General features: G+C 67.3%; 54 protein-coding genes, 7 tRNA genes and 1 riboswitch (1 of these 62 running past the window's edge). Of the genes, 39 read left to right on the top strand and 22 right to left on the bottom strand.

Annotated features, from left to right (window positions below):
* The 5 genes from DC347_RS18790 to DC347_RS18770 form a co-directional block, all read left to right on the top strand.
* Window positions 1–164 carry the 3' end of an aldo/keto reductase gene (locus DC347_RS18790; RefSeq protein WP_109864031.1) on the top strand. Its footprint begins 814 nt before the window's first position, so only the last 164 of its 978 coding nucleotides appear in the window; its start codon lies off the left edge, out of view; its stop codon occupies window positions 162–164.
* Window positions 165–198: 34 nt separating this feature from the next.
* Window positions 199–1236 (top strand): nucleoside hydrolase, encoded by a 1038-nt coding sequence (locus DC347_RS18785; protein WP_109864030.1) that lies wholly within the window; start codon window positions 199–201, stop codon window positions 1234–1236.
* A gap of 194 nt (window positions 1237–1430) precedes the next feature.
* The gene (locus DC347_RS18780) at window positions 1431–2282 is read left to right on the top strand and encodes a glycosyl transferase family 9 (protein ID WP_109864029.1); all 852 of its coding nucleotides are present in this window, start codon (window positions 1431–1433) and stop codon (window positions 2280–2282) included.
* 10 nt (window positions 2283–2292) lie between these two features.
* Window positions 2293–3081: an energy-coupling factor transporter transmembrane component T gene (locus DC347_RS18775; protein ID WP_109864028.1), complete on the top strand. Its 789-nt coding sequence runs from the start codon at window positions 2293–2295 to the stop codon at window positions 3079–3081.
* A complete protein-coding gene (locus tag DC347_RS18770; RefSeq protein WP_109864027.1) occupies window positions 3074–4645 on the top strand; it encodes an ABC transporter ATP-binding protein in 1572 nt (523 codons plus the stop codon). The genes DC347_RS18775 and DC347_RS18770 overlap by 8 nt, the downstream gene beginning before the upstream one ends.
* A 51-nt stretch (window positions 4646–4696) precedes the next feature.
* On the opposite strand, the gene DC347_RS18765 is transcribed toward DC347_RS18770, so the two are convergent.
* From DC347_RS18765 to DC347_RS18725, 9 genes are all read right to left on the bottom strand, one after another.
* Window positions 4697–6856 carry a 3-hydroxyacyl-CoA dehydrogenase NAD-binding domain-containing protein gene (locus DC347_RS18765; RefSeq protein WP_109864026.1) on the bottom strand — a complete coding sequence of 720 codons (2160 nt, stop codon included), beginning with the start codon at window positions 6854–6856 and terminating at the stop codon, window positions 4697–4699.
* Window positions 6853–8133: an acetyl-CoA C-acyltransferase gene (locus tag DC347_RS18760; RefSeq protein ID WP_206073967.1), complete on the bottom strand. Its 1281-nt coding sequence runs from the start codon at window positions 8131–8133 to the stop codon at window positions 6853–6855. Before DC347_RS18760 ends, DC347_RS18765 begins: the two co-directional genes overlap by 4 nt.
* A gap of 118 nt (window positions 8134–8251) precedes the next feature.
* Window positions 8252–9586, bottom strand: coding sequence for an HRDC domain-containing protein (locus tag DC347_RS18755; RefSeq protein WP_109864025.1), 1335 nt, complete (start codon window positions 9584–9586; stop codon window positions 8252–8254).
* Between the two features lie 39 nt (window positions 9587–9625).
* Complete coding sequence (locus DC347_RS18750) at window positions 9626–10276, bottom strand: DUF3000 domain-containing protein (protein ID WP_109864024.1); 651 nt, start codon at window positions 10274–10276, stop codon at window positions 9626–9628.
* Between the two features lie 66 nt (window positions 10277–10342).
* Window positions 10343–11440, bottom strand: a complete 1098-nt coding sequence (locus DC347_RS18745) for a low specificity L-threonine aldolase (protein WP_109864063.1) — start codon at window positions 11438–11440, stop codon at window positions 10343–10345.
* 40 nt (window positions 11441–11480) lie between these two features.
* Window positions 11481–12215 (bottom strand): SDR family NAD(P)-dependent oxidoreductase, encoded by a 735-nt coding sequence (locus tag DC347_RS18740; protein WP_109864023.1) that lies wholly within the window; start codon window positions 12213–12215, stop codon window positions 11481–11483.
* Entirely contained in the window at window positions 12212–13579 is a 1368-nt protein-coding gene (locus tag DC347_RS18735) for a DUF6421 family protein (protein ID WP_109864022.1), read from the bottom strand. The genes DC347_RS18740 and DC347_RS18735 overlap by 4 nt, the downstream gene beginning before the upstream one ends.
* A 165-nt stretch (window positions 13580–13744) precedes the next feature.
* Entirely contained in the window at window positions 13745–14218 is a 474-nt protein-coding gene (gene msrB, locus DC347_RS18730; RefSeq protein WP_109864021.1) for a peptide-methionine (R)-S-oxide reductase MsrB, read from the bottom strand.
* A 59-nt stretch (window positions 14219–14277) separates the two neighbouring features.
* The gene (locus DC347_RS18725) at window positions 14278–14769 is read right to left on the bottom strand and encodes a hypothetical protein (protein WP_026264401.1); all 492 of its coding nucleotides are present in this window, start codon (window positions 14767–14769) and stop codon (window positions 14278–14280) included.
* A 157-nt stretch (window positions 14770–14926) separates the two neighbouring features.
* On the opposite strand from DC347_RS18725, the gene DC347_RS18720 reads away from it, so the two are divergent.
* From DC347_RS18720 to DC347_RS18705, 4 genes are read left to right on the top strand one after another with little or no spacing between them, the layout of a single operon-like run.
* Window positions 14927–16180 (top strand): S9 family peptidase, encoded by a 1254-nt coding sequence (locus DC347_RS18720; protein ID WP_109864020.1) that lies wholly within the window; start codon window positions 14927–14929, stop codon window positions 16178–16180.
* Between the two features lies 1 nt (window position 16181).
* Window positions 16182–17753, top strand: a complete 1572-nt coding sequence (locus tag DC347_RS18715; RefSeq protein ID WP_109864019.1) for a succinic semialdehyde dehydrogenase — start codon at window positions 16182–16184, stop codon at window positions 17751–17753.
* A 38-nt stretch (window positions 17754–17791) separates the two neighbouring features.
* On the top strand, window positions 17792–18670 hold the full coding sequence (locus tag DC347_RS18710) for an SDR family NAD(P)-dependent oxidoreductase (protein ID WP_109864018.1): 879 nt from the start codon (window positions 17792–17794) through the stop codon (window positions 18668–18670).
* 60 nt (window positions 18671–18730) lie between these two features.
* Window positions 18731–20509 carry a multicopper oxidase family protein gene (locus DC347_RS18705; protein ID WP_109864017.1) on the top strand — a complete coding sequence of 593 codons (1779 nt, stop codon included), beginning with the start codon at window positions 18731–18733 and terminating at the stop codon, window positions 20507–20509.
* A 25-nt stretch (window positions 20510–20534) separates the two neighbouring features.
* On the opposite strand, the gene ybaK is transcribed toward DC347_RS18705, so the two are convergent.
* From ybaK to DC347_RS18690, 3 genes are read right to left on the bottom strand one after another with little or no spacing between them, the layout of a single operon-like run.
* Window positions 20535–21047 carry a Cys-tRNA(Pro) deacylase gene (gene ybaK / locus DC347_RS18700; RefSeq protein ID WP_109864016.1) on the bottom strand — a complete coding sequence of 171 codons (513 nt, stop codon included), beginning with the start codon at window positions 21045–21047 and terminating at the stop codon, window positions 20535–20537.
* 13 nt (window positions 21048–21060) lie between these two features.
* Window positions 21061–21522: a SufE family protein gene (locus DC347_RS18695; protein ID WP_043423786.1), complete on the bottom strand. Its 462-nt coding sequence runs from the start codon at window positions 21520–21522 to the stop codon at window positions 21061–21063.
* A 30-nt stretch (window positions 21523–21552) separates the two neighbouring features.
* The gene (locus DC347_RS18690; protein WP_109864015.1) at window positions 21553–22476 is read right to left on the bottom strand and encodes a sulfurtransferase; all 924 of its coding nucleotides are present in this window, start codon (window positions 22474–22476) and stop codon (window positions 21553–21555) included.
* A 215-nt stretch (window positions 22477–22691) separates the two neighbouring features.
* On the opposite strand from DC347_RS18690, the gene zapE reads away from it, so the two are divergent.
* Window positions 22692–23729, top strand: a complete 1038-nt coding sequence (gene zapE / locus DC347_RS18685) for a cell division protein ZapE (RefSeq protein WP_109864014.1) — start codon at window positions 22692–22694, stop codon at window positions 23727–23729.
* Here the strand turns inward: zapE and DC347_RS18680 are convergent.
* From DC347_RS18680 to DC347_RS18650, 7 genes are all read right to left on the bottom strand, one after another.
* On the bottom strand, window positions 23726–24958 hold the full coding sequence (locus tag DC347_RS18680; RefSeq protein WP_206073966.1) for a benzoate/H(+) symporter BenE family transporter: 1233 nt from the start codon (window positions 24956–24958) through the stop codon (window positions 23726–23728). The two genes, zapE and DC347_RS18680, sit on opposite strands and share 4 nt — an antisense overlap.
* A 161-nt stretch (window positions 24959–25119) precedes the next feature.
* Window positions 25120–25383 (bottom strand): antitoxin, encoded by a 264-nt coding sequence (locus DC347_RS18675; RefSeq protein WP_026264404.1) that lies wholly within the window; start codon window positions 25381–25383, stop codon window positions 25120–25122.
* A gap of 148 nt (window positions 25384–25531) precedes the next feature.
* A tRNA-Val gene (locus DC347_RS18670) sits at window positions 25532–25603 on the bottom strand.
* Window positions 25604–25634: 31 nt separating this feature from the next.
* Window positions 25635–25707: transfer RNA gene (locus DC347_RS18665), tRNA-Gly, on the bottom strand.
* Between the two features lie 57 nt (window positions 25708–25764).
* A tRNA-Val gene (locus DC347_RS18660) sits at window positions 25765–25836 on the bottom strand.
* 37 nt (window positions 25837–25873) lie between these two features.
* A tRNA-Cys gene (locus DC347_RS18655) sits at window positions 25874–25944 on the bottom strand.
* Between the two features lie 47 nt (window positions 25945–25991).
* Window positions 25992–26064, bottom strand: a tRNA-Gly gene (locus DC347_RS18650).
* 395 nt (window positions 26065–26459) lie between these two features.
* Between DC347_RS18650 and DC347_RS18645 the strand changes: the two genes are divergently transcribed.
* The 14 genes from DC347_RS18645 (at window position 26460) to hisF (ending at window position 37726) form a co-directional block, all read left to right on the top strand.
* Window positions 26460–26531, top strand: a tRNA-Val gene (locus tag DC347_RS18645).
* A 104-nt stretch (window positions 26532–26635) separates the two neighbouring features.
* Window positions 26636–27499, top strand: coding sequence for a cytochrome (locus DC347_RS18640; RefSeq protein WP_109864013.1), 864 nt, complete (start codon window positions 26636–26638; stop codon window positions 27497–27499).
* Between the two features lie 77 nt (window positions 27500–27576).
* Window positions 27577–28167 (top strand): peptide deformylase, encoded by a 591-nt coding sequence (gene def, locus DC347_RS18635; protein WP_109864012.1) that lies wholly within the window; start codon window positions 27577–27579, stop codon window positions 28165–28167.
* The gene (fmt, locus tag DC347_RS18630) at window positions 28164–29084 is read left to right on the top strand and encodes a methionyl-tRNA formyltransferase (RefSeq protein WP_109864011.1); all 921 of its coding nucleotides are present in this window, start codon (window positions 28164–28166) and stop codon (window positions 29082–29084) included. Before def ends, fmt begins: the two co-directional genes overlap by 4 nt.
* Window positions 29081–30706: an RsmB/NOP family class I SAM-dependent RNA methyltransferase gene (locus DC347_RS18625; protein ID WP_109864010.1), complete on the top strand. Its 1626-nt coding sequence runs from the start codon at window positions 29081–29083 to the stop codon at window positions 30704–30706. Before fmt ends, DC347_RS18625 begins: the two co-directional genes overlap by 4 nt.
* 70 nt (window positions 30707–30776) lie before the next feature.
* Window positions 30777–31454: a ribulose-phosphate 3-epimerase gene (rpe, locus tag DC347_RS18620; protein WP_109864009.1), complete on the top strand. Its 678-nt coding sequence runs from the start codon at window positions 30777–30779 to the stop codon at window positions 31452–31454.
* A gap of 39 nt (window positions 31455–31493) precedes the next feature.
* Window positions 31494–31642, top strand: a riboswitch (FMN riboswitch).
* 170 nt (window positions 31643–31812) lie between these two features.
* Window positions 31813–32952, top strand: a complete 1140-nt coding sequence (gene ribD / locus DC347_RS18615) for a bifunctional diaminohydroxyphosphoribosylaminopyrimidine deaminase/5-amino-6-(5-phosphoribosylamino)uracil reductase RibD (protein WP_109864061.1) — start codon at window positions 31813–31815, stop codon at window positions 32950–32952.
* Window positions 32952–33614 carry a riboflavin synthase gene (locus DC347_RS18610; RefSeq protein WP_018761146.1) on the top strand — a complete coding sequence of 221 codons (663 nt, stop codon included), beginning with the start codon at window positions 32952–32954 and terminating at the stop codon, window positions 33612–33614. The genes ribD and DC347_RS18610 overlap by 1 nt, the downstream gene beginning before the upstream one ends.
* Before the next feature lie 56 nt (window positions 33615–33670).
* Window positions 33671–34357: a 3,4-dihydroxy-2-butanone-4-phosphate synthase gene (ribB, locus tag DC347_RS18605; protein ID WP_165838079.1), complete on the top strand. Its 687-nt coding sequence runs from the start codon at window positions 33671–33673 to the stop codon at window positions 34355–34357.
* Window positions 34354–35088: a GTP cyclohydrolase II gene (ribA, locus tag DC347_RS18600; RefSeq protein WP_018761148.1), complete on the top strand. Its 735-nt coding sequence runs from the start codon at window positions 34354–34356 to the stop codon at window positions 35086–35088. Before ribB ends, ribA begins: the two co-directional genes overlap by 4 nt.
* An 18-nt stretch (window positions 35089–35106) precedes the next feature.
* A complete protein-coding gene (gene ribH, locus DC347_RS18595) occupies window positions 35107–35592 on the top strand; it encodes a 6,7-dimethyl-8-ribityllumazine synthase (RefSeq protein WP_109864007.1) in 486 nt (161 codons plus the stop codon).
* A 105-nt stretch (window positions 35593–35697) separates the two neighbouring features.
* Complete coding sequence (locus DC347_RS18590) at window positions 35698–35961, top strand: phosphoribosyl-ATP diphosphatase (protein ID WP_009358176.1); 264 nt, start codon at window positions 35698–35700, stop codon at window positions 35959–35961.
* A gap of 85 nt (window positions 35962–36046) precedes the next feature.
* Window positions 36047–36907: an ATP phosphoribosyltransferase gene (gene hisG, locus DC347_RS18585; protein WP_109864006.1), complete on the top strand. Its 861-nt coding sequence runs from the start codon at window positions 36047–36049 to the stop codon at window positions 36905–36907.
* A 42-nt stretch (window positions 36908–36949) separates the two neighbouring features.
* Window positions 36950–37726 carry an imidazole glycerol phosphate synthase subunit HisF gene (hisF, locus tag DC347_RS18580; protein ID WP_109864005.1) on the top strand — a complete coding sequence of 259 codons (777 nt, stop codon included), beginning with the start codon at window positions 36950–36952 and terminating at the stop codon, window positions 37724–37726.
* Between the two features lie 67 nt (window positions 37727–37793).
* Here hisF and DC347_RS18575 read toward each other — a convergent pair whose 3' ends face one another.
* Complete coding sequence (locus DC347_RS18575; RefSeq protein WP_026264411.1) at window positions 37794–38438, bottom strand: TIGR03085 family metal-binding protein; 645 nt, start codon at window positions 38436–38438, stop codon at window positions 37794–37796.
* A gap of 111 nt (window positions 38439–38549) precedes the next feature.
* On the opposite strand from DC347_RS18575, the gene hisI reads away from it, so the two are divergent.
* The 11 genes from hisI (at window position 38550) to pyk (ending at window position 53877) form a co-directional block, all read left to right on the top strand.
* A complete protein-coding gene (gene hisI, locus DC347_RS18570) occupies window positions 38550–39002 on the top strand; it encodes a phosphoribosyl-AMP cyclohydrolase (RefSeq protein ID WP_109864004.1) in 453 nt (150 codons plus the stop codon).
* 114 nt (window positions 39003–39116) lie between these two features.
* On the top strand, window positions 39117–40679 hold the full coding sequence (locus DC347_RS18565) for an anthranilate synthase component I (protein WP_109864003.1): 1563 nt from the start codon (window positions 39117–39119) through the stop codon (window positions 40677–40679).
* Window positions 40679–41332, top strand: a complete 654-nt coding sequence (locus DC347_RS18560; RefSeq protein WP_109864002.1) for a Trp biosynthesis-associated membrane protein — start codon at window positions 40679–40681, stop codon at window positions 41330–41332. Before DC347_RS18565 ends, DC347_RS18560 begins: the two co-directional genes overlap by 1 nt.
* 104 nt (window positions 41333–41436) lie before the next feature.
* Window positions 41437–41724, top strand: a complete 288-nt coding sequence (locus tag DC347_RS18555) for an HGxxPAAW family protein (protein WP_018761156.1) — start codon at window positions 41437–41439, stop codon at window positions 41722–41724.
* The gene (trpC, locus tag DC347_RS18550) at window positions 41724–42542 is read left to right on the top strand and encodes an indole-3-glycerol phosphate synthase TrpC (RefSeq protein WP_109864001.1); all 819 of its coding nucleotides are present in this window, start codon (window positions 41724–41726) and stop codon (window positions 42540–42542) included. Before DC347_RS18555 ends, trpC begins: the two co-directional genes overlap by 1 nt.
* Before the next feature lie 127 nt (window positions 42543–42669).
* Window positions 42670–43989, top strand: a complete 1320-nt coding sequence (trpB, locus tag DC347_RS18545) for a tryptophan synthase subunit beta (RefSeq protein ID WP_109864000.1) — start codon at window positions 42670–42672, stop codon at window positions 43987–43989.
* 11 nt (window positions 43990–44000) lie between these two features.
* A complete protein-coding gene (gene trpA, locus DC347_RS18540; protein ID WP_109864060.1) occupies window positions 44001–44813 on the top strand; it encodes a tryptophan synthase subunit alpha in 813 nt (270 codons plus the stop codon).
* Between the two features lie 3 nt (window positions 44814–44816).
* Window positions 44817–45998, top strand: coding sequence for a prolipoprotein diacylglyceryl transferase (gene lgt / locus DC347_RS18535; RefSeq protein ID WP_109863999.1), 1182 nt, complete (start codon window positions 44817–44819; stop codon window positions 45996–45998).
* Between the two features lie 260 nt (window positions 45999–46258).
* The gene (gene gltB, locus DC347_RS18530) at window positions 46259–50872 is read left to right on the top strand and encodes a glutamate synthase large subunit (protein WP_109863998.1); all 4614 of its coding nucleotides are present in this window, start codon (window positions 46259–46261) and stop codon (window positions 50870–50872) included.
* Window positions 50865–52322, top strand: a complete 1458-nt coding sequence (locus DC347_RS18525; protein ID WP_109863997.1) for a glutamate synthase subunit beta — start codon at window positions 50865–50867, stop codon at window positions 52320–52322. The genes gltB and DC347_RS18525 overlap by 8 nt, the downstream gene beginning before the upstream one ends.
* Window positions 52323–52386: 64 nt before the next feature.
* Window positions 52387–53877, top strand: a complete 1491-nt coding sequence (gene pyk / locus DC347_RS18520) for a pyruvate kinase (protein ID WP_043423794.1) — start codon at window positions 52387–52389, stop codon at window positions 53875–53877.
* A gap of 132 nt (window positions 53878–54009) precedes the next feature.
* Here pyk and DC347_RS18515 read toward each other — a convergent pair whose 3' ends face one another.
* Window positions 54010–54615, bottom strand: coding sequence for an ANTAR domain-containing response regulator (locus DC347_RS18515; protein ID WP_009358190.1), 606 nt, complete (start codon window positions 54613–54615; stop codon window positions 54010–54012).
* 203 nt (window positions 54616–54818) lie between these two features.
* Between DC347_RS18515 and DC347_RS18510 the strand changes: the two genes are divergently transcribed.
* The 4 genes from DC347_RS18510 to DC347_RS18495 all read left to right on the top strand — a co-directional run bounded on the left by DC347_RS18510 (window position 54819) and on the right by DC347_RS18495 (window position 57354).
* Window positions 54819–54900: transfer RNA gene (locus DC347_RS18510), tRNA-Leu, on the top strand.
* Between the two features lie 36 nt (window positions 54901–54936).
* Entirely contained in the window at window positions 54937–56121 is a 1185-nt protein-coding gene (locus DC347_RS18505; protein WP_240617860.1) for a site-specific integrase, read from the top strand.
* Window positions 56122–56226: 105 nt separating this feature from the next.
* Window positions 56227–56499, top strand: a complete 273-nt coding sequence (locus DC347_RS18500) for a hypothetical protein (protein ID WP_133247110.1) — start codon at window positions 56227–56229, stop codon at window positions 56497–56499.
* Window positions 56500–56682: 183 nt separating this feature from the next.
* The gene (locus DC347_RS18495) at window positions 56683–57354 is read left to right on the top strand and encodes an HNH endonuclease family protein (protein ID WP_240617859.1); all 672 of its coding nucleotides are present in this window, start codon (window positions 56683–56685) and stop codon (window positions 57352–57354) included.
* Window positions 57355–57475: 121 nt separating this feature from the next.
* On the opposite strand, the gene DC347_RS21830 is transcribed toward DC347_RS18495, so the two are convergent.
* Window positions 57476–57671, bottom strand: a 196-nt coding sequence (locus tag DC347_RS21830) for a hypothetical protein (protein WP_206073965.1), incomplete at its 5' end; no start/stop codon positions are given.

Genomic DNA, 57671 nt, shown 5'->3' with positions numbered 1-57671 from the left:
CCTGGCTGGCTGCACAGCCGTCCGTGGCCAGCGTGATCGCGGGTGCCACCAAACCGGAGCAGGTCCGCCAGAACGCCTCGGCCGCCGACTGGCAGCCCACGGCCGAAGACCTCGCAGAGCTGGATGCGATTTTCCCCACCGTTCCCAAGGTTGCCCTCTTCTAGGACACCGGAGACCCACAAGCCCCGTACCGCGACTGTGACCTCATATCTGCTCGACGTCGATACCGGCATCGACGACGCCCTCGCCCTGGCCTACCTCGCCGCGCTGCCGAAGACGGAATTCGTATCCGTCACTGCGACACCGGGAAACGTGGACGCCGACCAGGTGGCCCGGAATACCCTCGCACTGCTGGAGCTGTGCGGCAGACCGGGCGTCGAGGTGGCCATCGGGGCGCGCGGGCCGCTGTCCATTCCGCTGACCACCACCCCCGAAACGCATGGGCCGCAGGGGATCGGATACGCGGTGCTGCCCGAGCCCGCCGGACAGGTCTCGGCGCGGAACGCCGTCGACCTGTGGATCGAACACGCCCGCGCCAGGCCGGGGGAGCTCACCGCCCTGATCACGGCGCCGCTGACCAACTTCGCCTTGGCACTCCGCCGGGAGCCCGGCCTGCCGGACCTCCTGGCCGGCGTGGTGATCATGGGCGGGAGCTTCTACCACCAGGGGAACACCACCCCGACGGCCGAGTGGAACACGCATGTGGACCCGCACGCGGCCAAGGAGGTGTTCGCGGCGTACCGCGGCAAGCCGCTGGCCAAGTTGCCGATCGTCTGTTCGCTGGACACCACCGAGCGGATGGAGCTGCGCCCGGAACACGTCCGGCAACTCGCCGAGTCCGCCGGTGCAGCCGTGCCGGAACTGGTCCTGCCGGACCAGCCTGAGGGCCTGCGCAGCACATCCGGCAACACCCTCATCCGCCATCTGTCCGACGCACTGCGGTTCTACTTCGAGTTCCACCGGCTGTACGACCAGGGCTATGTGGCACACGTCCATGATTTCTTCGCCGCCGGAGTTGCCGCCGGCACGCTCGAGTACGACGTCCGCCCGGCCACGGTGGACGTCGAAACCAGCTCGCCGTTGCTGATGGGAACCACAGTGGCCGATTTCCGCGGACTATGGGGCGCTCCGCCGAACGCCAGGATTGTTTCCGGCAACAACCCGGAGCAGGCCTTCCGCGAGCTGGTGTCCGCCGTCGGCGGCCTGGCCCGGCGGCTGGGACTGCCGCTGGCCTGACTGCCGGCCTGACTGCCCACCAGGCGGCGAAGGATTACCGGACCGCGGCCGGCTTCCACCCCCGAAATGCCCGGTAGAATGGGCCACGGACCGGCCCGGCGCAGTTGCCGCCGGCTGCTGCCGAGGTGACATAGGCAGCCCCACCCCAGCCCGGTTCTGCCGGGCCACTGCCCGCACCCGAAGGAACATTTCCCATGTCATCGCCCTCCCTGACGCTTCCGTCCCAGGAACGCCCGGCGGCCCGCCGCCGCCGGCTGCTGGAGATCCTCGGCGCCCTGGCCATCGCCGCAACCTACGTCTACCTGGTCCTGAACCAGCCCGCGGACATCACCGGAGGCCCCGGCAGTGCCTCGGCCCTGATCGCACTCTCCGGCTTCCTGGCCGGGGCGGTCCTGCTCATCGCGGCCGTCCTGCCCACGCTTCCCGCATCCACCTTGGTGCTGATCCCGGTGGCGTTGGTCCTGAACATCGTGCTGGGCCAGTTCGTCGGCAGCACCCTGGTGCCCTTCTACCTTGACGCCATCGGTACCGTGCTGATCGCCGTCCTGGCCGGTCCCGCCGCGGGCGCTGCCACGGGCGCCCTCAGCAGCATCGTCTGGTCGTTCTTCAACCCCACCGTGCTGCCTTTCGCGGCAGGCGCCGCACTCATCGGCTGCCTGGCCGGGCTCGCCGCCCGCTACGGCCTCTTCCGCCGTTTCTACCTCGCCCCGGTGGCCGGCTTCGTCACCGGCATCATCGCCGGTGTGGTGTCTGCCCCCGTGGCCGCGTTTGTCTTCGGCGGAACCTCGGGCGTGGCCACCGGCGCGATCGTGAGCGCCTTCCGTGCCATGGGTGACACCCTCCTGGCGGCCATCACCAAGCAGGCACTGATCTCCGACCCCATGGACAAGGCGATCGTGTTCACCATCGTGGCCATCCTCGTCTATGCTTTGCCGCGCAGGGCCCGGCAGCAGTTCCCGTTCCTGCGCCGCCACCGTGTCCTGGCAGGCAAGGTCCCGGCCGGGACCACCGAGGCGCCGGCACAGGGCGCTGCCCGGGACCACTGACCGCACCGCCGTGACCGCATCCCCTGAACGCAGTGCCGCCGGGCCGGCCAGGCCGGTGCGCCTGAATCCGCTGACCTTGCTGGCTGCTGCCGGGAGTACAGCGGTCATCACGACGGCGGCCGGCAGTTGGCCGCTGTCGCTCACCGTGATTGGCGCCTCCCTGGGTCTTTCGGCGGCAGGCGGGACCGCCCGCCGCGTCCTGGCTGCCGCCGCGGCAATCCTGGTTCCCCTGGGCCTGTCACTGTTGATGCTGCACGGGCTGTTCTTCCCCGAGGGGACCACCGTCCTGGCCGCATGGGGGCCTGCTCGCGTCACGGTGGAAGGACTCGGGTTCGCCGGCCAGCGGATCCTCCAGCTGGGCGCCGTGGTCCTGGCATTGCTGGTCTTCTCCTTCAACGTCAGCCTCCCGGACCTCGTGGCGGCTTTGTCCGCCCGCGGCGTGCAGGGCCGGTTTGCGTTCGTCCTGGCCTCCACCCTGACACTGCTGCCGGCCATCAGCGCCCGGGCGCGGCGGATCCGCCAGGCCCAGGAGTCGCGGGGGCTGGTAGTGACACGGAACCTCCTGTCCAGGCTTGCCGCGTTCCGGCTCCAGGCTGTCCCCTTGGTCCTGTCCCTGGTGGAGGATGCCGGCACCCGGTCCGCGGCCCTGGAAGCACGGGGACTCAGCAACACCGGACCCCGCACCAGCTACCGGGAAGTGCCCGACTCGCGGCTGCAGCGCACGGCACGGGCCGTCCTGGTGCTGGCGGCCGCGGCGGCGCTGGTGCTGCGGCTGGTACAGGCAGGTGCCAGTGCCTGAGCGCCTGAGGGACGCCGACACCGCCGTTCACGGCAACCTCCCGGTCCTGGCGGCCGGCATCCGGTCCTTCACATTCCACGACGACGAAACAGCGGCCCTGCGCGACGTCACGGTTTCCTTCACGGCAGGTTCCTTCACGGCGATCCTGGGTGCCTCCGGCAGCGGCAAGTCAACCTTGGGCCGCCTGCTCGCTGCGTGGCTGCCGCCGGGTGGCCACGGAGCGCTGGCCGGCTTCCTGGAGCTGTCCGGTTCCCGGCTCGAGTTCGACGGCGGCCCCGACGACCCCCGGATCGATCCCGCCCAGTGGGGCCGGCACGTGGGTTTCGTTCCACAGGATGCAGCCACGGTCCTGTCCACCGTCCGGTCCACCGTGGCCGAGGAACTCGCGTTCGGCCTGGAGAACTCCGGGATGGAACGTACCGCCATGCAAGCCGCGGTGGGGCGCACCGCAGCGTTGTTGGGCCTGCACGATCAATTGGAACAGGACCCGGCCCGGCTCTCGGGCGGCCAGCTCCGCCGGCTGGCAATCGGCTGCGCCATCATTACCGGGCCGCCGGTGCTGGTCATGGACGAGCCGTTCGCCTCCCTTGACGCGGCCGGCGCCGACGGGCTCGCCGCTGTGGTGCGGGACCTCCTGGCCCGGGGGACCGCCGTCGTCATCCTTAGCCAGTCCATCGATCCGTTGCTCCTGGAGGCCGGGACGTGGGTGGTGCTGTCCGGCGGGACCGTCACCGCCAGCGGTCCGCCCGCCGCCATGGGGGCCTGCTCCGGGGCGGTGCCGCCGGCCATCCGCCGCCCCGCCGCCGCGGCGGCAGCGGTTGCCGGACCCCGTCCCGTGGTGCCGCAGACGGGTACCCCCGCGTTGGAGCTGCGGGGTGTCGACTTCGCGTACCCGGGCGGGCCGGGGGCCGGCAGGTGGCGGCGAAGAATTGTTCAAGCGGGGCATCCGGGTGGCGTTGCACCCGTGCTGCGGGGAGTCGAGCTTGCCGTCCATCCGGGGGAGATCGTCGCGGTGACCGGACCCAACGGGGCGGGAAAATCCACCCTCCTGCGGCATTTCAACGGACTGCTTCGCCCCAGCGCGGGGTCGGTGCAGGTGCGGGGTGCCAACATCTCCGGCGCACCCGTGGGGCGGACGGCGGCCTCGGTGGGCTTGCTGTTCCAGCAGCCCCGCGACCAACTGTTCGAACGGTCCGCCGTGCGGGAGGTCGGTTTTGGTCTTGACCGCCTGGTGGGTCCGGCCCAGGCAGCCCGCCGTGCTGCGGCGGCGCTGGAGTCAGTCGGGCTGGCAGGCGCTGCGCGCGAACACCCCGCCGAACTGCCGGCGTCAGCCCAGCGCCTCCTGGCCCTGGCCACCGTCCTGGCGCGCAAGCCGGCCGTCCTGGCACTGGATGAACCCACTGTGGCGCTGGACGGCGACGGGCTGGCCCTGCTGGATGCAGCCGTCCGCCGGGCAGCCGCGGAAGGCGCCGCCGTCGTGCTGGTTACCCATGACCTGGGCTACGCACGTTCGGCGGCCCACCGCCTTCTGGCGCTCGACGGCGGCCGCCTGGTTCCTGCCTGACCATCCCCGCCCGCAGCGCCTGGTGGGGATGGCCAGGTTGGACCGAAGCGCCTAGGCGGGGCGGGACGCCACGCCGGGGGCCAGGAAACGCCGTCCGTTCACACGCTCCGACGCTCCCACCCGGTCCAGGTAAGGCGTGATGCCACCGAGGAACAGGGGCCAGCCGGCGCCAAGGATCATGCACAGGTCCACGTCCTCAGGTCCTGCCACGACGCCCTCGTCCACCATCAGGCCAATCTCCTCGGCCAGTGCATCCTGGACGCGCCGCAGCACCTGCTCCCCGGTGGAGGGGCTGGAGCCGAAGGACAGCAGTTCAAGGGTGGAGGCGGGGATAGCCCGGGTGCCGTCAGGTGCAGTTTCCCAGAGCGCCTTGACGTTGTTGTCGATGAGCGCAGCCAGGTTGGCGGAGACCGGGAAGCGGTCGCCGAATGCTGCGTGCAGTGACTCCTGGACGTGCTGTGCCACGGGGAGGCCCACCATGGCCAGGAGCGTGAAGGGGGTCATGGGAAGTCCCATGGGCCGCAAGGCGTTGTCGGCCACCTCGGCCGGGGTTCCCTCATCGAATACCGCGGTGACCTCTCCCATCAGCCGCAGGAGGATGCGGTTGACCACGAACGCGGCCGCATCCTTGACCAGCACGGCGCTCTTCTTCAAGGCCTTCGCCAGTTCAAATGCAGTGGCCAGCACGGCGTCGTCTGTCCGCGGGGCGCGGACAACCTCCAGCAGCGGCATCACGGCCACGGGGTTGAAGAAGTGGAACCCCACCAGGCGTTCCGGGTGCTCCAGGTCCTCGGCCATCGCCGTCACGGACAGGGACGACGTGTTGGTGGCCAGGATGCATTCCGGCGAGACAATCGCCTCAACCTCCTTGAACACCTGCTTCTTGACGCTGAGTTCTTCGAAGACCGCCTCGATCACGAAGTCCGCATCCGCAAAGGCGTCCTTGGATACCGAGCCGGTCACCAGCGCCTTGGTGCGGTTGGCAGCGTCCTGGCTGAGGCGTTTCTTGCCCAGCAGCTTGTCCACTTCTGCATGGACGTAGGCCACGCCCTTGTCAACGCGGGCCTGGTCGATGTCCGTCAGCACAACGGGCACCTTGAGCTGGCGTGCGAAGAGCAGCGCCAGTTGGCCGGCCATGAGTCCGGCGCCCACCACGCCCACCTTGGTGACGGGGCGGGCCAGTTTGCGGTCGGGCGCCCCGGCGGGCCGCTTGGCGCGCTTCTGCACCAGGTCCAGGAACGCGTACACGGTGCAGCGGAACTCATCGGTCTGCATCAACTCGGCCAGCGTCTCGCACTCAACGGCGGCGGATTCCGCCGCCGTCATGGTGCGGTTGGCCTCGAGGAGGTCAAGGACCTTGCCCGGCGCCGGCGACGCGCCCGACGTCTTGGCCTCCACGAACTTGCGGCCGGCCGCAACTGCGGCCTGCCAGCGGGCTTCCACCCCGGTGGCGGAAGGGTCGACGGCGTTGGCGCGTTCCGGAACGACGCCGCCGGAGATGACTTCCGCGGCCCATGCCAGCGACTGTTCCAGGAAATCCGCGGGTTCGAAGAGGGCGTCGGCGATGCCCAGCGCGAACGCCTGCGGGCCGGACAGAGTCCGGTTGTTGCTGAGCGGGTTTTCGATCATGACCTTGACGGCGTTCTCCGGGCCCACCAGGCGGGGGAGGATGTAGACGCCGCCCCACCCGGGAACGAGCCCAAGGAATGCCTCCGGCAGGGCCAGGGCCCCGGCACCGGTGGACACGGTGCGGTACGTGGACTGCAGGGCGATTTCCAGGCCACCGCCCAGCGCTGCCCCGTTGATGAAGGCAAAGCTGGGGACGCCAAGGTTGGCCAGGGTGGCGTAGACGTCGTGGCCCAACTGTGCCATCCACAGGCCGTGCTCACGCTTTTCCAGCGATTTCACCGCGGAGAGGTCCGCACCGGCCACGAGGTAGTGCGGTTTTCCGGTGACGCCGACGCCCACGATCTCGCCGCGGGCAGCACGTTCGCGAAGGCCCTCCAGGACCGTACCGAGTTCCACCAGCGTGTTGGGGCCCAGGGTGGTGGGCTTGGTGTGGTCGAGATCGTTATCGAGGGTGATGAGGGCGAATGTGCCAGGTCCCGGCTTGCCGTCCGTGCCCGGAAGGACGATGTCCTGCACGTAGGAGTGGGTGACAGTTTCGTTGGGGAAAAGATCCGCCAACTTGCGGTAATCTGCGGCGCTCATGCGGTGGCTCCTTCGGAAACGGTGGTGGCGGCGGTCTGCCCCGAGGGGGCTCCGCTGTAGTCGGGGTGGTGCGGGTTCTCCCAAATCACTGTGCCACCCATTCCCAGTCCCACGCACATGGTGGTGATGCCGTAGCGCACCGAGGGGTCCTCCTCGAACTGTCGGGCCAGCTGGATCATCAGCCGGACTCCTGATGATGCCAGCGGATGGCCCACGGCGATCGCCCCGCCGTAGCGGTTGACCCGGGGGTCGTCGTCGGCAATGCGGTAGTGGTCCAGGAAGCTTAGGACCTGCACGGCGAAAGCTTCATTGATCTCGAACAGGCCGATGTCGTCGATGGTCAGGCCGGCGTTCTTGAGGGCCTTCTCGGTGGCCGGTACCGGTCCGATGCCCATGACCTCGGGTTCCACGCCGGCGTACGCGTAGCTGACCAGCCGCATCTTCACGGGCAGCCCCAGTTCGGCGGCGGCCTCGGAGGACGCCAGGACAGCGGCTGTCGCGCCGTCGTTCAGCCCGGCGGCGTTTCCGGCGGTGACCCTGCCGTGCGCGCGGAAGGGCGTGCGAAGGGATTCGAGGTCCGCCATCGTGGTGCCGGGGCGGGGTGGTTCATCCTTGCTGTGGACGGTCCAGCCCTGGCCCGGCTTCCGGGCGGCCACCGGAACCAGGTCCGGCTGGATCCTGCCTTCCTGGTAGGCGGCGGCAAGCTTGTCCTGAGAGGCCACCGCGTAGGCATCGGTACGCTGCTTGGTGATCGCCGGGAACCGGTCGTGCAGGTTTTCGGCGGTGTTGCCCATGTTCAGGGCCGCCGGGTCCACCAGGCGCTCGGACATGAACCGCGGGTTGGGGTCTGCGCCGGAGCCCATGGGATGGTGGCCCATGTGCTCCACTCCGCCGGCGATCACCACGTCGTAGGCGCCAAAACCGATGCTGCCTGCCGTGGTGGTCACGGCGGTCATGGCGCCGGCGCACATCCGGTCGATGGCAAAGCCCGGGACCGTGCGCGGAAGTCCCGCCAGCAGCGCGGCGGTCCGGCCGAGGGTGAGCCCCTGGTCCCCGGTCTGGGTGGTGGCGGCGACAGCTACTTCATCGATCCGCTCCGCCGGAAGGGACGGATTGCGGCGCAGCAGGCCGCGGATGCATTTGACGATCAGGTCATCGGCCCGGGTCCCGGCGTAGATTCCTTTCTCGCCGGCCCTGCCGAAGGGTGTGCGGATGCCGTCCACAAAGACGACGTCGCGGACAGTGCGCGGGGATGCGCCGCTTCCGTGCTGGCTCACGTGTAACTCCTCATCGAGACGTAGCGCCGGATGCATGCCGGAGGACGGCAGCAGCATGGCGTCGGTTCCACCGATGTTACTCGTGAGTAACTTAGGCCGCAAGGGCCGGAGGCCTTGGTTACTGGTCGTCCGCGGCGGCAGCGGATTTGGGCTCCCTGGGCGGCAGCGGCTGCGGGTTCAGGAAAGCCGCCGCGATCAGCGGTGCCGCCAGTTCCACTTGCCACCGGCGGGCACCGAGCGTCTGCAGTTCGGCGGAAATGGTTTCCTCCGTGACCTCGGCAGGCGGGCGCCAGGCCACGCGCCGCAGGAAGTCCGGCGTCAGCAGGTTCTCCAGGGGCAACTTCAGTTCCTCGGCCTTCTCCTGGAGCAGCGGCCGCGCGGTGGCCAGCCGGGCGGCGGCCTCCGGATCCCGGTCTGCCCAGACCCGCGGCGGTGGTGGGGCGTTGGTGGCCAGGTGCAGGGGAGGCAGGTCCTCGAGGTCCCGCGCGGCGGCAATGCACCGGAGCCAGCGCGGTGCCTCGCGCTGCGCCGCCCGGCCGTGGAAGCCCTTGGTTCCCAGCAACTGGGGCACCGTGGCGGGCATGGCCTTGGCCGCTGCCACCAGGGCGGAGTCCGGAATGAGACGGCCAGGCGCGACGTCGCGCTTTTGTGCGAGGGAGTCGCGTTCAAGCCAGAGCTCCCGGACCGCGGCAAGCTGCCGGCGGTCCCGGATCTGGTGCAGGCCTGAGGTCTTCCGCCAAGGATCCACCCGCGGGGGAGCGATCCCGGCAGCAAGAATGGCGGCGAACTCCTGCTCCGCGTACTCCAGCTTCCCGTCAGCCTGCAGCAGTTCAATGAGTTCCTCGCGCAGCTCCGTGAGGACCTCGACGTCGAGGGCGGCATAACGCAGCCAGGGTTCGGGAAGCGGGCGGGTGGACCAGTCGGCCGCGGAGTGCTCCTTGGCCAGCCCGAACCCCAGCAGCTGCTCGATGACGGCGGCAAGGCCCACCCGGGGCAGCCCGGCCAGGCGTGCGGCGAGTTCGGTGTCGAAGAGCTTGTCCGGCCACATGCCAAGTTCCGAAAGGCAGGGCAGGTCCTGGCTGGCGGCATGCAGGATCCACTCCACACCGCGCAGGGCGTCATTGATGATGCCCAGGTTCCCGAAGGGTTCGGGATCAATCAGCCAGGTCCCGGCGCCTTCGCGACGGATCTGGACCAGGAACGCCCGCTGGCCGTAGCGGAATCCGGAAGCGCGCTCGGCGTCCACCCCCGCCGGTCCGGTGCCGGCGGCGATGGCGGCGGCGCAGCGTTCCAGCCCGGACTGCGTTTCGATGACCAGGGGAACGCCGTCGCGGGGCGAGTCAAGGTCGATGATTTCGGGGATGGCGCTGTCGAAGCCCTCCACGGTGATATGGGGTGCGGCAGCAGCAGCCGGGACGCCGGCTGTGGTGTTTTCCGGAATGTTTGGGGTCATGGTTTCCCCAGTTTACCGGGCAGGTCCGTCAAAGCCCGGTCAGCTTCGGCGCCGGTGCGGGAGGGCGGTGACGCCGTCGGGGAGCGGCGGCAGCCCGGCGAAGGTGCACACCATGTCCGACCACGCCTCCAGGTGGGCCTGGACGTCGGAGGAATCCGGTGTCCAGGAGGCCCGGAGTTCGATGTCGATGGAGCCCGGGCGGCCGGCCAGGGTGCCGAAACTTTCGGAGAGGACACGCGTGGCGGTGCCGCCGGCCGCCCGGTAGGCCGCCTTGTGGTTTTCGAGCGCCTCCACCAGCCAGGTCCAGGCCACGGTCCCCAGCATCTGGTCGTTGCCCATGTCCGGTTCGAGTTCAGCGCGGATATAGGTGACGATGCGGAACTCGCCGTCCCAGACGGCCGAGCCGTCGGGGTCGTGGAGCAGGATGAAACGCCCCGTGGCGAGTTCCGTTTCGTCCTCGTCCCCCGAGGCCGGGGCCGAGGCGAAGGCCATGGCTGCCGGGCCGTGCACCGGAGTTGCGGGGGCGCCGGCGCCGGGCGCCATGACTTCGGCGCCCAGAGCGACGGCGAAGGGTGCCAGGCGGGCGGGTGCCGGGATCTCGGCGAGGCGCAGTTCACTGCGGCACTGTGCCTTCCTGAGGGTTCCCAAGGCATGGACGAAAGCCGGGGGAACCTGGTCAAGTGCGTTCACCTTGGCAGATTACGGGGCCGGACGCGGCACCGCGGGAAGGCTCGCCGTCGCGGGCCGGTCACCCGGTCACCCGGTCCGGCCGTTCCGGTAGTCCCGGAGTTCGTGCCGGATCGCGGCGGCAAAGGCATCAACGTCCTCCTCCGTGGTGTCGAAGGAGCACATCCACCGGACTTCGCCGGCTGCCTCGTCCCAGTCGTAGAAACGGAAGGAGCCGCGGAGCCGGTCGGCCACGCCGGGGGGAAGGACGGCAAATACGCCGTTCGACTCCGTCTCCTGGGTGGGCTGGACGCCGTCGATGGTGTCGACGGCGGCGCGGAGCCGGGTGGCCATGGCGTTGGCGTGCGAGGCCGAACGCAGCCACAGGTCGCCTTCGAGCAAGGCGATGAACTGGGCGGACAGGAATCGCATCTTCGAGGCAAGCTGCATGTCCATTTTGCGCAGGTACACCAGGCCGTGGGCCGCCTCCGGGTTCAGGGCCACCACCACCTCCCCGTAGAGCAGCCCGTTCTTGGTGCCGCCGAAGGAGAGGATGTCGACGCCCGCATCGCTGGTGAAGGCCCGCAGCGGGACGCCCAGGTGGGCGGCCGCGTTGGCCAGCCGCGCCCCGTCCATGTGCAGTTTCATGCCCTTCGCGTGGGCATGGTCGGCAATGGCCCGAACCTCGTCCGGGGTGTAGCAGGTGCCCAGTTCCGTGGTCTGGGTGATCGAGACTGCCAGTGGCTGGGCACGGTGCTCGTCACCCCAGCCCCAGGCCTCCCGGTCGATGAGTTCCGGCGTCAGCTTGCCGTCGGGGGTGGGGACGTGGAGCAGCTTCAGGCCGCCGATGCGTTCCGGTGCGCCGTTCTCGTCCATATTGATGTGGGCCGTGGAGGCGCATACCACGGCGCCCCAGCGGGGGAGCAGCGACTGCAGCGACACCACATTGGCGCCGGTGCCGTTGAAGACCGGAAAGCATTCGATGCCCGGGCCAAAGTGGTCAACCATCAGTTCGTGCAGCCGCGCGGTGTAGTCGTCTTCGCCGTAGGAGACCTGGTGCCCTTCGTTGGCGGCGGCCAGGGCTGCCAGGATCTCGGGGTGGACCCCCGAGTAGTTGTCGGAGGCAAACCCGCGCACGCCGGGGTCGTGCAGCCGCTGCGGGGCGCGTGTTTCTGCTGTTGTCGTCATTGGATTGCTCACGCTTTCAGTGTAGGGACAGTCGCGGCGGTCAGCCCGCCAGCCGGAGCCGGGCACCGTTCAGTTCGGCGGCCGGGGTGCCGAGCAGCCGGACGACGGCGGCAGCGAGGTCAGCCACGTCCGTCGCCCCCGGGAAGGACCGCTCCGGATGCTTGCGGCGCAGTCCGTCGTCCACCAGGGCCTTCACAGCCAGGACCACAGCGGCTGCCTGCCCGCCCCCGCCCCCGTCCTTCGAAGCCTTTCGGAAGCCGTCCGCCATGGCCATGGTCCAGGCTTCGGCGGCTGCCTTCGCGGCCACGTAGCTGGCCACCGCTGCGGTGGGCTTATCGAGTGAGGTGGAGGACACCATCGCGAAGCGGCCGTGCGTGGAGGCGGCGATGTCGTCGAAGAAGACGCGGGAGACGTTGCGCAGGGTGGTGATGGCGCTCCGTTCCAGGAACTCCCAGTCGTCGTCGGACTGGTCGGCGATGCCCGTGGCGCCCCGCCAGCCGCCCACCAGGTGGATCACCGCGTCGACCGTCCCCAAGGCGTCCCCGACGCCATCGCGCAGCCGGCGGACCCCGGCCATCTCGGCGAGGTCGCACGTGAAGGGTGTGACGCCGTCGCCCGCCTCCCCTGCGGCCGCCTTGATGCGGGTTGCATCAGAACCCACCGTGGCTACCCGGTGCCCGGCGGCGGCCAGGGCCCGGGCAACGGCAATTCCGGACGCACCGCTGCCGCCGGCGACCAGGACGGTCAATGCCGTGCCGTCCGGCAACTGGCTCACAGTGCTGACCGGCCGGTGATTCCCGCGGTCGAATCGATGACCGGGCGCATCTTCTTCTCCAATGCTTCGTAGAACATGGACAGCGGGAATTCGTCGTCCAGCACCTGGTCCGTCAGTCCGCGCGGGGTTCCAGCCAACGGCAGGGCGTCAGGTCCCTTGGCCCAGACGGAGGCCGGGTTGGGGGTGACGGTAGCCGACACCAGCTGGTACGCGGCCAGCCAGTGTGCTGTCTTGGGCCGGTCGATCGAGCGCCAGTAGAGTTCGTCGATGCTTTCGCCCAGGGCGATCACGGCGTCTGCGACCTCGTCCCAGTCGATGGTCAGGCGGGTGTCCGTCCAGTGCAGCACATGCTGCTGGTGGAGCCAGGCGAAGAGGAGCTGGCCGCCCAGGCCGTCATAGTTCCTGACCCGGCTGCCGGTGATGGCGAAGCGGAAGATCCGGTCGAAGATGATGGCGTACTGCACCAGCTTCGCATGGCGCCGGGCTTGCGGGTCGGCGTCGTCGTCCTTCTCAATCCGGACAGATTCGCGGAAGGCCGTGAGGTCGCAGCGAAGTTCTTCGAGGGAGTACAGGAAGTAGGGCATCCGCTGCTTGATCATGAACGGATCGAAGGGCAGGTCGCCGCGCATGTGGGTCCGGTCGTGGATAAGGTCCCACATGACGAAGGTGGCTTCGGTCAGGTCCTGGTCGGCCAGCAGCTCGGCGGCGCCTGGCGGCAGTTCCAGCGAGGTGATGTCCGCCGCGGCCTTGAGGACGCGGCGGAACCTCGCTGCTTCGCGGTCTGCGAAGATGGCGCCCCAGGTGAAGGTGGGAGTTTGGCTGACCGCCACGGTCTCGGGAAAAAGTACGGCGGAGTTGGTGTCGTAGCCGGGAGTGAAGTCCAGGAAACGGATGGGGACGAACAGCTTGTTCGAATAATCCCCGGCCTCCAGCCCGGCAATGAATTCGGGCCAGATGACCTCGATGAGCACGGCCTCCACCAGCCGGTGGCTGCTGCCGTTCTGGGTATACATGGGGAAGACCACCAGGTGCTGGAGGCCATCCTGGCGCTGCTGCTGGGGCTGGAACGCCAGCAGTGAGGCCAGGAAGTCAGGCACGGCGAACCCGCCGGCAGCCCACACGGAGAAGTCCTGGCGAAGGGCGTCCAGGTAGGCCGCGTCGTGGGGGAACGCGGGAGCGAGGGCCTCGATGGCGTCGACGATGGCGGACACCTGCCGGGAGGCCTCGGGGTGGTTTCCGGCCTCGGGAACCGAGCCGTCCTGGGCCTGGAGGGCCTGCAGGGCGGTCGCGGCACCCTTGAGCCGGAGCCAGTCTTCGTTCCGGGCGGAAATTCCCGCCACAGCGGTGGTCAGGGCCTCTGTCATCGTCGGCTGCCTTTCTGGTTGCTTGCTTCTCTGGCGAGCGTAACAAGCAACCAGAATGACTTATGCCTGGCAGTGCTGAGCGTAAGAAACTGTTGGTCTCCATGTGCTTTCACGACCGTCGAGGCCTGCATGGAACTGGTTGATCGGTGGCCTCAGGGGAGTCCTTCAGTTCCCGGACGGAACGTCGTCCGCGTTTTCCTTCTCCACGAGCCGCAGGGACACGGAATTGATGCAGTACCGCTGGTCGGTGGGAGTGCCATAGCCTTCCCCCTCAAACACGTGGCCCAGGTGGGAGTCGCACGCGGCGCAGCGGACCTCCACGCGGTCCATGCCCAAGGTCCGGTCGTGGATGTACCGCACGGTTCCCTCGGCCAGGGGTGCCCAGAAGGAAGGCCAGCCGCAATGGGAATCGAACTTCTCACTGCTGGTGAACAGTTCAGTCCCGCAGGCGCGGCACTGGTAGACCCCAGCCGTATGTGTGTCCCAGTATTCGCCGGTGTAGGGACGTTCCGTGCCGGCCTGGCGGAGGACCCGGTACTCCTCCGGCGTCAGTTCTTCCCGCCATTGGGCATCGCTTTTCTGCACGGGCGATTCAGTCGCGCTTGCCGTGGTGTCCGCTTGCCCGCCAACATCCACCATGCCCGTTGCCTTATGACCGAAAATGCTGTTTCCAAAGATGCTCATGGCAATACCAACGCTCAGGAGTCGCCGATAAATCCCGAACCCGCGTACAGGTGCAGGACGGGAACGCCGAGCTGGTCCTGGGCCTTGTTGGCCCAGTCGGTGTGGAACGTATCCGCCACGGCATGCGGCCGCGTGATCACCACCGCCTGCGAGGCACCGGTTGCCTTGACCTTGGCGACGAGGCTGTCCACCGCCTTGCCGGCCACCACCTGTCCGGTGACCCCTGAGCCCAGCCCCGCCAGTGCTGCGAGGGAGGCTGCGAGCGTCTCATCCGCATGAGCCCGCTCGGTGGCGTCATCCGGAGTGCCGCCCGCAAGCTCCCGGAACGCCTTCGCCACGTCCAGCATGGAGAGGTTTTCCAGGAAGTCCACCAGCAGGTGCCGCTCGGTGTTGGCCGGCACCAGGACCACCAGGCTGCTGTCGGACCCGTCCACGAGCTGTTCGATGTTCAGGCGGTCGTCCGCGCCCAGGGGTTCTTCTGTCAGGATGATGATTGGATCACTCATGGCCATAGCCTAGTCGGGCCCGTGCACGCCTGCACCGCGCCCCGCGGACACCGGCGGATTGCCGCAGGGCATGCCGCGGCCGGCAGGGAATGCGGGTATCTGACTCAACGCCGGTAAGAATAGAGCCATGGCACCTTTCCGGCGAGCGCGCCCTGCAATGACTGCACCCACCCGGGATTCCGGCGGGATGTCGCCGGGAGCGAAGTGGGCAGTGGGCGGGGCGATTGCCGGCGGATCACTGGCCGGCCTCCTGGGAGCCGGTTCCTCCGCCCTGGCCGTCTACTTCGCGCGCAGGGTAATTACTCCGGCGCGGCAGCGCACGGCGGACAAGGAAGTCCTGGCCGTCATCCGTGACGGCCACAAACAACAGGTGATCCTGGCAGCCAACGACGACACCACCGTTGACGGTGTGTACGGCTTCTTTTTCGACGGCGGCAAGGGCCACGCCCGGATCGGCCGGATCGTGTCCTACTCGCCCGCGGAGCGGACAGTCCTGCGCGAGGTGGAAGCCGTCTACAGCGGGGACCTCGCATCGGCCCGCTGGGGATGGTGGAGCGGCGCCACCTATCCCGACCCGGCCGCGGCCGGGATTCCGTTCGAGGATGTGCCCATCCCCGTGGAGCGCGGGGAGGCGCCCGCCTGGCTGGTGCGGGCCAAGGGGGCCGCGCGGACGTGGGCCATCATGGTCCACGGCCGCGGCGCAACCCGGCAGGAAGCCCTGCGCGCGGTGGGCCCGGCCCTGGAACTGGGCCTGACCAGCCTGCTCGTGTCCTACCGGAACGACGGCCTGGCGCCATCGGCCGATGACGGGCGCTACGGCCTGGGCTCAACGGAATGGCAGGACATCGAAGCCGCCATCGAGTACGCCCTGGCCAACGGCGCAGAGGAAGTGGTCCTGTTCGGCTGGTCCATGGGCGGGGCCATCTGCCTGCAGACTGCGGACCTGTCCCGCTACCGGCACCTGATCCGGGCCATGGTGCTTGATGCGCCGGTCATCGACTGGGTGACGGTGCTGGCCCACCACGCCCAGCTGAACCGGATCCCCTCGCTGGTGGGCCGGTACGGGCAACTGATGCTGGGCCATCCGCTGGGACGCCGGCTCACCGGCCTCTCGGCTCCCGTTGACCTGAAAATCATGGACTGGGTGTCCCGTGCCGTCGAGCTGCGGACCCCCACGCTCGTGATCCACAGCGTGGATGACGAGTACGTGCCCTATGGACCTTCAGCCATGCTGGCCGAGCGCAACCCCGAAATGGTGACGTTCGAGACGTTCAACCACGCGCGGCACACCAAGGAATGGAACGTTGACCCGGACCGCTGGGAGCGCCTGGTCAAAGCGTGGCTCCGGCAACAACTCGCACCCCGGCTCAATCCGGGATCGGTTGGCCGGGTCACCCCGGCCGGAGCCTGAGTTGGGCGCGCCGGACGGCGTCGCCGCCTTGACGGCCCGCGGCCGGGACCTGGCTGCCGGACTCCAAGGGTTGGTGTCCGCGGCTCCGGGCCGCCCGCGGCACGCCACGAATGCACCGTTCGACGGCTCGCCGGTAGGGGACGTCCCGGTATGCAGCACCGCCGACGTCGAAACCGCCGTCGGCACGGCCCGCGAGGCACAGCGTAGCTGGGCGGCCATGCCGGTTGCCGAACGCCGGGCAGTCATCCGGCGGTTCCGGGAGCTCCTGCTGGACCGGGAGCGGGACGTCCTGGACCTGGTCCAGGCCGAAAGCGGAAAATCGCGGTTGAGCGCCTTCGAAGAGTTTGCGGACGTCGTGATGACGGCGGACTACTACCAACGCAACGTGGAAAGGTACCTCCGGCCGCGCCGCCGGAAGGGAGCATTGCCGGTCCTGACCCGCACCACCGAATATCTGTTGCCCAAGGGCGTGGTGGGCGTCATCAGCCCGTGGAACTATCCGTTGACGCTCGCGGTCTCGGACGCCATTCCTGCGCTGCTGGCCGGAAACAGCGTCGTCTTGAAACCGGATTCGCAGACGCCGTTCACGGCGCTCCTGATGCTCAGGCTGCTCCGGGATGCCGGACTTCCGGCAGCCCTGTTCCAGGTGGTGACGGGGCCCGGCACGGAGATTGGCCCCGCGATGATCGGGCAGGTCGATTTCCTGATGTTTACCGGATCGTCGGAAACCGGCAAGAACGTCGCCCGGCAGTGCAGCGCCCGGCTCATCGGCTTCTCCGCCGAACTCGGCGGCAAGAATCCCATGCTCGTGCTCTCAGATGCAGACGTTGGCCGGGCGGCCGCGGGTGCGGTGCACGCCTGCTTTTCAAACTCCGGCCAACTGTGCGTCAGCATTGAACGGATCTATGTGCACGCTGCAGTCCACGCCCCCTTCGTGGCCGCCTTTACCGCCCGGGTGAAGGCCATCCGCCTGGGGCCGGGCCCCGACTGGGACATCGGCATGGGCTCGCTTATCAGCCAGGCACAGGTCGATCGGGTGGACCGCCACGTCCAGGACGCGCTCGCAAAGGGCGCTGAACTTCTCGCCGGTGGACGCCGGCGGCCTGACCTGGGACCGCTCTTCTACGAACCCACCGTCCTGGCAGGCGTGACCGACGACATGCTTATGGCCCGCGAAGAAACCTTCGGTCCGGTGGTTGCCATCTACCGGGCTGCCGACGACGACGAAGCAGTCGCCCTGGCCAACGACTCCGACTTCGGCCTGAACGCCAGCGTCTGGTCCGCCCGCCACGGCGAAGAGGTTGGCCGCCGGCTGATGACGGGCACGGTCAACGTCAACGAAGGCTATGCCGCCACCTGGGCCTCCCATGATGCACCGATCGGCGGCATGAAGGATTCCGGGGCCGGGCGCCGCCACGGCCGGGAAGGCATGCTGAAGTACACCGAGCCGCAGACCATTGCGGTGCAGCGGCTGCTGCGGGTGGCTCCGGCCGCCGGCATGTCGAACAAGGCATACGCCCTCATCATGAAACGGGCCATCACCCTGATGGGCCGACTTCCCAGAGGCCGCTAGGACAGTGTCCGTGGCGCCGACATCCCAGGAGGAATGACATGGCCAAAGGAACCCGGCTTTCCGGTGCAACGCTGCTGGTCACGGGAGGTGGACGCGGGCTGGGCCGGCGCCTGGCGCTTGGCGCCGCCGCACGCGGGAGCCGGGTGGTGATCTGGGACGTCGACGCCGAACGGGGTGCAGCAGTCCGCGACGAAATACGCGCCGCCGGCGGCGCCGCCGATTCACAGGCCGTGGATGTCACCGACAACCAGGCCGTCAAGGCTGCCGCAGAACTGGCAGGGCCCGTGGACATTGTGGTCAACAACGCCGGCGTGGTCAGCGGCAGGAGGCTCCTGGAGGCCGCGGAGCAGGACATCGAACGGACCATGCAGGTCAACGTCCTGTCCCTGTACTGGGTCACGCGCGCGTTCCTTGGCGGCATGGTGAGCCGGCGCCGTGGAACCGTGGTGACCATCGCCAGCGCCGCAGCCCTGGTGGGAGTCGCCCGGCAGACGGACTACTCTGCCAGCAAGTTCGCCGCGTTCGGCTTCGACGAGTCCCTCCGCGCCGAGCTCCGGGCCGCGCACACGCCGGTCAACACCCTGGTGGTCTGCCCCTATTACATTGACACCGGGATGTTCGACGGCGTCAGGACCCGGTGGCCGCGGCTCCTGCCCATCCTGCACGAAGAGCAGGTGGCAAGCCGCGTCCTTGACGCCGTCGAGGCCGGCCGCCGCAAGCTGCTCCTGCCGCCGGTCGTCAACCTGCTGCCCGTGCTGCGGATCCTTCCGGTTGGCGTCTTCGACCGGGTCATGGACGTGTTGGGGGTCAACCAAACCATGGACCATTTCACCGGCCGGGCCGCGGGGCGGACTGGAGGGAATACCGGGGTGGCCCACCCCCTTACAGAGGGGACCCGGGACCCTATGACGGACTAAAGCACAGGTTTATCCTGCTGCCCAAGGGGGGATACCGCTGCGAAGAAATGGGGCCCCAAAATGCGCATCACACGACGACAACTGCTGCAGGCCGGCGCTGTAGCCGGTGCAGGTGTTCTGACCCAGGCTTATGGATCCGGGGCCAGCCCGGGACTGGCGGCCCCTGGTTCCCCGCCCGGCACCTTTACGGAGCAGCTTCCCACGCTCGCCGACCTGGGGGTTATCGACATGCGGTCCGGCGGCAACCTTGAGTTGTGGGCCCGCAACTCCCGCCACCGCTTCCAGGCCGAAATGGGCCTGACCGACACGCTGACGTACCAGGACGCTGCATCATCCAGGAGTTACCTCGGGCCGGTCATCATCGCCCGGAAGGGAACGCCCCTGAGCCTCACCGTCCACAACGATATTGGGCGGCATCCCCTTGCCTTCGCCATCGACCCCGAGCTGGTCCCGCCCGGCAGCAACGACGCCCGATCTCCCAGGACGGCTGTCCACCTCCACGGCGGCAACACTGCACCAACGTCCGACGGCGGCCCTGGACAGACTTTCCGGCCCGGCGCCTCGTACACCTATCACTATGGCAACACCCAGGATGCGGCCGGCCTCTGGTACCACGACCACGCGTTGGGCCTCACCCGCCTGAATGTCTACGCCGGGCTGGCTGGTGGCTACCTGCTTCGGGACACCCGCAGCACGGGCATCGACACCGGCGACGGGACACATCTTCCACCGCCGCCATATGAATTGCCGCTGGTCATCCAGGACCGCATGTTCAACCAGGACGGCTCGTTTGCCTACCCGCCCAACCCCGATCTGGTGGGCGCAGACGGCACGGCCCGGCCCTGGGCCCCTGAGTTCTTCGGCGACGTTGCCACGGTCAACGGAAAATGCCGGCCCAACCTGGACGTGGCCCGCGGCAAGTACCGCTTCCGGATGTTCAACGGCTCCAACGCGCGGTTCTACGACTTCACATTCATCGCGGACGGCAACGCGGCCACTTTCCACCAGATAGGGTCCGACGGCGGCCTGCTGGACGCCCCGGTCAGGCTCAACAGGCTGGTGATGGGACCCGGTGAGCGGGCAGACATTGTGGTGGACTTCGCCGGACTGAAGCCAGGTTCGAAGGTGGTCCTGGCCAACAGCGCCCGGGTGCCCTTCCCGAACGGGCCGGAATCTGTCCAGCGCGGCGCCATCCCGCTCCCACAGATCATGCAGTTCACCGTGCTGGCGCACTCCGGCTATACGGTGCCGCTGCCGGCCCAGCTGCGTTCCGAGCCTCTAACCCGGCTCGTGGAACTGCCCACCGTGGCCACCAGGTCCATGGCATTGGTGGAAGTGGCGAACGCGGATGACGTTCCCATCATGGCGCTGCTGAACAACAGGATGTTCGACAGCCCCGACATCACGGTAGTGAAGCAAGACACACTTGAGCAGTGGGAGCTCATCAACACCACCGTGGACGCCCACCCGATCCACCTTCACTTCACCCAGTTCCAGGTGCTCAACCGGCAAAAGTTTGATGCCGACTCCTACCTTGAGGCCTCGGACTTCGTGGACCCCAAAACCGGACTCGTCGCTCCCGGAAGGGGGTGCGCTGTACCGGTCAAGCCCTTCCTGATCGGCCGTCCCAAGGCCGCGCCGGCCAATGAGCAGGGATGGAAGGACACCGTGGTGGCGATGCCTGGCGAAGTAACGCGGATCCGCGTGCCCTTCGGTGCGGCCGCGGCAGGAGGAGCCCCATTGGCCATGGGCACATCCTTCACGGGTGAATACGTCTGGCACTGCCACATCCTGGAGCACGAGGACAACGACATGATGCAGCGGTACCTGATCGAGTAGCCGGGGGCTCCCAGCCCCTGCACTGCTAGGGACGGGAGCTGCCCGCAGCCGACGAACCAATGGGCGCCGAAACAGCGTCCGTGAGCCGGATCAGGTCCGCTGGCGCCAGTTCGATGTCCAGTCCGCGCCTGCCCCCGGAGACCAGCAGGGTCTCCAGCCGCAACGCGGAGGAATCCAGGACCGTGGGGGAGGGCAGGCGCTGGCCGAGGGGCGAGATGCCGCCCACGACATAGCCGGTGCGCCGCTGGGCGGCAGCGGGATCAGCCATGGACGCTTTCTTTGCCCCGAGCGCCGCGGCCATTGCCTTGAGGTCAAGGGTGCCGCTGACCGGCACGATGCCGACAGCAAGCCTCCCCTCCACGTCCACCATGAGGGTCTTGAAAACCTTGGACGGATCGATTCCCAAGGCGGCGGCTGCCTCTGCGCCGTAGCTGCCGGCGCCCGGGTCATGGATGTACGGGTGCAGCACGAAAGGAACCCCGGCCGCGGTCAATGCCGCCGTGGCCGGGGTTCCCTGGAAAGCATTCTTGCGCGCCATCGGGTGGACGCTCTCAGCTGTGGACGCGTGAAGCGGCGGCCACCTTGCGCTTGATCCGGCCCAGCATGGCCGTCATGCCCCGCATGCGGAGCGGGGTAATGGCCCGGGTGAGGCCCAGCAGTTCCGGCATGTCATCGGGGACGGACAGGATTTCCCCGGCGGACAAGCCATCCAGGCCCTCGTGCAGCACACCGGCGAAACCCCGCGTGGTGGGAGCCTCGGCCGGGGCCTTGAAGTAGAGGTGCACCACGCCGGCCGGGCCGTCGTCGTTCTTCTCCGTCTCGATGGTGAGGAACAGCGGTGACTGGCACTCCACCACCTGCTCAAGGAGTTCAGGGTGGTCCTTGAGGCGGTCGGGCAGTTCCGGCAACCCCTCCGAGAACTCCAGCAACAGCTGGAGCCGCTCGGGTTCGGACAGGGCCTGGAAATCGTCCACGATCGCCGCCAGGGCGGTGGGCAACGCTTGAGTACTCATCGTTCCAAGTCTACGCGGGCACGCCGGGCGTCAGGCCCCGACGCCGACCGGAACGGAACCGCGCTCGGCGCCCTTGACGATCGGCACGCGGACGGCGTTGCCCCATTCCGTCCAGGAACCGTCGTAGTTGCGGACGGTCTCGAAGCCCAGGAGGTACTTCAGGGCGAACCAGGTGTGGCTGGACCGCTCGCCGATCCGGCAGTACGCCACCACGTCGTCGCCCTCCGTCAGTCCGGCCTCGCCAAGGTAGATGGCTTCGAGTTCCTCGCGGCTGCGGAACGTCCCGTCCTCGGCGGCCGCACGGGCCCATGGGATGGATGCGGCAGTGGGGATGTGGCCGCCGCGCAGGGCGCCCTCCTCCGGGTAAGCCGGCATGTGCGTGCGCTGGCCGGTGTATTCCTCGGGGGAGCGGACATCGATCAGGGGCTTGCCCAAGTGCGCCAGGACGTCGTCCTTGAACGCGCGAATGGGCGCATCCTCGCGCTCAACCACCGGGTAGCTGCCGGGTGCGGGGGAGGGCTTGTCCCTGGTCAGTTCGCGGCCTTCGGCAATCCACTTGTCCCGGCCGCCGTCGAGCAGCCGGACGTCCTGGTGGCCGAACAGCGTGAACACCCACAGGGCGTACGCGGCCCACCAGTTGGACTTGTCGCCGTAGATCACCACGGTGCTGTCCCGGGAAATCCCCTTCGACGCCGCGAGCTCGGCAAAAGCTGCGCCGTTGACGTAGTCGCGGGAGACGTCGTCGTTCAGGTCCGTGTGCCAGTCGATCTTCACGGCACCGGGGATATGCCCGGTTTCGTACAGGAGCACGTCCTCGTCGGATTCGACCACGATGAGCTCGCCGTTGGCTACCGCGCCTCCTTCGATGGCGGCGGCCAGCCACTCCGTGGATACAAGCCGTTCGGGGTGGGCGTAGGCTGCGAACTTCTCATTCTGTTCAACCGGGTAGGGCATGGCGTTGGCCTTTCACTAAGGGCACGGAAAACCGTGGGACCGGCATTGGAACCTGTTCCCACCCTAGCCAGCGCCCCCGGCGTTGTCCGTATTCCGTTAACAGGACGAAATGTTGGCTTGGTCACGCGGGCGTGCCGGAGATACCGCCAACCCCGGGTGCGGTCCCGGTTGCCGGTATCCTTTCTGGGGACCGACCACGAGCAGAACGGACCACCTTGGTACAGATCGAACAGCTTGCCGCCCGTACGCCGGCAGTTTCGGTGGACGAGCTCCTCAAGGGCTTCTACCCATCGCCGCGGTTCGGGGAGGTTTCCTTTTCGAGCTACCGCCCGGACCCCAAGCAGCCAAGCCAGGCCGCAGCAGTGCGCGCCCTTGAGGAATTCGCCGGCGGCGTGGGAGCGGGCAATGGGGGCGGGCTGTTCAAGAAGCTGTTCGGCAAGAAGGACGAATCCAGGGCAGGCATCTACCTCGACGGCGGATTCGGCGTGGGCAAGACCCACCTGCTCGCATCGCTCTGGCACGCTGCGCCCGGTCCCAAGGCCTTCGGTACCTTCGTGGAGTACACCAACCTGGTGGGCGCCCTGTCGTTCCGCAGGACCGTGGAAGCGCTGAGCAGCTATAAGCTGGTCTGCATCGACGAATTCGAACTTGACGATCCGGGCGACACCGTCCTGATGTCCCGGCTCATGCGGGAACTGGCCGACGCCGGCGTCAAGCTCGCTGCCACGTCCAACACCCTCCCCGGTTCCCTGGGCGACGGCCGTTTCGCGGCGGTCGACTTCCAGCGCGAGATCCAGGTGCTTGCGGACCAGTTCGAGGTCATCCGCATCGACGGTGAGGACTTCCGGCACCGCGGCCTTCCCGCTGCCCCGGCACCGCTGAAGAACAGCGAACTGAACACGCACATGAAAGCGGAGTTCGACGGCAAGACCGTGGCGCAGGACGAGTTCGCCACCCTGATCCACCACCTGGCGGGCGTGCATCCCAGCCGCTACCGGCAACTGATCGACGGCATCGACGGCGTGGTGTGGCGGAACGTGGAAACCATCAGCGAGCAGGCCGTGGCGCTGCGGTTCGTCGTCCTGGCGGACCGGCTCTACGACAAGGACGTTCCCATCCTGGCCAGCGGTGTCCCGTTCGACAAGCTGTTCACCGAGGAAATGATGACCGGCGGATACATGAAGAAGTACTTCCGCGCTGTTTCCCGCCTCACCGCGCTGGCCCGTGAAGGCCAGAACCACGAACCCTCCTAGTTCCCGGCCCTCTCCGGGGCGGCGCGCCGTCGTGGAACCAGCAGCGCCCGCACCGCCAGGCCGGCGAGGAGCGCCCAGAACGCGGACCCGATTCCGGCGAAGGCCAGGCCGGACGCCGCCATCAGGAAGGTGACCGCAGGAGCTATCCTGTCTTCCGGGTCCGCCAGCGCGGCCGACACCGCCGAGGCGAGGGTCCCCAGCAGCGCGAGCCCGGCCACTGCTTCCAGCATCCCCGCCGGTGCCGCACCCACCACGGCCACGAGGGCAGCGGAAAACGCTGCCAACAGCAGGTACGCGGGGCCCGACACGAAACCGGCGATCCACCGCCTGCTCCGGTCCGCGCCTGCCTCCTCGCCGGCGGCAAGAGCGGCGCTGAGCGCTGCAAGGTTGATGGCATGGCCGCCGAACGGTGCCCCCAGGACGGTCCCCGCACCAGTCACCAGCATGGCCGGCCGCCACGGGGTTACATATCCGAACGACCGCAGGACTGCCACCCCGGGGACGTTCTGGGATGCCATGGTCACCACGAACAACGGGACCGCGATGCCCATCAACGCCTGCAGGGTGAAGGCGGGTGTGGTCCATACCAGGGTGGGGATGAGGGTCGCGGCGCCGAGGGCAGTCCCGCCGGCCGCGACATGGATCCCGATCACCAGCAGGGCGACCAGCAGCGCGGCCGGCACGGCCCACCGTGGAGCGAACCTCATCATCACCAGCCAGCACAGGATCACGGGGGCTACGAACCATGGAACCGTGCCCAAGGCCTTGAAGGGCGCCAGGCACAACTGAAGCAGGACACCTGCCAGCATCGCCTGCGCAAGCGCGGGCGGGATGGCTGTCAGCAGCCTGCCGAGCGCGGGCACCAGGCCGGTCAGTGCCAGCAGTACCCCCGCCACGAGGAAGGCACCGACGGCGGCCGGCCAGCCGCCGTCGGGCGTTCCCGAAGCTGCCAGCAAAGCGGCGCCCGGCGTTGACCATGCCAGCGTCACCGGAACTTTGGAGCGCCAGGCAAGCAGCAGCACACCAAGCCCGACGGCGAGCGTGACCGCCAGCAGACCGGAGGCAGCCTGGGCAGGATCGGCACCCACCGCCCTCAGGCCGGCGAGGACCACGGCAAAGGACGACGTAAAGCCCACCAGCGCCGTGACGATTCCGGCGACCACGGGCCGGGAGTCCAGCCGGGACCGCCCACCGGAGGCTGTTGTGGGAGATGCTGCGGACTTTGGCATACCGGCAGGTTACCGGCGCGGCTTGGCGAACCGGCAATTGGGTGCTCCGCTGGTTGGTCGCAGCGAGGGCCTGCCGTTAAACGACAAAGGTGCAGGTGCCGCCTCCCGGCGGGACCTGCACCTCCTTGACGTGCCGGGGCAAGGGCCCCTGGCTAAATCCTCTACGGCGTCCTGTCAACCGGCGGAACCGGGGTTTCAGGAGCAACCGGCGGAACCTGCCCGGCGGCAGGTGCCTGGCCGGGAGTTCCGTTCTTGTCAACGAGCTTCGAAGCGCCATCCTGGATTTTGTCGACGTGGCCCGCGTACTTGCCGCCGGTCTTGGTGTCGACGAAATCGCCGGCCTTGGTGATGCCGTCCTTGATGGCCTGCTCGTTGCCTTGGATCAGACCCTGAGCCTTGCCCTTTAGATCGTCAAGTAAACCCACGAGCACCTCCCTTCGATCGCGGAGCCAGGTCGCTCCTCGCGCAATCGATCCTAGCCGCGGAGGGAAGGCATGCCAAGGAAATCCCGTTCGCCCGCAGCGTATCCCCAAGCAACAAAAAAAGCAGCTCCGGAGAGCTGCTGCATAAGTGTGGGCGATACTGGGATCGAACCAGTGACCTCTTCCGTGTCAGGGAAGCGCGCTACCGCTGCGCCAATCGCCCGGAACCGGAAGACCGGTATGGGATAAAAGAGAGCGGACGACGAGATTCGAACTCGCGACATCCACCTTGGCAAGGTGGTGCTCTACCAGCTGAGCTACGTCCGCATTTTGCAGCTTGTCCCGGATATTCCGGTGGTACTGCCGGCAAGTTTCCTTGCCGAGTGGGCGATACTGGGATCGAACCAGTGACCTCTTCCGTGTCAGGGAAGCGCGCTACCGCTGCGCCAATCGCCCATTGCCTCCGGTAACCCGGAAACCATGGTTTTCACCGAGGTGGGTACGGGATTCGAACCCGTGTATACGGCTTTGCAGGCCGCTGCCTCGCCTCTCGGCCAACCCACCGTGTTAGCGTCAATTCCGAAGAATATTTGCTGTGACAGTGTCCTGCGAGCGGACGACGAGATTCGAACTCGCGACATCCACCTTGGCAAGGTGGTGCTCTACCAGCTGAGCTACGTCCGCATTTTGGAGGCTTGATTCCCTGCCGTTTCCGGCATTTCCTCGCGTTCCAACGAGTAAAAACAATATAGGAGGTTCCGGGATTCTCCAAATTGCCTTCGGCCGGCAACGGTCATGCGGCTCCGCTTCGGCGTCATGACGCGGATTTTGTGACTTACAAGCGTGTAATTCGATCGCGGCCGGGATCCGGCGGAAGCGGCCGCGGGGGCTCACCCTGGTGCCTCCACCATGGTGCGTTTGCCGCGCATAGGTTCCGCGGGCCCACCGTCCACCTCGACCCGGGCCTCTCTCGAGGGTGACGGAAGCAGTGCCCAGCCCCCGACCCACGGGCATGCGTCCTGCCTCGAGAAGCCGATTTTTGAAATGGCCGGAAGGTCGGCTAGCATTCAAATGCATCGGGGCGATTGGCGCAGTGGTAGCGCGCTTCGTTCACACCGAAGAGGTCACTGGTTCGAACCCAGTATCGCCCACCGCAAAGGTCCGTTTCCGCTCATACGCAGCGGAGACGGACCTTTTTTGTGTTCGGATCCAGCGTCCGGAGATTTTGTCGGCCCCCTGTGAAAGAGTCTTTTGTATGACTGATCCGCTTCTTGCCCACGCTACTGAATACGGCCGGATGTACGCACGGTCCACGTCTGAACAGTTTTCCGTGCCGTCCATCACCACCGTCATCAGCCAGCAGCCGCACGGCCTGGACGGCTGGTTCGGATACATGGGTGCCAGCAGCCTGGCGAACGACCCCCTGCTCGCGGACTGCCTGGGGAGTCCGGCGAAAATCAAGCAGGCCGTCAACCGCGCGGCGAAGGCAGCCGAGACCTACCGGGACGACGCCGCCAGGCGGGGGGACCGGGTCCACAACTACTGCGAGCAGGTGGCGCTCCGCGCGCTGGGTCGCCCGCACACCATGAAGGAAGCCCGCGAGGCCCTGGCCGCAAACGGGGAAGAAGCCTTCGCCGTCCGCTTTGACGAGTGGTGGGAGCTCTTCCGGGTGGAGCCCATCGCCCCCGAGATCACGGTCTGGAACAATACGGTGGGCTATGCAGGCACCCTTGACCTGGTGGCCCGGATCAACGGACGAGTCTGCCTGATCGACTACAAAACCAAGGGCACCACCCGCGACGGACTGGTCAAACCGCTCGATGACAAGGTGGTCATGCAGCTGGTTGCCGGCATGAAGGCGGAGGAAAGCCTGGTGGATGCGGGTGCCGGAACCTGGGAGCCCTGGAAATACGGCGACAACCCGGTCCTGCTGGCTGTCGCCATCGGTAAAACCGAGGTGCGTCCGGTCCGTGCCAATCCCGAAGTCCTCAAGCACCACTGGTGGAAGTTCTGCGCCTTGCGCCGGGTGTGGGAATTGTCCGCGGACACCCTCAGCGCCGGCACGGCGCTGCTGCCCATCGCGCCGCCGCCGCTGGCACAGGCCGCCCGTACCGCCTAGGACCGAGCCGAGCGGCGGGGGACTGCACCTAAACTGGACAGGTTCCCTTTGCCGCCAACCGTGAGGAATAACTGCGCATGGCTATCCTGAATATCCGCATCATCGGCGATCCCGTGCTCCGCACCGTGGCCGATCCCGTGACGGAATTCGGACCCGAGCTTGCCAAACTGGTCGCCGACATGACCGAGACCATGGAGGATGTGGAAGGCGCCGGCCTTGCCGCGCCGCAGGTCGGCGTCAGCAAGCGTGTCTTCACCTACCGCATCGACGGCGTGGAGGGCCACATCATCAACCCGGTGTTGGAGAACAGCGAGGACTACCAACCGGACCATGTAGAGGGTTGCCTGTCCATCCCCGGCCTCGGCTTCCCGGTCCGCCGCTTCCGCACCACCCGGGTCACCGGCGTCGACATGCACGGCAATCCGGTGACGGTCGACGGCGAGGGTCTGCTGGCGCGGTGCTTCCAGCATGAAAACGACCACTTGGACGGCATCCTCTACACCGACCGGCTGGAGGGTGAAGACCGGAAGGCAGCGCTGCGCTCCATCCGCAATGCCAATTACGACGCCGTCGCCGAACGCACCACGGCCAAGCGCGCCAAGAGCGTCGGGTCCAGCTTCGGCGGCACAAGTTTTGGTGCCCCCGGCAGCTTTGGCAACGCCGAATGAGGGTCCTCTTTGCCGGTACTCCGGCAGTCGCCGTTCCCTCGCTCGATGCCCTGGTCAACGCCGGCTTTGAGGTCGTCGCAGTCCTGACCCGCCCCGATGCGCCGCTGGGGCGCAAGCGCGTGCTGACGCCCTCCCCGGTTGCCCGGCGCGCGGCTGAGCTGGGCATCGATATCATCCACGCGGCCAAGGTGGACGCCGGCACCACCGCACGCATCTCGGCTGCCGCGCCTGACGTGGCAGCCATCGTTGCCTACGGCGGCCTGGTCCCGCCGGCCGCGTTGGCCGTGCCCCGCCACGGCTGGGTCAACCTGCACTTCTCCCTGCTGCCGGCGTGGCGTGGAGCAGCGCCGGTGCAGCGGGCCGTGATGGCCGGAGACGACCTCACCGGTGCCGTCACCTTCCGGCTTGAAGAGGGGCTCGATACCGGTCCCGTCTTCGGGACGCTGACCGAGCCGGTGGGCGCCAACGACACCGCGGGCGACCTGCTCGAGCGGCTGTCGCGCAGCGGAGCGGTCCTGCTGGCCCAGACACTGTCCGCCATCGACGCCGGACAAGCGGTGCCGCAGCCGCAAACGGGCGATGTCACCCTCGCCCCGAAGCTGACCTTGGACGACGGCCGACTCACCTGGGCCCACCCGGCGCTTGCCATCAGCAGGCAGGCGCGCGGCGTCACCCCCGAGCCGGGAGCCTGGACCATGCTGGATGGCCAGCGGATCAAGCTTGAGCCGGTCCGGCTCCGGCCGGGTGTTGCCGGCCTGGCGCCGGGGTCGGTGTCCGTCCAGGGAAAGAGCGTCATGGTGGGAACGGGATCGCACGCGGTGGAACTCACTCGGATCCAGCCCTCCGGCAAGAAAATGATGGCTGCCGCCGACTGGGCGCGCGGGATGGCTTCTATGGAGGGCGTGGTGTTCGAATGAGCGGTTCCGGAGAAAACCCGGGCGGCCAGGGCAGGCCCGGAGGGCGGGGGAACGCCGGGCGGAACGGCCAAGGCGGCAGCGGCGTTTCCGGCGGCCGCGGTCGAGGCAGCGGCGGTTCCGGCGATGCCAGCCGGCGGAACGCCAAGGGACGGGAACGCAACCGCGGGCCGCAACGGAGCTTCACCGAGCAGGCGCCGTCGCAGCGGACCCGGCGCGCCGACCCCGCACGGCTGGTGGCCTTCGAGGTTTTGCGCGCCGTCGCACAGGAGGATGCCTACGCCAACCTGGTGCTCCCCGCACGGATCCGGCACCACCACCTGGACAAGCGGGACGCCGGCTTCGCCACCGAGTTGAGCTACGGTGCGCTGCGCAGCCAAGGCACCTACGACGCCATCCTGGCCCGGTGCGTGGACAGGCCGCTTGACCAGCTTGATCCGGCCGTCCTCGACGCCCTCCGGATCGGCGTCCACCAGCTGCTGGCCATGAGGGTCCCGGCCCATGCGGCATTGGACCAAACGGTTGGACTGGCCCGCGCCGTCATCGGTGCAGGCCCTTCGGCACTGATCAACGCAGTCCTGCGCAAGGTCACGGCCCGCACCCTTGATGAATGGCTGGACCTTCTGGTGGCGGGCGAAACCGACGACACGAAGATCGCGTCGCTGCGGTACGCCCACCCGGAGTGGATTGTCCGGGCCATGCGGCAATCGCTGGTGGCGCACGGCCGCCCCGCCACCGAGATCAACGCGCTGCTCGAAGCTGACAATGCGGCACCCGTGGTCAACCTGGTGGCGCTGCCCGGGCTCGGGAGCCTGGAGGAAGCCCTGGAAACCGGTGCCACGCCCGGTGAACTGGTGGAGGGATCCGCGCTGTCCAGCGGCGGGGACCTGGGCCGCCTGGCCTCTGTCCGGGCCGGAACCACCCGCGTGCAGGACGTCGGTTCCCAATTGGTGGCCAGGGCGCTTGCCGCCGTCGACCTCGGCCCGGCGGCGGATGCCGCTGGCGGGCCAACTGCGGCCGTTTCCCCGGAGGCGTGGCTTGATCTTTGTGCGGGGCCTGGCGGGAAGGCGGCATTGCTGGGGGCCCTGGCCCACCAGCGCGGCGCCACGCTCCTGGCGAACGAACCGGCGCCGCACCGGGCAAAGCTCGTCGGCCAGGCCCTGGCCGCGGTGCCGCACGAGAGCTGGCAGGTCCGCACCGGAGACGGCCGCGATGTCGGAACGGAGCAGCCCGGCGGTTTCGACCGCGTCCTCGTGGACGTCCCGTGCACGGGCCTGGGAGCGCTGCGCCGCCGTCCGGAGTCCCGGTGGCGGCGCTCACCCAAGGACATCGCGGACCTCGGCCCGCTGCAGCGTGAGCTGCTGGCATCCGCGCTGGCAGCGGTCCGTCCCGGGGGAGTCGTTGCCTACGTGACCTGTTCGCCGCATCCGGCCGAAACCACCGCCGTCGTGGCTGACGCACTCCGGAAACGCGACGACCTTGAGCTCCTTGATGCCGGCGCCGCCCTGGACGCGGTCAGCCTCACCGGCAACCTTGGCGCCGGACATGAGTTGACCGCCCAGCTTTGGCCCCATGTCCACCACACCGACGCCATGTTCCTGGCCCTCATCAAAAAGACATCCTGACCGGGAGTGTCCCTGCCAGGGCAGTGACACTCCCGGCAACACCCCCACACCTTCAGCGAAAGGCACTTCCGTGGCGCAATGCTGCATCAACCCGAGCATCCTCTCCGCCGACTTCGTCAACCTTGAGGCCGAACTCCAGCGGATCAGCAACGCCGACGCCGTGCACGTGGACGTGATGGACAACCACTTCGTCCCCAACCTCACCCTTGGGCTGCCGGTCGTGCAGCGGATCCAGGCGGTCAGCCCCGTTCCGCTGGATGCGCACCTGATGATTGCCGATGCCGACCGCTGGGCGCCCGGGTTCGCCGACGCCGGGCTCGCCTCGGTCACCTTCCACGCCGAGGCCTCCATCGCCCCCATCAAGCTCGCGCGGGAACTGCGCAGCAGGGGCGCCAAGGCCGGGATGGCCTTGCGGCCGGCCACGGCGGTTGAACCGTACCTGGACATGCTGCCGGAACTGGACATGCTGCTGATCATGACCGTGGAGCCGGGCTTCGGCGGCCAGGCTTTCCTGGATATCACGCTGCCCAAGATCCGCAGGGCCCGGGAAGCGGTGGACGGTTCGGGACTGGGAGTCGCCATCCAGGTGGACGGCGGTATTTCGGAGGACACCATCGCCCGCGCCGCCGAAGCCGGCGCCAACGTCTTCGTCGCCGGCTCCGCGGTCTACGGTGCGGAGGATCCGGCCGCAGCCATCGAGCTGCTCCGTGCAAAGGCCAGCCGGACGTTACGTGCGACGACGGAATAACCGGCTGCCCCTGCCGGTTGTGGCACAATAACAACACACATACGTGCTCCGGGGTCGGTGTAAGTCCGAACCGGCGGTGACAGTCCGCGACCCGCGAGCCGGTGCCCTTTCCACAGGGACCCGGCAGACGGTTGAACCGGTGGAATTCCGGTACCGACAGTTAAAGTCTGGATGAGAGAAGCACGTACAGCTGTATCTGCGGGCCTTTGTGCTCCGCAGCGTTCTGCTGTCGTATATCCCCGGAGCCATCGCGGTTCGAGAGGGAAGGAACGACACGAATGAACCCCCAGCGATGGCTCTTCAACGCCACAAGTCCTGCTGCTTCCACGGCAGGCACCAACTCCCCGACGGCCGCCGCATGAGCGGTGCAGTTGAACTGAAACCAGCCGCCGGAGTAGTCACAGCCTTCAGCACGGATGAAATCCGGGCCATGGAGGAAGCCCTCGAGGCAGCCCTGCGGGGTCCGCGCGGCGCCAATCCGTTGGTGGGTGCCGTCGTCATCGGCCCCGACGGCCGCCACCTGGTCACCGGCCACCACCGCGGTGCCGGCACCGCCCACGCCGAAGCCGACGCCATAGCCCAGGCTGCCGCCGTCGGCATGGACCTCTCCGGCTGCACCATGGTGGTCACGCTCGAACCCTGCAACCACGTGGGCCGCACCGGGCCGTGCACGGAAGCGATCATCGCCGCGGGGATCACCGACGTGGTCTACGCCATCGACGACCCCCATGACCCTGCCGCCGGGGGAGCAGCCACCCTCCGCGCCGCCGGGGTAAGTGTCCGCAGCGGCCTCGGCGCCGAGGAAGCGCTGGACCTGAACCGGCAATGGTTTGAGGCCGTCGCGGCCAAGCGGCCCTTCGTCACGCTGCACATCGCACAAACCCTGGACGCCAGGATCGCTGCCGAAGACGGCACCAGCCAGTGGATCTCCAGCCCGGAATCGCTGGCGGACAACCACGGGATCCGCGGACGCATCGATGCCATCCTGGTGGGCACGCAGACCGTGCTGGTGGACAACCCGCGCCTGACCGCCCGAAACCCCTCCGGTGGGCTGGCCGCCAAACAGCCCGTACGGGCCGTCATGGGGCTCCGGGACATTCCCGACGACGCAGCAATCCGCGGCGATGACGGCCTGGCCGTCCACCTGCCCACCCGCGACCCCGCCGAAGCCCTGTCCATGCTGTACGACGCAGGCGTCCGCCACATCATGGTGGAGGGAGGATCACGGATCCTCAGCTCATTCCTCTCGGCCGGGCTCGTGGATGAACTGATCATGTACCTCGCCCCCACTTTGCTGGGCTCGGGCACCCCGGCCCTGGACGGGCTGGGCATCACCACCCTTGCCGACGCCCAGCAATGGGAATGGGACCAGTCCGACGGCGGCGCCGTGCGGACGCTCGGCCGGGACCTGAGACTTCACCTAAGACCGCAACGCAGAGTTGCACTGGACCACCAACCAACCCGCGGTACCGCGGAGCAAGCCCAGGGAGGCCGCTGATGTTCACCGGAATTATCGCCGAGCAGGGGCAGGTGCTGTCCGTTGAGCGCGACGGCGACACCAGCGCCACCGTCCGGCTCCACGCACCCGGGTCCACGGAGGGCCTGGCACTTGGCGGTTCGATCGCCGTCAACGGGGTCTGCCTCACGGCCACCGCCATTGACGGCAAGGAGTTCAGCGTCGACGTCATGGGCGAAACACTGCTCCGGAGTACCATCGGCGAACTCGCTGCCGGCGACTCCGTCAACCTGGAACGCTGCGTCCCCGCCGGCGGCCGCCTGGACGGGCATGTGGTGCAAGGCCATGTGGACGGCGTAGGTGTCCTGCTGGAAAGGGAAGCCCAAGGCAACTGGGAGCGGCTGCGCTTCGGCGTTCCCGCCAACCTGGCCCGCTACATTGCAGAAAAAGGCTCCATCGCCATCGACGGCGTTTCCCTCACGGTTACTGCCGTCAGCCCCGCGTCCGAGCAGGAACCCTGGTTTGAGGTAGGCCTCATTCCCACGACGCTGGCTGAGACCGGCCTGGGCACCAAGCACACCGGCAGCCGGGTGAATCTGGAAGTCGACGTGCTGGCCAAGTACACCGAACGGCTGCTGGCCTTCCGCGAACCGGCCTCCGCGGCCGGTGCCGGCGAGGCTGCCACCGCTGGAGGTGCACGGTGAACGCCGCGGTACACCTGGACACGCCCGTCGCCGGAGACCCGGCCACCGGCCAGCCGGTGGCCCAGGCGCCGGGCAAAGGCCTGGACCCGATCGAGGACGCTGTGCGCGCCATGGCCGCCGGCCGGCCGGTGCTGGTGGTGGACAATGAGGACCGCGAGAACGAAGGCGACATCATCTTCGCGGCCCAGCACGCCACACCGGCGCTGATGGGCTGGACCATCCGCTACAGCTCGGGCGTAATCTGCGTGCCGCTGACGGGTGCCCGGGCCGATGCCCTGGAGCTTCCCCCGATGACGGCCGTCAACCAGGACGCGAAGGGCACCGCCTACACGGTCTCCTGCGACGCGGCCACCGGCGTGAGCACGGGAATTTCCGCGACGGACCGTGCCTTGACGGCCCGCGTCCTGGCGGACCCGCACGCGGTTCCGGCCTCTGTGACCCGGCCGGGGCATATTTTCCCGCTTCGTGCGGTTGAGGGAGGTGTGCGGGAACGCCAGGGCCACACCGAGGCCGCGGTGGACTTGTGCCGCCTTGCCGGCCTGGAGCCTGTCGGGGTGATCGCGGAAGTAGTGTATGACGACGGTGAAATGATGCGCCTGGACGGCCTCAGGACTTTTGCGGCCGACCATGGGTGCCCGCTGATCTCGATCGAGGACCTGGTGGCGTATCTTGAAGCCGGGGCCGGGGGAACCCAGCGCGAGAAGGTCCGGGTCACGCCGGGCGAAGAGAAGGAGAAGCCATGACGGCATCGGCAGCCAGAGACGACAGCCACCAGGACGGCCACAGGGACCACCACTCGGTACCCGGTGCCGGGACCTACCCCGTCAGCGGAGGTCCCATTGTGCAACTGCCCACCGCCTTCGGGGACTTCGTTGCCCAGGCCTGGACCGACGTCCTCACCGGTGTGGAGCACCTGGCCGTGAGCTCGCCCAACGCGCCCACTGACGGCAAGGCACCCCTGGTACGGCTGCACTCCGAGTGCCTCACCGGCGACGTCTTCGGTTCCTACCGGTGCGACTGCGGGGAACAGCTTGCCTTCGCGCTGGAACTGATCCGCGACAACGGCGGCACCCTGCTCTACCTGCGCGGGCAGGAAGGCCGGGGCATCGGCCTCGCCAACAAGATCAAGGCCTACGCGCTGCAGGAAGCGGGCTTCGACACCGTGGAAGCCAACGAACAGCTGGGCCTGCCGGTTGACGCGCGGTGCTACAAGGCCGCTGCCCAGATCCTCGCCGAAATGGGCCTGCACGAGGTCCGGCTGCTGAGCAACAACCCGGACAAGCAGAACAGGCTGGCCCAGGCCGGCGTCAAGGTGGTGGAAATGGTCCCCACCGAGGTCCCCTCCCGCGAACAGAACATCCGGTACCTGCGCACCAAGAAGGACCGGATGGAGCACCGGCTCCTGCTGGACACCAGCGTGGCACCGGTGCCCGTACCGGCCCCCGAATCCCCTTACGACCACGAACAAGACTGAACGGAACACGACACACCCATGAGCGGACACGGCGCCCCCGACATCGACCTCAGCACCCTCAACCCGGCCGAGACTTCGCAGCTGAAGCTCGCCATCGTGGCAGCCAGCTGGCACACGCAGATCATGGACGGCCTCCTGGACGGCGCCCTGCGGGCCGCGAAGGACGCAGGCATCAGCGAACCCACCGTCCTGCGCGTTCCCGGCAGTTTCGAGCTGCCGGTGGCCGCCGCACGCCTGGCCCCGCATTTCGACGCCGTGGTGGCCCTCGGCGTCGTGATCCGCGGTGGAACGCCGCACTTTGACTACGTCTGCCAGGCCGCGACGTCGGGCCTCACCGACGTCAGCGTTTCCACCGGGGTGCCGGTGGGCTTCGGCGTGCTCACCTGCGACAACGAACAGCAGGGGCTGGACCGCGCAGGACTTCCCGGCTCCAAGGAAGACAAGGGGCATGAGGCGGTCACCGCTGCCCTGGCCACGGCCGTGGTCCTGAAACAGTACGCATAACTCCGATGTCCACGTGACGGGCGCGGTGTGTATTCGCTCACATCGCGCCCGTCATGCAACGGCCCGGGAAGCGCCCGTGCGGCCGCAGCAAGTAGGCTGGAGGGCGTGAAGAATTTCGAGACGCTGTTCGCTGAGCTCAGCGAGAAGGCAGCCACCCGTCCGGAAGGCTCCCGCACCGTCGCAGAATTGGAGTCCGGTGTTCACGGCATCGGCAAGAAAGTCGTTGAGGAAGCAGCCGAAGTATGGATGGCTGCCGAATATGAATCCGATGAAGCCGCGGCAGAGGAAATTTCCCAGCTTTTGTACCACCTGCAGGTTCTGATGCTCGCCAAAGGCCTGACCCTGGAAGACGTCTACAAGCATCTGTAGCCACTGGTTCGGCGCCTGCCGCCGGCCCTGCTGTGGCCTTCATTTGCCTGAAAATCCAGACCTTCCACCCCAGAAAGAATTTCCCATGCTGCGAGTAGCCGTCCCCAATAAGGGCTCCCTGTCAGAAGCCGCCTCCGCCATGCTCTCCGAAGCCGGATACCGCCAACGCCGCGACAGCCGCGAACTGGTCATGGTGGACCCGGACAACGACATCGAGTTCTTCTTCCTCCGCCCCCGCGACATCGCGGTCTACGTCGGCCGGGGAACGCTCGACGTCGGCATCACCGGCCGCGACCTCCTTCTGGACGCCGAGGTGGAAGCCGAGGAGTTGCTCCCGCTTGGGTTCGCCGCCTCCACCTTCCGCTTTGCCGGTCCGGTGGGCGACTTCAGCTCTGCCGCAGAGCTCGAAGGCAAGCGACTGGCCACCAGCTACGACGGACTCCTGCGCAACTACCTCGCCGAACGGGGCATCAACGCCAAGGTGGTCAGGCTCGACGGCGCCGTTGAGTCTTCCGTCCGGCTTGGCGTCGCGGATGCCATCGCCGACGTCGTGGAGACCGGGAACACCCTCAAGGCCGCCGGCATGGAAATTTTCGGCGAGCCCATCCTGAAGTCCGAAGCCGTCCTGATCCGGCGCACCGGCAATGGCGGCGCGGCGAACGGCACCGCCAAGGAAATCGAGGTGCTCATCCGGCGCCTCCAGGGTGTCTTGGTGGCCCGCCAGTACGTGCTGATGGACTACGACATCCGCAAGGAACTCGTGGAAAAGGCCGCAGGCCTGACCCCCGGCCTGGAATCGCCCACGGTCTCGCCGCTCCGGGACTCGGACTGGGTCGCTGTACGGTCCATGGTTCCCAAGAAGGAAACCAACCGGATCATGGATGAACTGTACGACCTCGGCGCCCGCGCCATCCTGGTCAGCAGCATCCACGCCTGCCGCATCTGACCACCGGCGACCCTCAGCAGCACTGAATATCCAGGAGTTCCCATGGCAGTAGCAGTACGCGTCATTCCCTGCCTCGATGTCGACGCCGGACGCGTCGTCAAGGGCGTCAACTTCGAGGGCCTCCGCGACGCCGGTGACCCCGTGGAACTGGCCCACCGGTACGACAATGCCGGCGCCGACGAACTGACCTTCCTCGATGTCACGGCCTCCTCCGGAAACCGCGAGACCACCTTCGACGTGGTCCGCCGCACCGCCGAGGAAGTCTTCATCCCGCTCACCGTCGGCGGCGGCGTCCGGGGCGTCGCCGAGGTGGACAAACTCCTCCGGTACGGCGCCGACAAGGCCTCCATCAACACCGCTGCCGTGGCGCGGCCGGACGTCATCGACGAAATCACCCGCCACTTCGGATCCCAGGTGCTCGTTCTGTCCGTCGACGCCCGCCGCACCCGCCCGGGGTCCCGGCCCACGCCGTCGGGATTCGAAGTGACCACCCACGGCGGCCGCACCGGGACCGGGATTGACGCCATCGCGTGGGCGAAGGAAGCCGCCGACCGCGGCGTGGGGGAGATCCTCCTCAACTCCATCGACGCCGACGGCACCAAGGACGGCTTCGACCTCGAACTCATCAAGCTGGTCCGGGCCGCCGTCAGGGTGCCGATCATCGCCTCCGGCGGCGCAGGGGAGCCCGCACACTTCCCGCCGGCGGTTGCTGCCGGCGCGGATGCCGTGCTGGCGGCGTCAATTTTCCACTGGGGCCCGGACGACATGATGTCCCAGGTCAAGGACGCCATCCGGGACGCCGGCTTCGAAGTCCGTTAACCCGACTGGCTCGCAGCTGTTGTCGTTATGAACGCTCTTAACGGCAACAACTGCGAGCCAGTTTCGGTCAGAGGCCTACTTCGGCTGACTGCAGGAGGGCGACGGCGTCCGGCTGGCCTTCGAAGGTGACCAGGGCGTGGCGCGTGCGGCCGTGGGCGTGCATCAGCAGTTCGCCCGGCTCGCCCACGATGGCCACGGAGACAGGCGCCCGCTTGGCGACGTGGCGGGGACCGGACGGACGGACCAGCACGATGCCGAGGTCCACGCCGCGGTACAGGATGGCGGCACGCTTGACCAGTTCGTCCCAGAGCGCATCAGAGTACGCCTCGTCCAGGGCCCGCGGCGCCCACCGGTCCACTGCCCGGCGGACGTCCTCGGTGTGCACGAAGTACTCGATCAGGTTGGCGCTTTCGTCCAGGGCTTTGATGCTCATCGGCGAAAGGGCCGGCGGCCCGGCACGGAAGGTGTTGACCAGCCGGGCGTAGTCCTCGGTGGTGGTCAGCTTGGCCGCAAGCTTGGCAGTGGCCTGGTCGGAGGCCTTGGCCAGTCGCTTGATGATCAAACCGAGCCCGACGGCGGCCTTGCGCTCCCGCAGGTAGAGGTGCGCGGCAAGGTCCCTGGTGCGCCAGCCCTTGCACAGCGTGGGCGCATCAGGGCCGGCCGCAAGCAGGGTCTCGGCCAGGACTTCTCGGGACGGTTCGACGAAATGCATCACTTGTGAAACTAGCACGAGAGCCGCGAAGTTGGGCAGCATCCCACCGCCCGGTGGCGTGCCGTTGTTCACATCGGGAGGGCGGCCGCCAAAGGCACTAGACTTGACCCGATGTCTGAGCAGCCAACCCCCGCCCCAACCGCTGGATCCAACGGATCCCAGGTACCGTCGTCGTCCGCTGAATCCGACCCGGCAACACCCGGCTCCGGACCGCTTCCCGAGGACGTGGCAGCCGCGCTCAAGCGCGATGCCGCCGGCCTGGTGGCAGCGGTGGTCCAGCAGTTCGACACGAACGAGGTCCTGATGCTCGGTTGGATGGATGACGAGGCACTGCGCCGGACCATGACCACCGGACGCGTCACGTTCTACTCGCGGTCCCGCCAGGAGTATTGGCGCAAGGGCGACACTTCCGGCCACGTCCAGTGGGTCAAGTCGGTTGCACTGGACTGCGACGGCGATGCACTCCTGGTGCGCGTCGACCAGGTCGGTGCCGCCTGCCACACCGGCACCCGCACCTGCTTCGACGGCAGGGACCTCACCGTCGTCACAGGCCACGCACGCTAGGCCGGACCGGCTGCCGGGCCACGGCGTCCCAGCCGGCCGCGGCCAACCCAGCAAGCACACTCAAGGTGTCCGGCGCGGCCGGCCCTTCAGAAGAACAGGCGGACAAGCATAGCCATGCAGGACCTTGGAACCATCAGCCCAAGCCTTGAGGAATTCCGGGAACTCGCCGGCCACAGCCGGGTCATCCCCGTCAGGCTCAAGGTACTGGCCGACGCCGAAACACCCATCGGCCTGTACCGCAAGCTGGCGCAGGGCCAGCCCGGAACGTTCCTGATGGAATCCGCGGCCGTTGGCGGCGCCTGGTCCCGCTACTCCTTCATCGGTGCCCGGTCCCGCGCCACCCTGACCACCAAGGACGGACAGGCCCACTGGCTGGGCGAGCCGCCCGCCGGCGTCCCCGTCAGCGGCAGCCCCGTCGACGCCGTACGCGACACCATCGACGCGCTGCGCACCGACCGCTTCGAGGGGCTCCCGCCCTTCACTTCCGGCCTGGTGGGGTTCCTGGGCTGGGAAACCGTCCGGCACTGGGAGCGGCTGGTCAGCCCGCCCGAGGACGACCTGCAGCTGCCGGAGATGGCCCTGAACCTGGTCACCGACATGGCCGTGCACGACAACGTTGACGGCACGGTCCTGCTCATTGCCAACGCCATCAACTTCGACAACAGCTCCGAGCGCGTGGACGAGGCCTGGCACGACGCCGTCGCGCGGGTAAAGGAACTCCTGGCCAAGATCAGCGCCCCCGTCCCGCAGCCGGTCTCCGTTCTGGAACCGGCGGCACTGGATTTTGCGTCCAGCGTCCAGGAACGCTGGGATGAGGCCGAGTACCTGGCCGCCTTGGACCGCGGCAAGGAAGCCATCGTGGACGGCGAGGTCTTCCAAGTGGTGATTTCGCGACGGTTCGAGATGGAATGCCACGCGTCCGCCCTGGACGTCTACCGGGTCCTGCGCAACACCAATCCCAGCCCCTACATGTACATCTTCAGCCTGGCCGACGCCGAGGGCCGCGAATACTCCATCGTCGGATCCTCGCCCGAAGCCCTGGTCACGGTCACCGGCGAGGAAGTCATCACCCACCCGATCGCCGGATCCCGTCCCCGCGGGAAGACAGTGGAAGCGGACAAGGCCCTCGCCGAGGAACTGCTCGCCGACCAGAAGGAACGTGCCGAACACCTGATGCTGGTGGACCTCTCCCGCAACGACCTCTCCAAGGTCTGCGTGGCCGGCACCGTGGACGTCACACAGTTCATGGAGGTGGAGCGCTTCAGCCACATCATGCACCTGGTGTCCACCGTGGTGGGCAGGCTGGCACCGCAGGCCAAGGCCTACGACGTCCTGAAAGCGACGTTCCCGGCCGGCACCCTCTCCGGCGCGCCCAAGCCCCGGGCGCTGCGCCTGCTGGACGAACTCGAACCGCACCGCCGCGGCATCTACGGCGGCGTGGTGGGCTACCTCGATTTCGCCGGCGACATGGACATGGCCATCGCCATCAGGTCCGCGCTGATCCGCGAAGGCCGGGCCTACGTCCAGGCCGGCGGCGGCATCGTGGCCGACTCCGTGAACCCCACGGAGGCCCTCGAAACCGTCAACAAGGCCGCCGCCCCGCTGCGCGCGGTCCACACTGCCGGTTCCCTGCACAACATCTCCGCGGAATCCCTTCCCGGCCGGACGGAGTCCTGATGGCTGACTCCGGAGTGGCTGCCGGCAGCGCGGGAACAGCAGGCAAAGCCGGCAAAGCCAAGGCAGGCCGGACCACACCCGCGTGGGCGCGCAAGTCCACGCTGGTCCTGCTGATCACCCTCCTGGCCCTGGCCGCGTTCGGCACCACCACCCAGACGTGGATGACCGCCACCTTGGACCCCAACCAGGCAGGCGCCGCGCAAAGCGTCCTGCCCGTGCAGGGGAGCAAGGCGGCCACCACCGTCACGGCCCTGGCCCTGGTGGCCTTGGCCGGCGGGCTGGCAGCGTCCATTGCCGGCAGGATCGCCCGGTGGGTCATCACCGCCATCATCGTCCTTGCCTCGGCCGGCATCGTGACTGCCGCCGCCACCGTCCTTGCGGACCCGCTGGCAGCGGCGCAGGGAACGATTGCCACCGCTACCGGCGTCTCCGGCAGCCAGGCGCACGTTGAACTCACTGCTTTCCCGGCAGTGGCCGTCGTCGCCGGCTGCCTGCTGGCCCTGGGCGCCCTGCTGATCATTCCCGCATCCCGGCACTGGAAGGCGCGCACCAAATATGACGCGCCCGTCGCAGCCGGGCAGGCGGCTCCGGCCGGACCCGTGGACGAGATCGACAGCTGGGACCGGCTGTCGCGCGGCGACGACCCCACCTGAGCGGCGCCGCCGCCGGCGCCGGAACCGGCGGGACGCCTGACGGTACGCGGGCGGCAACCAAAAAATGGCAGAATGTAAGCAGTATCCATCCTGAGGAGATTTCCATGAGCAAAGCACCTGCGTCCGCTTCCACGTCCGGCACCCGCACGGTGGCCCCCGGCGTCATTGACCACAGCCAGGAACTTGGCCACGGCAACAGCCCGGCCGCCTGGACCTGCGTCATCGTCATGCTCGTCGGCGCACTCATCGCAGCCATCGCGTTCGTCATCGCCAGCACCCCCATCTTCATCGGCGGAGCCGTGGTCATGGTGATCGGGCTGATCCTCGGTTACGTCATGCGCAAGGCAGGCTACGGCGTCGAAGGCAGCAAGCTGAAGAACTCCGGCCACTGATGGCAACTGTTCTCGACGACATCAACGCCGGTGTCCGGGAGGACATGGAGGCCAGGAAGCGTCTCGTTTCGCTGGCTGAGCTGAAGGACCGGGCCCAGGCCGCCGCGCCCGCACGCGACGCATGGGCGGCCCTCGGCGGCACCTCCGCAACCCGGGAACAGCTGAAAGTCATCGCGGAAATCAAGCGCCGCAGCCCCTCCAAGGGCGACCTGGCCAGCATCGGGGATCCGGCGTCGCTGGCCAGGCAGTACGCCGACGGTGGCGCGTCCGTCATCAGTGTCCTCACCGAACAGCGCCGCTTCAACGGATCCCTCGCCGACCTTGACGCCGTGCGCGCCGCCGTCGACGTCCCGCTGCTCCGCAAGGACTTCACGCTTGACGAGTACCAGGTCTGGGAGGCCCGTGCCCACGGCGCCGACCTCATCCTGCTGATCGTTGCCGCACTCTCCGACGCCCAACTCACCGAGTTCAGCGCCCTCAGCGCCGAACTGGGCATGAACGTGCTCGTGGAGACCCACACCGAAGAGGAAATCGAGCGCGCCGTGGCGGCGAACGCCCGGATCATCGGCGTCAACGTGCGCAATCTGAAGACGCTCGACGTCGACCGTTCAGTCTTCGCCTCCTTGGCGGGCCTGATCCCGGGCGACGCAGTGGTGGTCGCCGAATCGGGCGTCCGCGACGCCGAGGACGTCACGCATTACGCCGCAAACGGCGCCAACGCCATACTGGTGGGCGAGGCCCTGGTGAGCCATGCGACTCCCCGGGAACGAATCGCCGAATTCGCTGCCGCGGGTGCCGCCGCGATCGCCGCGCGCTGACGGCACCCCGGCGCACCCTGCATTGCGGTGCCGGCCCGTGCCGGCCCCGCAGTGCCTGCAACCACCGATCCGGCCCAGGCTGGAACAGCACACTTTTGACCGATCAACTTGGAACAGGACGGGACTGATGGCCGACGCACCCTCAGGGCACGCTGAGAACAACACCGCGGAAGCATTCCTGCAGGGCGGATCCCTCCGCCACGCGCCGGGGCCGTACTTTGGCGGCTACGGTGGCAGGTGGATGCCCGAGTCCCTGATCGCCGCCCTGGACGAACTTGAGGAAACCTTCAACAAGGCCAAGGACGACCCCGACTTCCGGGCCCAGATTGCCGACCTGAACAAGAACTACTCCGGCCGGCCGTCGCTGCTGACCGAAGCCAAGCGGTTCTCCCAGCATGCCGGGGGAGTGCGGGTGTTCCTCAAGAGGGAGGACCTCAACCACACGGGTTCGCACAAGATCAACAACGTCCTGGGCCAGGCGCTGCTCGCCAAGCGGATGGGCAAAACCCGGATCATCGCCGAAACCGGCGCCGGCCAGCACGGCGTGGCCAGCGCCACCGCCGCTGCCCTGCTTGGGCTGGAGTGCGTGGTGTACATGGGCGCCGAGGACTGCCGCCGGCAGGCGCTGAACGTTGCCCGGATGGAGCTCCTGGGTGCCAAGGTCATCCCGGTCACCAGCGGATCACAGACCCTCAAGGACGCCATCAACGACGCCCTCCGGGACTGGGTGGCCAACGTCGCCAACACCCACTACCTGCTCGGGACAGCGGCCGGAGCCCACCCGTTCCCCGCCATGGTCCGCTACTTCCACGAGGTCATCGGGGAGGAAGCCCGTGCCCAGATCCTGGAGCAGGAGGGCCGGCTCCCCGACGCCGTCTGCGCCTGCATCGGCGGCGGCTCCAACGCCATCGGCATCTTCCACGGCTTCCTGGATGACCCGTCCGTGAAGATCTACGGCTTCGAGGCCGGCGGCGACGGCGTGGAGACCGGCCGGCACGCGGCCACCATTTCGCTGGGCAAGCCCGGCGTCCTGCATGGCGCCCGCTCCTACCTGATGCAGGACGACGACGGGCAGACCATCGAATCACACTCCATCTCCGCCGGCCTGGACTACCCAGGGGTCGGCCCGGAACACTCCTACCTCTCGGACATCGGACGGGTCAGCTATGAACCCATCACCGACACCGAAGCGATGGAAGCCTTCCGCCTTTTGTGCCGCACCGAGGGCATCATTCCCGCCATCGAGTCCGCGCACGCGCTGGCCGGTGCCATCAAAGTGGGCCAGCGGCTCGCCGCCGAAGACCCCGCCAACGCGGCGGAGAAGATCATCATCGTGAACCTCTCCGGCCGCGGCGACAAAGACGTGGCCACCGCCGCCGAATGGTTTGACCTGCTTGACAAGGATTCCGCCGAATCGGAAATCGGCAAAGAGGGGGAGCAGCTGTGAACAGTGCAGAGATGACCAGCAAGTCGGCAGCCGCCATTGACCGCGCCCGCGCCCAGGGCCGCTCGGCACTGATCGGGTACCTCCCCGCCGGCTACCCCAGCGTCGAGGACACCATCGCCGCCGGCATCGCCCTGGCGGAGAACGGTGCGGACCTGATCGAGGTCGGCATCCCCTATTCCGACCCCGTCATGGACGGCCAGGTCATCCAGGCTGCCACCACCGAGGCACTGGCCAAGGGCTTCCATGTCAAGCAGGTCTTCGACGTCGTCGCCGGCATCACCAGCAAGACCGACGCCGCCGTCCTGGTCATGACCTACTGGAACCCCGTGGTCCGCATGGGCGTGGACGAATTCTCCCGCCGCCTTGCCGAGGCCGGGGGAGCCGGGCTCATCACGCCGGACCTGATCCCGGACGAGGCCGCCGAGTGGATGGCAGCGTCGGACAAGTACGGCCTCGACCGGGTGTTCCTGGTTGCCCCGTCCTCCACCGCCGAGCGCATGCAGCGGACCGTGGATGCAAGCCGCGGGTTCGTCTACGCCGTTTCCATCATGGGCGTCACCGGTGCCCGCACGTCCGTCAGCACCGCCGCCAAAGACGTGGTTGCCGCCGCGCACGACGCCGGAGCGGAACGCGTCTGCGTAGGCCTCGGAGTTTCCACCGCGGACCAGGTCCGCGAGATCGCCGCCTACGCTGAAGGCGTCATTGTGGGCACCGCCCTGGTTGCGGCCCTCCGCGACGGGGGAGTGGACGCCGTCGCGGCCCTCACCAAGGACCTCAGCACCGGCCTGGCGCCGGAAGCCGGCCACACCACGGACGGGGCATAACCCATGCAGGCACTGATCCAGGCAGCCGCCCTGGCTCCCGCACTGGTACCGGGCAGCATCCCCAGCCCCAGCTGGTCCGGGTTCGACATCCCCCTGCCGTGGGGCAGCCTGCGGATCCACGCCTACGCGCTGTGCATCCTGGCCGGCATCGTGGTTGGCCTGTGGCTGACCTCGGTCCGCTGGGCCAAGCGCGGGGCCCCCGAGGGCAGCGTCTGGGACATCGTCATCTGGGCCATTCCCTTCGGCATCATTGGCGGGCGCCTGTACCACGTGGTGTCGTCCCCCGATGCCTACTTCGGCCCCGGCTTCGATGGCACCGGCGACCTCTCGCTGATTCCGCAGATCCAGCGCGGCGGCCTCGGAATCTGGGGCGCCGTCGTCCTGGGAGCCGTCGGTGCCTGGATCGGTTGCCGCCGCAGCGGGGTAAAGCTCAGCGCCTTCGTCGACGCCGCCGCACCCGGCCTGCTCCTGGCCCAGGCCCTGGGACGCTGGGGCAACTACTTCAACCAGGAACTGTTCGGCGGCCCCACCACGCTGCCGTGGGGGCTGCAGATCGACGCCAACAACCCGAACTTCCCGGCCGGCCTGCCGGCGGATACCCTGTTCCACCCGACCTTCCTCTACGAATCGCTCTGGAATGTGGCAGGGGTACTCATCCTGCTCGCCCTGGACCGGCGCTTCCACTTCCGCCGGAGCAGGCTCTTCTGGCTCTACGCCATGTACTACACCCTGGGCCGTGTCTGGATCGAACTGCTGCGCATCGACGACGCCGAACAGATCAACATCCTCGGCATCACCACCAGGCTCAACGTGTGGACCAGCATCTTCGTGTTCCTGGCCGCCCTGCTTGCTTTCCTCCTGCTGGGACTCAAGGGCCGGCCGGAGCCGGACACCGTTTACCTGCCCGGCCGTGAACCGGCCGAAGCAGCCGCCGCCGAAGCAGCCGTGCCCGGGGCAGCCGCCGAGGACGCGCAGGAAGTCCGTGATCCGGACACTGTTGTCTCAGATAGTGATTCGCGTGGTAATCTCCCTGATAACCAAAGCGGTTCCCGGCATGCTTCCGATTCCACGGAAGAACCCGCGGCGGCTCCGGCAGGCTCCAAGCCTGGCACGGATGCCACGGCTTCCGGAACATCCGGCAGCACAGCCACAGGACCCGCATCGGAGGCCGGCGCCGGTAAATAGGAAGCCGGCCAGGCAGGGCAGCAGAGCCACCGCTCGAAGGGCCCGAAACCACAATGTCGTGGCATGGGGCCACTCCTGGCAGCAAAGAGATGCTGACGGATGAAGCCCCGGGCAGGTGCCTGCGTAACCGTTAGTTCAGCAGGCTGCGCTGACCTACAATTTCCAGTAATCAACACTTTGTTGTGCCCTTGCAACGGCGCCGACGAGTGGGGCCAACGGTGTCCCTTCCATACGCACGATCAGGAGGAAGGACGTCTCCCATGACCCAAACTCTTAACACTCCCAGCTGGTCCGAACCGGACCAGCCTGAGACTGCACTGTCGCCGTTCAAGCGCTTCGCCGCCATGCCGGAAGCTGCCGGGCTCTACAACCCGGAGCAGGAAAAGGACGCGTGCGGCCTCGCCATCATCGCGACCCTGCGCGGCGAGCCCGGATATGACATCGTCGATGCCGCCCTGACGGCCCTGCGCAACCTTGAACACCGCGGTGCCGTGGGTGCCGACGAGGGCACGGGCGACGGCGCGGGCCTGCTCATGCAGATCCCCGACGAGTTCTTCCGGGCGGTGACCGAGTTCGAGTTGCCTGCCCCCGGCCAGTACGTGGCGGGCACGGCATTCCTGCCTGCCGAGCAGCGTGAGGCCAACGCAGCCAAGGCCGGCATCGAGGGCCTCGCCGCCGACGAAGGCCTGAAGGTCCTCGGCTGGCGTGAGGTACCTGTTGTCGCCGACCTCGTGGGCGCCATGGCCCGCGCCTGCATGCCCTACTTCTCCCAGCCCTTCCTGGCCTCGGCCAATGGTGAGGAACTGGACCGCAACGAACTGGACTCCCGCGCCTGGCGGATCCGCAAGCGCGCCCAGAACAAGTTCGGCGTCTACTTCCCCTCGCTGTCCTCCCGGACCATCGTCTACAAGGGCATGCTGACCACCGCGCAGCTGGAGCCGTTCTACCCGGACCTCTCGGACAAGCGGTTCAAGACCAAGCTGGCAATCGTCCACTCACGCTTCTCCACCAACACCTTTCCGTCCTGGCCCCTGGCGCAGCCGTTCCGGACCATCGCCCACAACGGTGAGATCAACACCGTCAAGGGCAACCGGAACTGGATGCGTGCCCGCCAGTCACAGTTGGCCAACCCGCTGCTGGGCGACTCTCCCGAAGAGCTGTACCCCATCTGCACCCCGGGAGCATCAGACTCCGCGTCCTTCGACGAGGTCGCCGAGCTGCTCTGGCTCTCCGGCCGCCCCATCACGCACTCGATCATGATGATGATCCCCGAGGCATGGGAAAACCACGCCACCATGGATCCGGCACGGCGCGCGTTCTACGAGTACCACTCACTGCTGATGGAACCATGGGACGGCCCTGCCGCCGTCTCCTTCACCGACGGCAACCTGGTGGGTGCCACCCTTGACCGCAACGGCCTGCGCCCCGGCCGGTTCTGGATCACCGAAGACGGCCTGATCGTCTTCGCCTCCGAGGTGGGCGTGATCGACGTCGAGCCCTCCAAGGTGGTCAAGAAGGGCCGCGTCTCCCCGGGCAAGATGTTCCTGGTGGACACCGAGGCCGGCCGCATCATCGACGACGAAGAGGTCAAGGCCGAAGTCGCCGCGGCCAACCCGTGGGCCGAGTGGGTCAAGGACAACCTGATCGACCTCAACGACCTGCCAGAGCGCGAGCACGTGGTGCACACGGCCGCGTCCGTGAACATCCGCCAGCGCACCTTCGGGTACACCACCGAGGAACTGAAGATCCTGCTCGGCCCGATGGCCCGCACCGGCGCCGAACCCCTCGGCGCCATGGGCTCCGACACCCCCGTTGCGGTCCTGTCCAAGCGCCCCCGCCTGCTCTTCGACTACTTCGTGCAGTCCTTCGCGCAGGTGACCAACCCGCCGCTGGACGCCATCCGCGAGGAACTGGTCACCTCCCTGACGTGCGCCATCGGCCCCAACGGCAACCTGCTGGACACCAAGCAGGTGCGCCAGCCGCAGGTCCAGCTGCCGTTCCCGGTGATCAACAACGACCAGCTCGCCAAGATCGCCAACATCGAGGACGCCGACGGCAACCGCGTGGCCATGAAGGTCCGCGGCCTGTACCGCCCGGAGGGTGGCGAGAACGCACTGCGCGCCCGGCTGACCGAGATCTGCGAGCAGGTTTCCGGCGCCATCAACCGCGGAGTCCAGTACATCGTGCTCTCCGACCGTGACTCGAACGCCCAGTGGGCCCCGATCCCGTCCCTGCTGCTGGTCAGCGCCGTGCACCACCACCTGCTGCGCAGCGCCAACCGCACCAAGACCGCCCTGGTGGTGGAGGCCGGCGACGTCCGCGAGACGCACCACGTGGCCGTCCTGATCGGCTACGGCGCGTCCGCCGTCAACCCCTACCTGGCCATGGAATCCGTGGAACAGCTCATTGCCGCAGGCGACGTCACCGGGGTTACCCCGCAGGACGGCGTTTACAACCTGATCAAGGGCCTCGGCAAGGGCGTCCTGAAGATCATGTCCAAGATGGGCATCTCCACTGTTGCGTCCTACACCGGCGCCCAGACGTTCGAGGCACTGGGCCTGGGCCAGGAACTGGTGGACGAATTCTTCGCCGGCACGCACTCCCAGCTCGGCGGCGTTGGCCTGGACGTTATCGCTGCCGAAGTTTCCGCACGCCACCAGATGGCATACCCGGAAGGCGGCATCGAACAGCCGCACCGGCCCCTGCTGGGCGGTGGCGAGTACCAGTGGCGCCGCGACGGCGAACCGCACCTGTTCAACCCGGAGACCGTCTTCCGGCTGCAGCACGCCACGCGTGAGCGCCGGTACGACATCTTCAAGGCCTACACCAAGGGCGTGGACGACCAGTCCACCAACCTGATGACCCTGCGCGGGCTGCTCAAGTTCAAGAACGAGCGCCCCTCCGTTCCGCTCGAAGAAGTGGAACCGGTCTCCAGCATCGTCAAGCGGTTCTCCACCGGAGCCATGAGCTACGGCTCCATCTCCCAGGAAGCCCACGAGACGCTGGCCATCGCCATGAACCAGCTGGGCGGCAAGTCCAACACCGGTGAAGGCGGCGAGGACGTGGACCGCCTGCTGGACCCCAAGCGCCGCTCCGCGGTCAAGCAGATCGCCTCCGGCCGTTTCGGCGTCACCAGCCTCTACCTGACCAACGCCGACGACATCCAGATCAAGATGGCCCAGGGCGCCAAGCCCGGCGAAGGCGGCCAGTTGATGGCGCAGAAGGTCTACCCGTGGGTGGCCCGGACCCGCCACTCGACCCCCGGCGTCGGACTCATCTCCCCGCCCCCGCACCACGACATCTACTCGATCGAGGACCTCGCGCAGCTGATCTACGATGCCAAGCGCGCCAACCCGTCCGCACGGGTGCACGTGAAGCTCGTCTCCGAAGTGGGGATCGGCACCGTGGCGTCCGGCGTGACCAAGGCCAAGGCCGACGTCGTCCTGGTATCCGGGCACGACGGCGGAACCGGGGCCTCGCCGCTGAACTCGCTCAAGCACGCCGGTGTCCCCTGGGAGCTTGGCCTGGCCGAGACCCAGCAGACGCTGATGCTCAACGGCCTGCGCGACCGCGTGGTGGTCCAGGTCGACGGCCAGCTCAAGACCGGCCGCGACGTCGTCATTGCCGCCCTGCTGGGCGGCGAGGAATTCGGCTTCGCCACCGCCCCGCTCGTGGTGGAAGGCTGCATCATGATGCGCGTCTGCCACCTGGACACCTGCCCGGTGGGCGTTGCCACCCAGAACCCGGAGCTTCGTGCCCGCTTCAGCGGCAAGCCGGAATTCGTGGTCAACTTCTTCGAGTTCCTGGCTGAGGAAGTCCGTGAAATCCTTGCCGAGCTTGGCTTCCGAAGCCTCGAAGAGGCCATCGGCCACGCGGAAGTCCTGGATGCCCGCGACGCGGTCAACCACTGGAAGGCCGACGGCCTGGACCTGGACCCGATCCTGCACGGCCTGGAGTTCGACGACGACGCGCCGCTGCGGAACATGACCGGCCAGAACCACGAGCTGGACAAGCACTTCGACCAGCGGCTGATCACCATGGCCACCGAGGCGCTAACGGACCGCAGCCCCGTGAAGATCAACGTGGACGTCATCAATACCGACCGTTCCGTGGGCACCATGCTGGGCCACGTCGTCACCAAGACCTACGGCACCGACGTGCTGGCCACGGACACGATCGACATCACGCTGAACGGCACTGCCGGCCAGTCGCTCGGCGCCTTCCTGCCGGCGGGCATCACCCTGCGGCTGTTCGGCGACTCGAACGACTACGTGGGCAAGGGGCTGTCCGGTGGCCGGATCATCGTCCGGCCGGACCGTACCAACGTCTTCAAGGCAGAGACCAACGTCATCGCCGGCAACGTCATCGGCTACGGCGCCACCAGCGGCGAGATGTTCCTGCGCGGCCAGGTGGGCGAACGCTTCCTGGTCCGCAACTCCGGTGCCACGGCAGTCGTCGAAGGCATCGGGGACCACGGCTGCGAGTACATGACCGGCGGCCAGACGCTGATCCTGGGACGCACCGGGCGCAACTTCGGCGCCGGCATGTCCGGCGGCACAGCCTACGTGCTGGACCTGCGGACCACCCGCGTCAACAAGCAGGCCCTCGAGTCCGGCGAGCTGCAGCTGCGCGAGCTCGACGCCGAGGACCGCGACATTGTCCATGGACTGCTGGTGAAGCACATCGAAGAAACCGAATCCCAGCTGGCGGCGCGGCTCCTCGAAAACTTTGACGACACCGCTGCCCGCATTACCAAGGTGCTGCCGCGCGACTACGCGGCCGTGCTGCAAACCCGTCTTGACGCCATCGAAGAGGGCCTTGACCCCGACGGCGAAGAAGTATGGTCTCGAATCCTGGAGGTGACCGGTGGCTGATCCACGCGGATTTCTGAAAGTACGCCAGCGTGAAACCCAGCCGCGCCGTCCCGTTCCCGTGCGCATCATGGACTGGAAGGAAGTCTACGAAGCGCAGGAGAAAGGCGTCCTGAAGGCGCAGGCCGGCCGCTGCATGGACTGCGGCGTTCCGTTCTGCCACCAGGGCTGCCCCCTGGGGAACCTCATTCCGGAGTGGAACGACCTCATGTGGCGGGACAAGGGCGAGGAAGCGATTGAGCGGCTGCACGCCACCAACAACTTCCCCGAGTTCACCGGCCGGCTGTGCCCCGCCCCCTGCGAAGCCTCCTGCGTGCTGGGGATCAACCAGCCCGCCGTCACCATCAAGCAGGTCGAAGTTTCCATCATCGACGAGGCGTTCGAGAACGGCTGGGTCAACCCGCTGCCGCCGACGCGCCTGACCGGCAAGACCGTCGCCGTGGTGGGTTCCGGGCCGGCGGGCCTGGCCGTCGCCCAGCAGCTGACCCGCGTGGGCCACACCGTCGCTGTCTACGAACGGGACGACAAGATCGGCGGCCTGCTGCGCTACGGCATCCCCGACTTCAAGATGGAAAAAGAGCAGGTGGACCGCCGCGTCGAGCAGATGAAGGCCGAAGGCACCCGCTTCCGGACCGGCGTGGCCGTGGGGACCGACGTGACGTGGGAGCAGCTGCGCAGGCGCTACGACGCCGTCGTGGTGTGCACCGGCGCCACCGTCCCGCGGGACCTGCCCATCCCGGGCCGGGACCTGGAAGGCGTGCACTTCGCCATGGACTACCTGGTACCCGCCAACCGCGTGGTGGCCGGGGAAGCCATCGAAAACCAGATCCACGCCAACGGCAAGCACGTGGTCATCCTCGGTGGCGGTGACACCGGGGCCGACTGCCTCGGCACCGCCCACCGGCACGGCGCAGCGTCCGTCACCACCTTGGCGATCGGCAAGCAGCCGCCGGCCGAACGTGCCAGCCACCAGCCGTGGCCCACGTTCCCCAACCTCTTCGAAGTGGCCAGCGCCCACGAGGAAGGCGGCGAACGCACCTACCTCGCGTCCACCGTGGAATTCGTTGGCGAAAACGGCAAGCTCACCGGCGTCAAGGTGGCCGAAACCGAATTCGTCGACGGCAAGCGACTCCCCAAGGCGGGCACCGAGCGGATCATCCCCGCAGACCTGGTGTTCCTGTCCCTGGGGTTCACCGGAGCCGAACCGGCCGGCCTCACCGAACAGGTGCACGCCGACTTCGACGGCCGCGGCAACGTGGCCCGCGACGGCTACTACATGACCAACACCGACGGTGTCTTCGTTGCCGGTGACGCCGGCCGCGGGCAGTCCCTGATCGTGTGGGCCATCGCCGAGGGCCGCGCCGCCGCAGCAGCCGTGGACAAGTACCTGATGGGAAGCACCATCCTTCCCGCTCCCGTCGCGCCGACGGACCGCGCCATCGCCGTCCTCTAGGGGTGCATCGAGGGTTCACCTCGCCGACAACTTAACCAATGCAAGAGACCAATAGGGTAGGTATATGAGACGCGCAAAAATTGTGGCTACGTTTGGCCCGGCAATTGCCAGCTACGAGAACACCCTGGCTGTGCTGGAGGCCGGCGTTGACGTCGCCCGCATGAACATGAGCCACGGCGATTACACCGTGCACGACAACACCTACGAAAACGTCCGCAAGGCTGCAGCGGACCTGGGCAAGGCCGTGGCCATCATGGCCGACCTGCAGGGCCCCAAGATCCGCCTGGGCCGTTTCGTGGATGGCCCGCACGCACTCGCGGTTGGTGACATCTTCACCATCACCACCGAGGACGTCCCCGGCACCCAGGAGATCTGCTCCACCACCCTGAAGAGCCTCACCGAGGACGTCAAGGTGGGGGACGCTCTGCTGATCGACGACGGCAAGGTGGCCCTTCGCGCCATCGAGGTCGACGACGTCAAGGTGGTTGCCGAGGTGACCGTCGGCGGCATGGTGTCCAACAACAAGGGAATCAACCTGCCCGGCGTGGCAGTCAACGTTCCCGCGCTGAGCGAAAAAGATGAGGACGACCTCCGCTGGGCAATGCGCCGGGGCGTGGACCTGGTGGCCCTGTCCTTCGTCCGGGATGCGTCCGACATCACCCGCGTGCACGAGATCATGGATGAAGAAGGCCGCCGCGTGCCGGTCATCGCCAAGATCGAGAAGCCGCAGGCTGTCGAGCAGCTGCCGGAGATCATCGACGCGTTCGACGCGATCATGGTGGCCCGCGGCGACCTCGGTGTGGAGCTTCCCCTGGAGGAAGTGCCGATCGTGCAGAAGCGCGCCATCGAGCTCGCCCGGCGCTGGGCGAAGCCGGTCATCGTGGCCACCCAGGTGCTCGAGTCCATGATCGACAACCCGCGCCCCACCCGTGCAGAGGCCTCCGACTGCGCCAACGCCGTCCTCGACGGTGCCGACGCCGTCATGCTCTCCGGCGAGACCAGTGTGGGCAAGTACCCGATCGAAACGGTCAAGGTCATGGCCCGGATCATCGAATCCACCGAGGTCCACGGCCTGGAGCGCGTCCCCCCGCTGGGGACCAAGCCCAAGACCCGTGGCGGCGCCATCACCCGTGCCGCCGTCGAAATCGCCGACCAGCTGGACGCCAAGTACATCTGTGCGTTCACCCAGTCCGGCGACTCCGCCCGCCGCCTGTCCCGCCTGCGGCCCATCAAGCCGGTCTTCGCGTTCACCCCGGTGGAGCAGGTCTGGAACCAGATGGCGCTCACCTGGGGCATCCAGCCGGTACTGGTGCAGATGGTGGACCACACAGACGCCATGACCGCCCAGGTGGACCGCAGCCTTGAGGAAATGGGCCTGGTGGAAGATGGTGACCTGGTAGTCATCGCCGCCGGTTCGCCTCCCGGAAAGGCCGGTTCCACCAACTCGCTGAAGGTGCACAAGGTAGGCGACCTGGCCGACTCCACCCGCGCCGGTGAAGTCAGCAGCAACAAGGAAAAGCTCGGCCCCTGGCCGGAAAAGAAGAAGAAGGCCTAGCCTGGTCTTCGGATAAAGCAAAGGACCCCTGCCGGTTGGCAGGGGTCCTTTGCTTTGGTGCTGTGCGCGTTAGGGGACTTTACGCGTGGGGGCCGGGCCGCCGTCGTAATTCTCTGGGCCCCGGCCGGAGCGCTAGTTGACCTGGTTGATGATGGTTTCGGCGACCTCGCGCATGCTGAGGCGGCGGTCCATGGAGGTCTTCTGGATCCAGCGGAAGGCCTCCGGCTCGGTCAGGCCCATCTTGGTGGTCAGCAGGCTCTTGGCGCGCTCCACGAGCTTACGGGTGGCGAACTGCTCCTGGAGGTCGGAAACCTCGCTCTCGAGGGCCTTGATTTCCTCGTGCCGGGAAAGCGCGATCTCCAGGGCCGGGATGAGGTCCGCGGGCGTGAACGGCTTCACCACGTAGGCCATGGCGCCGGCGTCGCGGGCACGCTCCACCAGTTCCTTCTGGCTGAAGGCGGTCAGCAGCACCACGGGGGCGATGCGTGCCTTGACGATCTTCTCGGCCGCCGAAATGCCGTCCATGACGGGCATCTTGACGTCCATGAGGACCAGGTCCGGCTTCAGTTCCTCGGCGAGCTGGACGGCCTTCTCGCCGTTATCCGCCTCGCCCACAACGTCATAGCCTTCGCCGCGCAGGATCTCGATGATGTCGAGGCGGATGAGGGTTTCATCCTCCGCCACAATGACGCGGCGCGCCGGCTGGGACGTGGGCTTGGACTCCGTCTGTTCAGTCACGGGATCTCCTTGAAAAGGTACGGCGGGACATCACTATCTTAGGTGCCACCGCGGCTGTACTTGGCTTGCAGGGTTTGTTTGCGGCGACGGCGGCGCGATTCTGGAATTCAGCCTATCTGCATGTAGAGTAATTCCGCGTACGTGAAGCGATCGCGTTGCTCACAGTCAGCTGTGGGCGTAGCGTTTCACTCCATGTATTCCGCGCCCGAGTGGCGGAATTGGCAGACGCGCCGCACTCAAAATGCGGTATCGAAAGGTGTGTGGGTTCGAGTCCCACCTCGGGCACAGCGTTTCCGCAGGTCAAGGGCCTGTTGAAGGAATGTGCGTGTACAAAATCCGCCGAAGTGTGTACACGAGCGTACCGTTTTGTGTGTGGCCAGCATCAGTACTCGCACCAAAAAGGACGGTTCGAAGTCCTACATGGTTCGCTGGCGGGACAAGAAGTCCAAGACCGCCCAAGGCCTTACCGTAGCCACTCTTACCGAGGCGGAAACCCTTAAGCGGCTGTTGGACGCCAACGGCCAGTCCTTTGAGATCGCTCAGCACGCCATCCTGACGAATGAGAAACGTCCGCCCACTGTGGCGGAAGTCATCCAGGAACACATCGACCTGCTAGTCCGCCCATCGAGCGGAACGGTCAAGACGTACCAGACCATGCTGGACCTCCACATCCGGCCAGTCATCGGTCATGTTCCCGTGGACAAGCTCGACTACCGCGTCATCGCGCACTGGGTGAAGTCCATGATGGCTAAGGGCAAGGCACCCAAGACAATCCACAACATCCATGGTCTGATATCGGCTGCGATGAACACCGCCGAGATGCTCGGCTACATCGGCCGCAATCCCTGCCGCGGGGTGCAGTTGCCGAACATTGAGAAGGCTGAAGATGAGGCCATGTTCCTGACTCATGCCGAGTACAGACTCATCATGGAGGGGATGGGGGAGAGGTACAGGGCCTTCACGGACTTCTTGGTCATGACCGGTACGCGCTTTGGAGAAGCGACAGCCTTGACCGTGGCGGATGTAGACCTGCTTTCCAAACCACCTACTGCCCGGATCAACAAGGCTTGGAAGCGGGATGGTCAAAATCAGTTCTATGTTGGCGCGACCAAGACCGGAGCTGGCAAGAGGACCATAGGCCTGAACCCGGCGTTGGTGGAGCTGTTGATCCCGCTCGTGGCAAGCAGGCCAGGAAAGGAACTGGTGTTCACGACGCCCACGGGCGGCCGGATCGTCCACAAGCTCTACTGGGCTGACTACTGGGTGCCTGCCGTTCGCACGGCCCAGGCAATCGGCTTGACCAAAAGCCCGCGAATCCACGACCTGCGCCACACGCACGCGTCCTGGCTGATCCAGGACGGCGTCCCCCTGTTCACTATCTCGCGCCGGCTCGGGCACGCTTCCACGAAGACCACGGAGCAGGTTTACGGGCACTTGATGCCTGAGGCATTGCAGGTGGGTGCCGACGCCACTGAGCGGTCCGTGACGGCTTTCCAGCGGCTGTAGCGAGCCTTAAGGGAGTCGGCGCCGGCGACTACGGATCTCGGTCATGTTGGCGAGTCCTGCCGGGTGCATGAACTGGGAAACGTGCACCTATTCCTGGGAGACGCTGTGGATATCGAATTTTTTGAGCCTGCCGAAGCAGCAGCGTTGATGCGCTGCACTGAGTCTTGGCTGCGTGACGGCGCGACCAGCGGAAAGTTCCCTCACGCCTGCTGGGGCAAGGGAAAGATCATCTTTACCTCAGAGCACATCCGGGAAATTGCGAGATTGAGCGAGATCCTTCCTGGTGGCGCGGAGTCCAAGCAATCAACGGAGCAACCCCTGACCAAGCAGCGGCTGATAGGGACCCGTTCCAAGGCCCGCCTGGCCACGGTGAATTGATTCGGCCTGCCAGGGGCTTCCTGGTTCAGTCCTTACACTTGCTCCGGTGTGGCGGGCACGACATGTCCTCTTACCGCTTGCACAAGGTGGCCGAAGTTAGTGTGAAGCAACTCGCCTCAATACGGAAGGGCCGTTCAAATCATTCGCTCGATTGCCCCAGCCCTGACAGTCGCTGCCGCCCTCTTGCTGGTCGGCCCGCTTGCCGGCTGTGACGCTGCCGCCCATGCCATAGAGGGCATCGGAACCGCTCCAAGTACCTCTGCTGGTCAGTCTTCGGGCGGTGGCGCTGCCCGAGAGGCAGGACAAGCCCTCGTCCAGCTTGAGACCATCCCGGTCAAGGGCCGAGCCCCAAAGACTGGTTACACCCGCGATGAGTTCGGACCCGCCTGGGCCGACACAGACCACAACGGCTGCGACACACGTAATGACATCCTCGCCCGCGACCTGACCGAGGAGACGTTCAAACCCGGTACCAACAACTGCGTCGTCGCGACAGGCACACTGGCCGACAAGTACACGGGCACCACGATCAACTTCGTCCGCGGGCAGGACGCCAGCTCCGACATCCAAATTGACCACATTGTCCCGCTTAGCGACGCGTGGCAGAAAGGTGCCCAGCAGCTGAGCGCAGATCAGCGCAAAGAGCTCGCGAACGACCCACTGAACCTCATGGCCGCCGACGGCCCTACTAACAGCGCCAAAGGCGACAAAGACGCCGCAACATGGCTTCCCCCGAACAAAGCTTTTCGGTGTGAATATGTCGAGCGGCAAACTGACGTCAAGGCCAAGTACGCGCTTTGGGTCACCCAACCCGAGCATGACGTCATTGTCGGCGTCCTGAAGAACTGCCTTTAATCCTGTCGGGGGCCCTTAGCCGATCGCTGTGCTGAGCCGAGGCCATTCCAATGCTGACGACCTTTGACCTCTTGGCGGTTCTAAGCAACTCTGTAATCGGACGAGTCGAGCTGGCATTGCGCTAACAGGCAAGCCGATGTGGTGATTTCCAGATCGCGTGGTCGAACTTCTGAAGCTCAACATCGGGGCGCTCCGCGGCATGCACGGCGGCGACAATTCGCCTAGCAGTTTCCGCCTTCACAGGCGCCAGATGTTGTTCTTTGAGTGCGGCATCGACAAAGCCACGGATCATTCGGTCGGGACTGCCCCGGCTTTTG

The organism is Pseudarthrobacter sp. AG30 (assembly GCF_003116525.1).
GTDB lineage: Bacteria > Actinomycetota > Actinomycetes > Actinomycetales > Micrococcaceae > Arthrobacter.
Note: the sequence above shows the minus strand (reverse complement) of the source record. Positions and strands in the feature narration are given on the sequence as shown.

Coding starts and splice junctions, on each gene's coding strand:
- DC347_RS18780 (WP_109864029.1), top strand. CDS start 1,431: ATGTCATCGCCCTCCCTGACGCTTCCGTCCCAGGAACGCCCGGCGGCC.
- DC347_RS18765 (WP_109864026.1), bottom strand. CDS start 6,856: ATGAGCGCCGCAGATTACCGCAAGTTGGCGGATCTTTTCCCCAACGAA.
- DC347_RS18755 (WP_109864025.1), bottom strand. CDS start 9,586: ATGACCCCAAACATTCCGGAAAACACCACAGCCGGCGTCCCGGCTGCT.
- DC347_RS18745 (WP_109864063.1), bottom strand. CDS start 11,440: ATGACGACAACAGCAGAAACACGCGCCCCGCAGCGGCTGCACGACCCC.
- DC347_RS18735 (WP_109864022.1), bottom strand. CDS start 13,579: ATGACAGAGGCCCTGACCACCGCTGTGGCGGGAATTTCCGCCCGGAAC.
- msrB (WP_109864021.1), bottom strand. CDS start 14,218: ATGGTGGATGTTGGCGGGCAAGCGGACACCACGGCAAGCGCGACTGAA.
- DC347_RS18725 (WP_026264401.1), bottom strand. CDS start 14,769: ATGAGTGATCCAATCATCATCCTGACAGAAGAACCCCTGGGCGCGGAC.
- DC347_RS18720 (WP_109864020.1), top strand. CDS start 14,927: ATGACTGCACCCACCCGGGATTCCGGCGGGATGTCGCCGGGAGCGAAG.
- DC347_RS18710 (WP_109864018.1), top strand. CDS start 17,792: ATGGCCAAAGGAACCCGGCTTTCCGGTGCAACGCTGCTGGTCACGGGA.
- DC347_RS18705 (WP_109864017.1), top strand. CDS start 18,731: ATGCGCATCACACGACGACAACTGCTGCAGGCCGGCGCTGTAGCCGGT.
- ybaK (WP_109864016.1), bottom strand. CDS start 21,047: ATGGCGCGCAAGAATGCTTTCCAGGGAACCCCGGCCACGGCGGCATTG.
- DC347_RS18695 (WP_043423786.1), bottom strand. CDS start 21,522: ATGAGTACTCAAGCGTTGCCCACCGCCCTGGCGGCGATCGTGGACGAT.
- DC347_RS18690 (WP_109864015.1), bottom strand. CDS start 22,476: ATGCCCTACCCGGTTGAACAGAATGAGAAGTTCGCAGCCTACGCCCAC.
- DC347_RS18680 (WP_206073966.1), bottom strand. CDS start 24,958: ATGCCAAAGTCCGCAGCATCTCCCACAACAGCCTCCGGTGGGCGGTCC.
- DC347_RS18640 (WP_109864013.1), top strand. CDS start 26,636: ATGACTGATCCGCTTCTTGCCCACGCTACTGAATACGGCCGGATGTAC.
- def (WP_109864012.1), top strand. CDS start 27,577: ATGGCTATCCTGAATATCCGCATCATCGGCGATCCCGTGCTCCGCACC.
- fmt (WP_109864011.1), top strand. CDS start 28,164: ATGAGGGTCCTCTTTGCCGGTACTCCGGCAGTCGCCGTTCCCTCGCTC.
- DC347_RS18625 (WP_109864010.1), top strand. CDS start 29,081: ATGAGCGGTTCCGGAGAAAACCCGGGCGGCCAGGGCAGGCCCGGAGGG.
- ribD (WP_109864061.1), top strand. CDS start 31,813: ATGAGCGGTGCAGTTGAACTGAAACCAGCCGCCGGAGTAGTCACAGCC.
- DC347_RS18610 (WP_018761146.1), top strand. CDS start 32,952: ATGTTCACCGGAATTATCGCCGAGCAGGGGCAGGTGCTGTCCGTTGAG.
- ribA (WP_018761148.1), top strand. CDS start 34,354: ATGACGGCATCGGCAGCCAGAGACGACAGCCACCAGGACGGCCACAGG.
- ribH (WP_109864007.1), top strand. CDS start 35,107: ATGAGCGGACACGGCGCCCCCGACATCGACCTCAGCACCCTCAACCCG.
- hisG (WP_109864006.1), top strand. CDS start 36,047: ATGCTGCGAGTAGCCGTCCCCAATAAGGGCTCCCTGTCAGAAGCCGCC.
- hisF (WP_109864005.1), top strand. CDS start 36,950: ATGGCAGTAGCAGTACGCGTCATTCCCTGCCTCGATGTCGACGCCGGA.
- DC347_RS18575 (WP_026264411.1), bottom strand. CDS start 38,438: ATGCATTTCGTCGAACCGTCCCGAGAAGTCCTGGCCGAGACCCTGCTT.
- hisI (WP_109864004.1), top strand. CDS start 38,550: ATGTCTGAGCAGCCAACCCCCGCCCCAACCGCTGGATCCAACGGATCC.
- DC347_RS18565 (WP_109864003.1), top strand. CDS start 39,117: ATGCAGGACCTTGGAACCATCAGCCCAAGCCTTGAGGAATTCCGGGAA.
- DC347_RS18560 (WP_109864002.1), top strand. CDS start 40,679: ATGGCTGACTCCGGAGTGGCTGCCGGCAGCGCGGGAACAGCAGGCAAA.
- DC347_RS18555 (WP_018761156.1), top strand. CDS start 41,437: ATGAGCAAAGCACCTGCGTCCGCTTCCACGTCCGGCACCCGCACGGTG.
- trpC (WP_109864001.1), top strand. CDS start 41,724: ATGGCAACTGTTCTCGACGACATCAACGCCGGTGTCCGGGAGGACATG.
- trpB (WP_109864000.1), top strand. CDS start 42,670: ATGGCCGACGCACCCTCAGGGCACGCTGAGAACAACACCGCGGAAGCA.
- trpA (WP_109864060.1), top strand. CDS start 44,001: ATGACCAGCAAGTCGGCAGCCGCCATTGACCGCGCCCGCGCCCAGGGC.
- lgt (WP_109863999.1), top strand. CDS start 44,817: ATGCAGGCACTGATCCAGGCAGCCGCCCTGGCTCCCGCACTGGTACCG.
- gltB (WP_109863998.1), top strand. CDS start 46,259: ATGACCCAAACTCTTAACACTCCCAGCTGGTCCGAACCGGACCAGCCT.
- pyk (WP_043423794.1), top strand. CDS start 52,387: ATGAGACGCGCAAAAATTGTGGCTACGTTTGGCCCGGCAATTGCCAGC.